Source organism: Nostoc linckia z4, assembly GCF_002608075.1.
Classification (GTDB): Bacteria; Cyanobacteriota; Cyanobacteriia; order Cyanobacteriales; family Nostocaceae; genus Nostoc; species Nostoc linckia.
Map to the genome: position 1 here is coordinate 1 of NZ_LAHA01000059.1, position 50,834 is coordinate 50,834.

Below are 50,834 nucleotides of genomic sequence, written 5' to 3' on the forward strand. Positions count from 1 at the left end.
AGAATTCAGAATTCAGAATCAAGACGCTCTCTACGAGACGCTACGCGTAGCTTGCTTAAGAGCAGGGGTACGCGGACACGGCTTAGCTGCGCTATCAGTGGGGGATTCCGACCCGCCATTGATTGTTCGCGTAGCGTCTCCCCTTGGGAGAAGACCACCAAATTGAAAATTTGGTGGGGGTCTTAAACCCACTTATTCAGACGCTCCTACGTCGCTCTAAGCGAAGCCATGCTGCAGGCTTTACGCTGCGCTATCCGCCAGTCGTACAAAATACCCAACTGAATTCTGACGACTGACGCCTTTATTCTGTTTTATTGAAGAAGAATTCAGAAGTCAGAATTCAGGAGTCAGAATAAATCAGTCGGGGATTCAGACCCGCGACTGATTAAAGACCACCAAATTTTCAATTTGGTGGGGGTGCAAAAACGCCGATTATTCATCCGCCAGTCATACAGAATACCTAACTGAATTCTGACGACTGACGCCTTTATTCTGTTTTAATAAACAGGATTTAGTAATACGCCAAGGTAACTTGGTGGGGAAAAGTGGAAGGGGTAAAGGGACTCATGTTTTTTATCCCTTCTCCTTTTCCCTTTAACCTTTACCCAACCTCCACCTAACATTTTAGTCTTGCCACACCAGTAGCTTGTGCAACACATTTAAAACGGTGTCTTGACTTTTAAGTGTAAAGTTCGTCCTAGTTGCGGATGTTCAAAACAAAGTTCCCTAGCGTGTAGATGTAAGCGATTTGTGTTTGCACAGCATCCATAAAGGCGATCGCCTAAAATTCTCACCCCCAGTCCTCGCGCATCTGCCGCATGAACTCTCAATTGATGGGTACGTCCTGTTAAGGGTGTAAACTCTACACGAGTGTAATTTCCTTCCCTTGCCATCACCTGGAATTGTGTCAAACTCGGTTTACCACGCTGCCAATCAACTTGCTGATAAGGACGATTTTCAGGATTTCCCCACAATGGCAATTCAATTGTACCTTCCTCAACTTCCACAAAACCTGAAAGCAAAGCTTCATAAACCTTGCGGACTTGTCGCTGCTGGAACTGCTGCCCTAGTTGTCGATGAGTTTGGCGATCGCGCGCCAACAACAAAATACCAGATGTTTCTTGGTCTAACCGATGCACAGATACAAGACTCATGCTATCAGGTAACAGATTATACAAACGACTCCAAACACTATCTTGGCGATCGCCATAACGCCCTGGTACTGAAAGTAATCCCGCTGCTTTATCTACAGCAATCAGCCATTCGTCTTCATAGATAATGGGCAGCGAAGAGGACACGGAGAGTGAGGGACGCGGGGACGCGGTGAAAGAAGATGATGTGTCAGAGTGTCCCCACCTCTTTATGTCCTCTGTCCCCGCGTCTTTGCGTCCCCGTGTCTCCGTGTCCCCGCATCCCCCCMTCCCCCCATCCCCCATCCCCAACCCAGAGAGCAAAAACCCCATCAATGGCTGACATCGTTCGGCACATGCTCCATAAAATTCTCCCTGGATTTTATCTTGATTGACTGAAGATGCTCCCCACCAAAACTCCGCCATTGCCAAAGGTTTGAGATGATGTGTTGCGGCATAATGGAGTAACTTCGGGGCACAACAGTCTCCCGTACCGGTGGGTGAACCTTGTGGCATCAATTGTTGTAAGGATTGCCATCGCCCAGTAAAATTAGTCAGGCTGTAGCTGGCGTGCATTTGAGTTTGTAATTGCCGTGACAGGGCTTTACGCTGTTGTTTGAGTTCTCGAATTCGTGTATCTGCGGCTGTAATCAATTGCTGTAGAGGCTGCAAAACTTGATTTTGCTGGCGTTTAAGTTGTCGTCGTTCAATTTTCTGTTGACGGCTTTCAGCGTCGAGTTCTTCAAGGGCAATAGCCAGGGCTTCTCCTGTGAGGGTATTGCAGATTTGCTGGCGTTTTTGTTGGCGTTGATGTTTGCAATGGCGATGGCGATCGCTTATTATTTGTAGTTGCTCCTCAAACTCATCACACAAGGTTTCATACTGCTGGCGTTCTTCAAGTTGCTTCAAAGTGAGAATTTCTTCCTTGATGGCGTTTAACTGTGCCAAGGTGCAGGCTTCCAGGAAAGCAACTTCATCTCTTCCTGGTATTGGTGGCACCCAACCTTCAACTACACTACAACCATGTAAAAGACCAGAGAAAGCCTTAATTACTCGTTGTTCGCCATTGGGCAATTCAACTAATAATATGCCATACATTTTGCCTTCACGAGAATAACTGTCATCTTTGCCAAGGTATTGCATGAGTCCTTGGGCGATGGCTTCCGATAATGGAGTGCGGGGTAATATTAAGCGATCGCCAGTTTCGGGACAACACCCTTCATAGTAATAACTAGGCGATGAGTCGCCCAGAGCAAAATCACAGTCAATAAAATCGGAAACAAAGTGCAGAATTACCATAAAAGTCAACACTCAACAATGAGCCTGGTATCTGAGTTTTCAATTAGAGGTTATTTATCAAATGAAAATAAAATTAATGTAGTAGCGTGTCAACAATCAACACCCTAAACAGTAATATTTCACAAATGATTTATGATTACTACATATTTACAAGAATATCTAAAATTATTCATCATTGCTGATTGAAGAAGAATTCAGAATTCAGAATTCAGGAGTCAGAATCAAGACGCTCTCTACGAGACGCTACGCGTAGCTTGCTTAAGAGCAGGGGTACGCGGACACGGCTTAGCTGCGCTATCAGTCGGGGATTCAGACCCGCGACTGATTGTTCGCGTAGCGTCTCCCCTTGGGAGAAGACCAGCAAATCTACAATTTGGTGGGGGTCTTAAACCCAGTTATTCATCCACCACTCGCACATAATTCATTCTGAATTCTGGCTCCTGACTCCTGAATTCTGTTTGATAAAAAAATCCCAGGCTCATTGAATCAGCCTGAGATATAAGTTTTGAATTAATCCAAAATTCAAAATCTAAAATCCAAAATTTGTATAATTTAACCAGAATTACTAGAAGCATCACTTTCTTGTGGATAATCTTGTTCTCCAGCCATCGGTGTATAGTTTGTTTCTGATATGGGCTGTTGTTCAAATGAGTTATCTTTTTGGGATTTAGGGTTTTCTGGATTTTTTACCATTCCATGCTGTTCTTGTCCTCTCAGTCCCAGATATGTAGCGGAACTGATTCCTTGTAGCGTCAGGAGTGTTTCATCAAATTCCGGCATAGCTAAATTTTTCCCCACCTCCCAAAGAAAGAATACTCCTATGGCAACTGTCCAAATAAATGTTTGGAATCGATGAAAATTTATGCCATTAATATCAGATAATATATCTATAAAAAATCCTTCGGAAACGCGTTGAGAACCCTTTCTTTTGCTCTCATCTCCTTGTCCATCAATTAAGGAACTACCAAAGGCAGTTACGGAGTTAATGCCTAATAATATTAGAGATTGTTGGTTTAAAATATTGGTATAATCTCCTGTGATGCCGTAGATAATCATGTAAGAGCCAAAAATTATCAATGTCCAAAAAGCCAGTTGAGATACCGATAGACTAAAAGGATTGCGATTGATTTTTTTTCGACCAAGAAAGAATTGAGCGATTCGGGTTTTCCGTTGTTGGGGTTCAATGTTAACTTGTTCTGGAATCAACAATTCCTGACCATCAATCACCTCTTTTTTCGAGTAAATTCCTTCTATACCAGAACTCCGAAGACTGTTTCGGCAATACCTGGTGAATAATAAAACAACAACCACAACTAGAAGAAGACAAAGCCAAAAACGCCACGAAAATAAAACTATTTTTATTTGCGGAGGTGACTCAGGATTGCTGACTGGAATTGCAATTTTATTGGGACAGCCTACCCCCGCCACCACGTTAATGCTATATTTGGGTCTACCAATCAGGGCATTCCAGACATTTTCAGATGGGTCATTACGTTCGAGTCGAAAGGCTAACCAATCTTCATCAACAACCAGTTTTTGTTCTGCATTCCGCACCATAACAATGGTTGGTTGTGCGTATACATCCTGTAGTTCATAGCCATTCAAATACAAGACTAACTGTCGAGGATCGAATGAATTACCGCCAGCAGTTAAATTTGTTGCTTTTGATAATCCTTCGACTTGAATCTTGATGCGATCGCCCATTTTTACTTCGCCACCGCCATTGTCAGCAATGACTTGTTTAGTTTTGAAATAAGAAGGAACTGAACAAGTCCGAAATGGTGAAGGATTCAGGGAAGGAACATTTTGAGTATCTTGGGCGATAACAGCAAAGTTGAGAGAAACAATCAGAGAAAACACCAACACAAAAATAGCAGCAAATCTTTTTGTATTTCTATGCATTGAGCGGTATTCCAAAGCGACTATTATAACGGTAGTTTAACCATACTTGAGTCACTTCAATATTAAAAAACTTGTCTGAAAAACATATCTTAATCTGTCATTAGTCATTAGTCATTGGTCATTAGTCACTAATCCTTTGTTGATAACTAATAATCAATGACCCATGACCCCATCTCTAGTTGATTTGACAACTTTGAATGCGAGAGAATAAAGCAACACATAATCGCCACCAAGAAGCTGTGGCGATCGCACTATGCCATTCCCAAACACCCAATACCTTTACCCGCCAAACTTGTTCAAAAAAGCCAAAGTAAGGTAACTGCCCATTGGGAGCATTATCATTTACATTTAGCTGACTATAATCTATCCAGGAATCTTTTAAACGCCAGCCGACACGATTGGCAAAATCAATACAAGTTTCAGAAGCAATCACATTATCATTGCCAATCATCAAACCTAGCACGGGATCGCCCCCAGAAGTATCTCTAATACTCTCCCAAATACCTTTTTGAACGCCAAAACCAAAGCGTCCCCGACTATATTTAACCCACAGGCCATCGATAGTAGATAAATCACTGCAAGAAAAGTTTTCCACACTTGCTAAATCAAGATAATCTTTTTCTGCTTTACCAGCTACTTTTAACATCAAAGTTGTAGTTTCCCGATCCGCCTCCAACCATCTCTCAGCTTTCAATAAATCTCGCAAATGAGTGTAATCTAAACCCACAGATGAACTCAAATCATCTATATCTTCACCTTTTTCTTCGGAAGTATCGCTAGAAAATAAAGTTTTTCCTGGGAAAACTTCAATCACACCTTGAAATCCAATTAACCAAAAATATAATTGGATATCACTACCTGATAACTCTATTTGTAATTGTGTAATCCAAGCTGCTGCGGTGAGTCCAGATTGTTGGATAGTAGGTTTGCTAGGAAACTGTACGCCTTTACTAAGGGTGTCTACTAAAGAAGAAGCAAAGCGTTGATTTTCTGAAGATGGCGCAGCAGCAGCAATTAAACATTGTTCAGTATCTAGTCCTAGTTGCAGTTCTTCCACCCAATCCCGCACAGATACACAAGTGCCACTTTCTTGAGGACAATCGAGGATAATTATTTGTTGCGAACTACAACGGCGTAGCTGTTTTTTTAACCAAGAACGATTAATGATAATATTATCGGCAAGTATAAATACAGCTTCTCCTTGTTCTGTTTCTTGAATCTTGCCTCTTAAATATAAAAATACAGTGGGGATTTCTTCCACAATATTGACGTTACTGGGTGATTCAGAAAAAGCTTCAGAAAGCAAACACTTTTGAATGGCTTTGCGGACATTGGTAGCTGGAGTTGTTTCGCTAACACTCCAATAATTGACTTCAAAGTAACCAGATGTATTGAGTATTTTACTCAAAGCTAAAGCACTTTGGCTTTTGGGAAATCCTTCGATAATTAATGCTTGTCGCGGATGTTTTAAAGATGCTGTTTTATGTGGTTTGATTCCTAAAATTACCTCTCCAGTTCCTTCCACGATGCGCTTCGGGGTTTGAGATGGATATTCGGGATGAATTTGGTTTTCACCACGGCTTTTTTTAAGCTGATTAATTACCCGCAATTGCTGATTAGTTTTATCTATATATGCCAGGGTTTGGTGATAAACGTAACGATAAAGTCCATCTGCTTCAATCACACCTTGGGAATCAGCAGCTTCTCCCCGCAGTCCCCGAATTAAATAGTAAGTGAATACTCCATGCTTGAGTTGGGGAAATTCCCAAGATTGTTGGTCGCCATCGCAAGATAATAAAGCATAAAATCCCTTTCTTTTAGCAGCGCGTTGGCGGAGAATTTCGACTAATTCCTGTGTAGGGTTGAGTTGCGAGTCTTTTGTTGCTTCTCCCCTAGCGCCAAACAATGTCATACCACCGCTATGACAAGCATCAAGCCATATTAATTGCTGCTGGGCTGGACAATTTTCTAATAATTGCAATAATTCTTGCAACTGCAAACCAGTATTGATTAAATTGTCTTTTTGAGTATCTTGGAGACACAATACCACCTCCCGGTTGGATGGCTCTAGCATTCCATGTCCGGAAAAATAAAACAGAATAGTGTCGGTTGATTTACTCGCAGTAGCTACTTCTTTAAGACTTGTAGAGATATTTTCTAAGAGTGGCTGCTGTTGAGCAAAATCATGGTAAATTCTGATATCCTTTTGTGGAAATCCGGCAGTTGCAGCGTTTAATGCTTCTCCTAAACCCTGACAATCCACTGCTGAATAACGCAAACACGGTATTTGCTCATCCTGGTATTGGTTTACTCCCACCAGTATCAGCCAAATTTTTGCTAAGCCGGTTTCTAAGGCATGAGTTGAGTGACTAGTACGAACACCAACTGGACACATTTGTTAAGATTCCTTAACAGGAAAAGTACGGTAGCTTTGATATAAATATTATTCAATCGCACTGGCAAAAATTACTGAAATTGTCACATTGCTTTTGGGACAATTTATTGTTTGCAAGTTTTTTAAAGTTATAGCGATCGCTACAATTATATTGCCCATAGGATATCTAAAATGCGAGAACTTTATCCAGCCAGAGAACCTTATCGAGAAGGAAATTTACAGGTTTCTGACCTACACACTATCCATTTTGAAGAGTCGGGTAACCCCCAAGGCCAACCCATCGTATTGCTGCATGGGGGGCCTGGTGGTGGATGTCCGCCTTTTTATCGCCAATATTTCCACCCAGAAAAATGGCGTTTGGTGATGTTTGACCAGCGTGGTTGCGGTCAAAGCAAACCCCACGCTGAATTACGAGAAAACACCACTTGGGATTTAGTTAATGATATCGAAAAACTGCGCCAACATTTAGGTATAGAAAAATGGACGGTGTTTGGTGGTAGTTGGGGTAGCACTTTATCATTAGCCTACAGTCAAACCCATCCTTCTCGATGCGCGGGATTAATTCTTCGTGGTATTTTCATGCTCAGACAAAAAGAGTTGCAATGGTTTTACCAAGAAGGTACTAGCTATATTTTTCCCGATGCTTGGGAAGAATATTTAAAACCAATTCCTGAAGATGAGCGTCACGATTTAATTGCAGCATATTACAAACGCTTAACTAGCCCAGATTTACAAGTCCAATTAACAGCGGCCCGTGCTTGGTCAATTTGGGAAGCGAGTACAAGTAGACTTTTGTTCGATCCCGAACTCATAGAAAAGTTTGCCGATAATGAATTTGCCTCGGCTTTTGCTCGTATTGAATGCCATTATTTTATCAATAAAGGATTCTTTGAAACAGAAGATTTATTACTTGCAAATGTCCATCGCATCCGCCATATTCCTGCTGTCATTGTTCAGGGACGTTATGATGTAGTTTGCCCAATGATATCAGCTTGGGAATTACATCGTGCTTGGCCAGAAGCCGAATTTATTGTAATTCCTGATGCGGGTCATTCCATGAGCGAACCAGGAATTCGTAGTGCTTTGATTGAAGCAACAGATAAGTTTGCAAACTTGAAGTAGAATTGGCGAATTGATCGGCTAATCAGCATTAAAGAAGTCGGAAGTCGGAAGTATAGTTTTGTAATGGGGATTTAGACCCCACCACAAAACTGACCGGTTATAGAACCGGGGGACTTAAACCCATTGAATTTGTTTAATCAAATCGGATTCCCATATATATCAATTAACGTTATTTGCTAATATTTGATTAAGCTTTTGCTTTTAGGCATCTTTGATGACTTTCGACACTCCCGACTCTCTGATTCTGGATGCAGCACTTTCGGTATCTGGTTTAACCGACTATATCCGGTTACTGTTAGAGCAAGATGAACAATTGCGCCAAGTTTGGGTGACTGGAGAAGTTTCCAGTGCTAACCACCATCGCAGTGGGTTATTTTTCACGCTGCAAGATACGGATGGTACGGCAGGAATTAAGTGTGTGGTGTGGAATAGTCAATTGGCAAAACTCGCCCAGATACCCGTTGCCGGCGAACAGATAATTATTTTGGGCAGTATTCGAGTTTATCCGCAACGGGGAGAGTATCAGTTATCAGTTTGGCAGGCTTTACCTGCTGGTGTTGGTTTACAGGCGCTACGCTATCAACAACTCAAAAATCGCTTGCTGGCTGAGGGGTTATTCGATCGCCAAAGAAAGCGATCGCTCCCCATCCACCCCCAAACTATCGCCGTCGTCACTTCACCAACTGCGGCGGCTTGGGGTGATATTCAAAAAACTCTCAAGCAAAGGTATCCAGGTTTACACGTTTTATTTTCTCCAGCCACAGTACAAGGCGAGCAAGCACCAGAATCCATAGTTAAAGCAATTGAACGTGTTGACTGGGATGGGCGCGCCGAGGTGTTAATTTTATCCCGTGGTGGTGGGGCAATTGAGGAATTGGCTTGCTTTAATGATGAACGAGTGGTGCGAGCTGTTGCTAATTGTTCCATTCCGGTAATTACTGGTATTGGTCATCAAAGAGATGAATCTTTAGTAGATTTAGTTGCAGATGTATGTGTGCATACACCAACGGCGGCGGCGGAAACAGTTGTACCCGCAATTGCACAATTGTATGCTGAGCATCGGCAACGAGTTCTAGCTTTGCATGAGGCGGTGCATAACTTTGGGGAAAATGCTGAAAATAAACTGCAAGGATTACGGAATCGTTTGCGACGTTTGCGGTTAGATCGGCAACTAGAGCAGGAGACACAGAAGCTAGCTTGGAAGCGTCAGCAATTGGTACAAGTAACGATCGCCCGATCGCACCAAGCAAAGCAGCATTTAGAATTGTTACGGCAAAAGTTGGCAACTCTTGACCCGAAAGCGGTGTTACAGCGTGGTTATGCGGTGGTGAGACAAGAAAATGGAGCGATCGCTCGGAATGCGGCTGAGTTAGAAGTGGGGCAAGATTTATCGATTCAGTTGGCACAGGGTGAGGTGAAAGTGAAAGTTACGGAAACGAACAATGCCAAAAATCCATCGCAGGTGTAATCACAGAGATAGCTAGAAACCAGATTTAGATATATGCGATCGCATTTTGAGGCCATCGCCTAAATCCGCAATATCCCAAACAGCAAACTGACAAATTATACCAATTCTCTATGAAGATGCGCTTTACTAGACCCCCCTTAATCCCCCCTTGTAAAGGGGGGAAACCGGAAAATCTTGTTCCCTCCCCTTTATAAGGGGAGGGTTAGGGAGGGGTAAAATATATTGCAGCTTCGCAAAGAAATGGTATTAGCACTGGCGCGATCGCTTTTCCCATCATCTCAAGGCGCGTTGGCGTAGCCCGCCGCAGGCATCGCCAAAAAGCGAAGATGTAGCATTTTTTCCTAATCAGCTAAGATAATCTTTATCAATCTTCTTTCCTCACCCTTTTCCTTGGAATTATGACGCAGGATGAGTTATTGGTACTGATAGATCGCGCCGTGGCTGAGGGTTGGCAAGAGTTAGACTTGTCGGGGCAGGAGTTGACTGAGTTACCTGTAGAAATTGGTAAGTTGAAGCAGCTTGAGTCTTTGATTTTGGGAAAGAAGGTTAAAGGTTATGAAGAAGTAGAAGGCCGCTTTTTCGAAAAGGTTTCAGGCAACAATTTAAAAACGCTTCCACTCGAACTATTGGATTTGCCTAATTTGCGTAAGTTGGATATTAGTGGCAATCCTTTAGAGAGCATTCCCGATGTGGTAACGCAAATACTACATTTAGAGGAACTTATCTTAATTCAAGTAGAGCTAACTGAAATACCTGATGCGCTCGCTAAATTAACCAATCTGAGGGAGCTTAACCTCAGTGACAACCAAATAACCCAGATTCCAGAGGTGCTGGCTAATTTATCCAATCTGACGCAGCTTGACCTCAGTGACAACCAAATAACCCAGATTCCAGAAGCGATCGCTAATTTAACCAATCTGACGAAGCTTGACCTCTTTTCCAACCAAATCACCGAGATTCCAGAAGCGATCGCTAAATTAACCAATCTGACGCAGCTTGACCTCTTTTCCAACCAAATCACCGAGATTCCAGAGGCGATCGCTAAATTAACCAATCTGACGCAGCTTCTCCTCAGTGGCAACCAAATAACACAGATTCCAGAGGCGATCGCTAAATTAACCAATCTGACGCAGCTTCGCCTCGGTCTCAACAAAATAACCGAGATTCCAGAGGTGATCGCTAAATTAACCAATCTGACGCAGCTTCAACTCAGTTCCAACCAAATAACCCAGATTCCAGAGGCGATCGCTAAATTAACCAATTTGACGCACCTTGTCCTCCTTAACAACCAAATAACCGAGATTCCAGAGGCGATCGCTAATTTAACCAATCTGACGCAGCTTCACCTGAGTGTCAACCAAATAACCGAGATTCCAGAGGCGATCGCGCAATTAACCAATCTGACGCAGCTTCACCTGAGTGGCAACCAAATAACCGAGATTCCAGAGGCGATCGCGCAATTAACCAATCTGACGCAGCTTCACCTGAGTGGCAACCAAATAACCGAGATTCCAGAGGCGATCGCGCAATTAACCAATCTGACGCAGCTTCACCTGTGTAACAACCAAATAACCCAGATACCATTAGAAATTCTTAATTCAAACGATGCAAAAGAGATTTTTAATTACTTGAGGCAAATTCACACAAGTGAAACTCGACCATTACACGAAGCCAAACTCTTGCTTGTCGGACAAGGTAGCGTCGGCAAAACATCCCTCATTCAGCGACTAATCCACAATAAATATGATAAAAATCAACCCCAAACCGACGGACTCAATGTGGAAACTTGGAACGTGCAGGTCAATAGCAAAGACATCCGCCTCAATGTTTGGGACTTTGGTGGACAGGAAATTTATCATGCCACCCATCAGTTTTTTCTAACTAAGCGCAGTCTCTATCTCCTGGTTTGTAATTGTCGCACCAGTGAAGAAGAAAACCGCATCGAATATTGGCTGAAACTAATCGAAAGCTTCGGCGGACAGTCTCCCGTGATTATCGTTGGCAACAAAAAAGACGAACAACCCCTCGACATCAACCGCAAAGCATTACGCGAAAAATATCCTAACATCCAAGCGATTATCGAAACCTCCTGCCAAGACAATATCGGCATTGATGAACTTCGCACCGCAATTTTGCAGCAAATTGCCAACCTCAAAGAAGTCTACGACCTTCTACCCCTCTCATGGTTTGAGGTTAAACAAAAACTCGAATCCATGACTGAAGACTTCATCAGCTACAACCGCTACATCTGCATCTGCTACGAAAACATGATTCCCGAAGAACAAAACCATGATCAACTCATCGACTTGCTGCATCGACTCGGCTTAGTTCTCAACTTCCGCGATCATCCCATCCTCAAAGATACCAACGTCCTCAAACCCAACTGGGTGACAGAAGGCATTTACACGCTCCTGAGCGATGAAAACCTCAAAACTAAAACTAAAGGCATTTTCACGCACACCGATCTCACCCGCATCCTCAATCCAGAACGCTACCCTACCAAGCGTCACAGTTATCTGATCGGGCTGATGAAAGAATTTGAGCTTTGCTTTGCACTAGAATGTCAACCACCACAATTCCTGATTGCGGGACTTTTGCCTAAAGACCAACCAGAAGAAACAAAACTCCACGGCGAAACCCTGGAATTTCAATACCATTACAAAGTTCTCCCCGAAAGCATCATTTCCCGCTTCATCGTCATCAGCCACGAAAAAATTCATAACCAAATCTATTGGCGCAGTGGCGTAATGCTGCAATATCAAGAAAACAACGAAATCTACAACATTGCTCGCATCAAAGCCGATCCCGAAGACAAAAAAATCTTCATCACCATTAGCGGACGTAAAGAAACACGGCGCTTATTTCTCGGTATTCTCCGCGATGTCTTCCAAAAAATCCACAAAAGTCTTCCCAATCTCGAAATCACCGAATGGGTTCCCGTTCCCAACTATCCCGAACACGATCCGCTCAAATACTCAGAATTACTCGGACTCGAAGAGATGGGAGAAACCCATAAAGTTATTGGTGAACTCAAGCTCAAACTCGATTTGCGTCAACTTTTAGATGGCTATGAAGACATTGGAATACGTCAAAGAAAATTAAAAGGCGATCGATTTATTGATATAGAAAGAGATGATTCACCTGTTACAGTTAATGTCAATGTTAGCGATCGCCGTTCTAAAACCATTAACCAACATGGAGAAGGCGATAATTATGGTGGCGATGGTGTCAAAGGCAATAAAATCGGATGAAGTTACCCAACTTTGAATTAGCCTTTATCGATCGCAACAAACTGCAAAACTATAGCCTCAACGCCCAACACAATCGCGGAAAGCACAAAGCCAGATTATTTGCCGCTATTCTAGATTTAGGTAGCGATGATGCAGAAATTCTACAACTGCTAATTCAAGATGCAATTCAGAATTATGAAGCAGTTCCCAGCCTGTTAGATGAATATGGTCAACGCTATATCGTCGATTTTCCCATCACCCGCAACCAAAACACTGCTAGCGCTCTTCCAAATAAAAAAATATACAACTTTTTTTGTGGGGTGGGCGTCTCGCCCGCCCGTGGAAAGGGGCGGACAAGATGTCCACCCCACAAGAGTGGATAATTTATTTCTTGGTAATCCCCTAACATCCGCACAACTTGGATCGTCCGCCCCACCGAAGATTTTCCCCGTCTCGTTAGTTGCTATATTTTGAGGTAATACTTATGCTTGCAACTCCAAATACACTAAATTTATTAGATATTGTTGCTCTTAAAATTCCCTTATCCGAACATAACTTGCTTGCAGGTCAAGTGGGAACCATTGTCGAAATCCTCGCCCCTGAAGTATACGAAGTAGAATTTAGCGATGATGACGGTCAAACCTATGCCATGCAAGCCTTACCAGCCCATCAGCTTCTTAAACTCCATTACAAACCCCTAAAAACTATGTCTAACACCATCAATCAATACGGCAAAGGCGATAACGTTGCAGGCGATAAAATCCAAGGTGATAAAATTCAAGGTGATAAAAACCAAAATGACTTCAAAAACGCAACTATTGGAATTGTCGCTCAAAACCAAGCCCAAGCCACAGTAAGCAACCTTAATCAAACAAGCGGCGCAAGCGTAGCAGAACTAATGCAAATCATCAGCACCATGCGCCAAACTGCCGCCCAATTCCCGGAAGTAATCAGCAAAGACATTACCCGCGAAGACATTATCATTGATATTGATGATGTAGAAGCAGAAATTCAAAAGCCAGAAAAAGAACGCAATGTACCCAAACTCAAAAAGCGTCTACTAGCTTTACTAACTGCTGCTAGTGTAATTGCTGCCCCGATCGCAGGTATGACAGACTTTGCAAACAATGTTATGGAAATAGGGAGCAAATTAAACATCGAACTAAAGCTTCCTTCTGGTAAATAGACTTTTCTCACTCCAGAGGCGATCCGCTTGAAATGATGCCCGCCTTTGATTGAATGAAAATTGAACTAGCGATCGCCAAAATAACAAATGGGTTCGCCAAAATAACAAATGCGATCGCAAAAATCATAAATGCGCTCGCAAAATTATAAATGCCCTCGCAAAATTATAAATGCGCTCGCCGAAATCATAAATGCGCTCGCAAAAATCATAAATGCGCTCGCAAAAATCATAAATGCGCTCGCAAAATTATAAATGCGCTCGCAAAATTATAAATGCGCTCGCAAAATCATAAATGCGCTCGCAAAATCATAAATGCGCTCGCAAAATCATAAATGCGATCGCCGAAATCATAGGGATTACCAAGAAATAAATTATCCACTCTTGTGGGGTGGACATCTTGTCCGCCCCTGTCAACGGGCGGGCGAGACGCCCACCCCACAAGAAAAATTGTATATTTTTTTATTTGGAAGCCCCATAAATGCTAGCTCGCTATGTTTTGATAGCTGTGCGAGTGTCAATAAATCAGCTATTGTTCAACTGCTGAACAAACGCTTGATGTTCAGCTGAATTTAGCCCTGTTTGCAACACCGCTAAAACCTGTTGCATATTGTCATTAACTAATGCTGAGACATCCAGCCATAATCCAGGAAATATTTGACTTTCAATGATGCCTGAGGCATTTGGTGTCAGTGTTATGTATTCACCATCTTGCAAGCTGAACCAACTTATAGTTTGCTCAAAAACCTGCCAAACAATATATTCTTGAATACCATTGCGACGATAGGCGCGTTTTTTATCATATAAATCTTTAGTAGCACTGCTAGCGGCGACTTCTGCGACTAATTCTGGCGCACCTTCCACATAACCATCACTACCCAACTGAGATTTTCCGCCACAGGCTGCATCAATTAACAAAATGGCATCTGGTTGGGGTTCATTATCTAAATCTAGCCGCACAGTTGGATTATCACCTAGTCTGACACCTGGCGTTGCTACTTTATAATTTCCGAGCCAGATCATCAAATTCGCGTGTGGTTCGGCGTGTGGTTCAAAGCGCAAAGGTGATGACACGTAAACGACTCCTTCAATTAATTCGGCTTTTTTGAGGTTGGGCATGGCATTGTAGCGACGCTCAAATTCTGGGCGAGTCAAGCGATCGCCACTCTCAAGAGGCGGAATATATGAGGGAGAATGAATTGGAGTCGAATTTTGTGGAGAAGTGTTGACCACGAAAAGCAGGCGGTAGAGGTGGTTAAATTGATTGTATCGTAATGCATTTTGAGGAGAGAGAAGATAAGGGCGATCGCGTTGCGGCTCAAGTGCAAGAAGATTTGTTGATTCAGTTGGGGCACGGTGGAGTTAAAGTGAAGATTGTGGAAATAAACGAACCGCCAAGACGCCAAGGACGCCAAGAGTTGAATGGTTAAACGCAAGAGTGCTTCTAGTTCTGATTCGATGGAAGGTTGGAATTATGAAGCGAAAGTTATTGAAATAGAGGGAATTATTGCTCGCATTGAAGCGGGTGAGTTGGAATTGGAAGAGGTTTTTGATCAATTTGGCAAGGCTGTTGAATATTTGCGTCAGTGCGAAAGTTTTTTGCAGCAGCGACAGCAGCAGGTAGATTTGTTAATTGAAACTTTGAGTGAAGAATAGAAGAAGATTAAGGGAACTGCAAAAAGTAAATTATTTTGGTTAAAGTGTTGACGGTTGACGGTTGACGGTTGACTGTTAACAGTAAATAACCCTAATACCAATTCATCAAAATATTGATACATATAAGACATCTCCAGAAATTAAATATGCGTTTGCCAAAACCCTGTAGGGGCGAACGGTTGTTCGCCCTTTGTTGTGTACGGGTTGTTCGCCTTTTCTTGTGTACCGTTTGTTCGCCCTTTGTTGTGTACGGGTTGTTTGCCCTTTGTTGTGTACCGTTTGTTCGCCCTTTCTTCTGTACCCTGCGGGAAGGCTTACGCCTGTATTTGTATCATTTATAAAGTGAAATGGTATAACACGTAATATTTCACAAATTATTTGGGATTGTTATGGTTTTTTATTAAATAGATCGGCAGAAAGTCCAGTTATTTCATTGGTAAGAATACATAAGAGCCAAAATCTGGTAAATTATCTCGGAACCTGTTGTCAATAATTCGTATTGACAAATTTAATCTGCCAATTTTTAGTTTCTCAAGCATTTGTGCAACTACCAACTTGGGGTAAATCAAAATTATGAAACCATTTCTTTTTGTAACTGACCTAGATGACACCCTTGTATATCGCACCGTAGGTAATGACGACGCTTTACCAAAGCTGAACCAACTGCTAAACCAACATCGCCAAGAATACGGTACTAAAATTGTTTATTCTACCGGGCGATCGCCTCAGCTTTACCAAGAACTCCAACTTCAAAAAAATCTTTTGCAACCAGATGCTCTAGTCCTTGCTGTAGGAACAGAAATCTACCTTCATGGCAGTGATAATCCTGATTCTAGTTGGTCAGAAATCCTCTCTCCTGGTTGGGATCGAGAACTCATCTTATCCATAACCAACAGTTTCCCCGATTTAAAGCTGCAACCACAGTCAGAACAGCGTGCTTTCAAAGTCAGCTTTTTTGTTCCTCAAGAAATAGCAGTCGGTATTCTACCGCAACTTGAGGCAGAGTTAGATAAATATAAATTAAATGTAAAGTTAATCTACAGTAGCGGAATAGACCTTGACATTGTACCCCTTACCAGCGATAAAGGTCAAGCAATGCAATTTTTACGCCAAAAGTGGAAATTTGCAGCAGAACAAACAGTTGTCTGTGGTGATTCAGGTAATGATATTGCTTTATTTGCTGTAGGCAACGAAAGGGGAATCATAGTCGGTAATGCTCGAAAAGAGTTACTCCAGTGGCACAACGAGTATCCGGCTAAGCATCGTTACCTAGCACAAGATTTTTGTGCGGGTGGAATTCTGGAAGGATTAAAATATTTTGGTTTTTTAGAATGATTAGCTATCTCAAAGGAATCGTTGCTGGTATTCAAACAATTGGTAATCGGGCTGTTTTAACTCTAGAAGTTAATGGCTTGGGGTATGATTTGCTAGTTCCCCAACGCCTAGCACAGCAATTACCAGATTCAGGGGGAGTGGCACAAATTTTTACCCATTTGCAAATTCGTGAAGAAGTGCCATTTCTCTATGGCTTTGCTTCTCCAGCCGAACGCGATTTATTTCGCCACTTGTTAACAGTTAGCGGTGTTGGTGCAGCCTTAGCCATTGCACTGTTGGACACTTTGGAACTGCCAGATTTAGTCCAAGCAATTATCGCTGGCAATACCCAAATGTTAATTCAAGCCCCTGGTGTCGGCAAAAAAATTGCCGAACGCATCTGTTTAGAACTGAAAACCAAATTGATTGAGTGGCGCAAATCAGCCGGGTTCTTTGTCGCCACAGGCGGCCCTGCACCAGGAATTCTTGAAGAAGTACAAATGACACTCTTTGCTTTAGGGTATACTGCTCATGAAGTTAGTCATGCCTTGCATGTGGTCAGTGAAGACATCGGACTACCAAAAGACGCCTATGTAGAAGATTGGATTAAACAAGCGATCGCTCATCTCAGTAGTAGCGAACAAGTTGGTTATTAGTCATTGGGCATTGGGCATTGGGCATTGGGCATTGGGCATTGGGCATTGGGCATTGGTTATTAATTCTTATCCCTCTTTCCCTCATCTCCCTTATCCCCCCGATCTCCCTCATCTTACCCACCTCCTCACCTCCCTATCTCCCTATCTTCTCACCTCCCTATCTTCTCACCTCCCTATCTCCCCATCTCACCATCTCCCCACCCCCTCTATGCCCCATGACCCTTATGCTTGGATAGAAAAATCTCTGGCAACAATTCATCGGGCAGATTGGTATCGTTCTGTACAAACTATTGACGGTCGTCCCGGTGCAACAGTGGTTTTACATGGGCAAGAGGTGATTAATTTTGCCAGTAATGATTATTTGGGATTGGCTGGAGATGAACGTTTGATGGCAGCGGCTATCGCTGCTATTGAAGAATTTGGCACTGGTAGTACTGGCTCTAGATTACTCACTGGTCATCGTGAATTACATAGGGAATTAGAAAAGGCGATCGCATCTACCAAACAAACAGAAGATGCCTTGGTATTTAGTTCCGGGTATCTAGCTAATTTGGGTGTAATTACCGCTTTGGTAGGCAAGCGGGATTTAATTTTATCTGACCAATACAATCATTCCAGTTTGAAAAATGGGGCAATTCTCAGCGGTGCAGCGATTGTAGAATATCCCCACTGTGATGTTGTAGCACTTAAAACACAGTTGAATCACCAACGAGAAAATTACCGACGCTGTTTGATACTCACAGATAGCGTCTTCAGCATGGATGGCGATTTATGTCCAATGCCAGCACTCTTAGATCTGGCTGAAGAATTTAACTGTATGCTGCTAGTTGATGAAGCTCATGCCACTGGAATATTAGGAAAAACTGGTGCTGGATGTGTTGAATATTTTGGATGTACGGGAAAGCCTTTAATTCAAATTGGTACTTTGAGCAAAGCTTTAGGTAGTTTAGGCGGGTATGTAGCCGGAAGTAGCATCCTAATCGATTTTTTGCAAAACCGCGCCCCTAGTTGGATTTACACCACTGGACTTTCACCTGCTGATACAGCCGCAGCCTTAGCAGCAATCAACATACTACAACAAGAACCGCAACGCCGTGCCCAATTATGGGAAAATGTGCGTTACTTAAAAGCTTTGCTCGAAGATGTACCTAATTTAAAATTGCTGCCTTCAGAATCAGCTATATTATGTTTCCAATTGCCTAATGCCACAGATGCACTTAAAGCCGGAAAGTATCTCAGAAATGCTGGCATTTTTGCCCCAGCAATTCGTCCGCCCACAGTGCCCACAAGTCGCATCAGAATATCTCTAATGGCAACTCATGAAGCAGCGCATATTGAAAAATTAGTAGCAGTTCTGAAGCAAGGAAATAAGGAGTGGTGAGTAGAAGCCACAGGGGAAGAATTTTAGAAGTTGGTTAATAATCCCTTGATTGAGCAATGCCAAAAAATAGCGGTAAAAATTTAGGACTTACGCAACGCCGATATTGTCATTGCGACCGAAACGGAGTGTAGGGAAGCAATCCCAGCGTCAGGGGGGATTACTTCTCTATCGCTCGTAATGACGGAATTACGTTATTTTTGCGTAAGTCCTGAAATTAAGAAACTAATATTCTCGCACTTTATACAATGAACCCAAATGTAGAGACGTTGCAATGCAACGTCTGTGGAACGATTTTGATATCATGAACAATTGTTTTTATACATAAAATCAGCAACGTCTAAGGAACTTCCAAATATTCCACAGAAGATTGTTAATTGTTGAACGTTGACAGTCAACAGTCAACAGTGAATAGTCAACGACCTGAATCAGAACAATTTATTTTTTAGAGTTCCCTAAAAAGAAATTATTTGGCGATCGCGCAAAAATTTACCAGTTATGTTCCGTGGAGCATCAGTAGCTAACCAGATTGCAGTATCCGCCCCTTGTTCTGGCGAACGCGGTGCTGATGAACCACCCATATCTGTTCTCACCCACCCCGGACAAATGGAATTGACAAGGATTCCTTTAGATTGCAAAGCTTGTGCCAGCATAATTGTTGCCCCATTTAATGCTAACTTTGATAGGCAGTAACTTGGAACGTCAGCAGATAAATCTGACAATGCTCCATAACCACTGGAAACATTAATTATTCTGGCATTTGGGGATTTTTCCAATAGAGGTAAAAATGCCTGCACCATACGAATTGGGCCAAAAGTGTTGGCATTCATCGTCGAATCGAGCAATTCCCGGTTAATAGTAATAATATTGACATTATTGTCTGGATATACACCAGCATTATTAATCAAAACATCTAAGCGATCGCTCTTTTGGTAGAGGGTTTTGACTGCTTCATTGATGGAGCGATCGTTAGTCACATCCAATTCTATAGGAATTACCTTACCTTGAAGTTGCTGGGCTGCTTGTGTAGCCTTATCAAGGGAACGCGAAGTAATAATCACTTCATAGTCTTTTGCCAGTAAACCCTGGGCAATGGCAAATCCAATTCCTCGGTTACCACCTGTCACTAATGCTCGTTTATCTTGTATCACTTCCATCACAGTACTTCACCTCCAATTACAGGCAAAAAATATACTGGGCTATTGCTTATTGCCTGTTTTCTCCCATATCAAACATTCTAGTAGTTCGCCAAGTGAACTTGGTGGGGGAGAGGGGAAAGGGTAAAGGGGAAAGGGGAAAGGGTAAAGGGGAAAGGGTAAAGGGGAAAGGGTAAAGGGGAAAGATTTTAAATCCCTTACCCTTTACCCAGCCGTCACCCAGCATTTTTGGATTGGCAGACCACTAGATATCTGCATAGAAAATTCGTATCAATATTTACATAAATTTATCGTTGTGTGATGTACTTTTTTCACTCTTTCTATTGCTCTAAAGCCTGACCCGTTTAAATACATTTCAAAGCATTCCTGTTTGATTTCTTCTAAATAACCTTGTTTTTCATAAGAATTCATAAATTGACGACGACAGTTAACACAGATGTAATTTTGCTTACTACCCTTTTTTCCATTCTTGCGGATATGAGTTGATGTACACCTTGGACACTGCATAGCGATCGCTCTAATTCATACTTCAATTATGCAACGTCCAGAATTGTCCTGTTTGTCATACCAGTTTGTGCAGAGATTTAAATGCCGCTATAATCATAAAGGCGCGTGGAACGCACGCCCTAAAAGCTCAATTAATGTCTTCCTAGAAGAGTCATTGAGAAGCGCACACTCACCCTGAAAGGGGAGTGTATGGAGTACGTCACAAAAGTTCGACTTTGTTAAGAATTCCCTACCCAACTATCAGACTTTCTCAGCAAGCCCTAATGAATTAAACTTTTACCTGTTCTATATCTGCATTTGTTGGCTGGTCTATTTCTATGAACCTCGGCCCGATAATCAGAACTGTAACCATCATTAATATACTCGTTACCATAATGATGCTCACCACGCTGGGATCTTCAAAGTTGCTTGTACCCACTAATAGTGCTGCGGCAAAATTGCGTTGAGCGGTTCCGACTCCTAGCACTCTTTGGGTATCAACACCAGGGCCGCCTAACAGATAACCTACGCTAAAGGAAAAGAGAATAAATACAGCACAAACAAAAATTGCGCCTGTTTTCAATAAGGCGATGATATCGTTAGTATGAACAGCTAATCTGACTAATAAACCTATAAATAATCCAGCATTAGATAATTTGAACAAAATTGGTTGAAGATTTGTAGCGATCGCTGGAAATTTAGCTTTAATCAATAGCCCAATTGCTAATGGACTAACCATCATTAATAACAACGGTTTGGCAATTTCCCAAGAGTTGATTTGCACCCCTTCCACCACCAACGGCAATACAATCGGCATATAAACGATTGTCCCCAACATCAGCAACATCATTAACCCCACAGAAAAAGCTATATTGCCCTTAACTATGTGAGCGAGTTTTGGCAAAGCTGGAGGGCCTGATGCTACCGCCATGATTAGTAAACCATCTTTAACTGGTTCGCCTAGATCTACTATTTGCAGCAGCAGATAGACAAAAAGCGGCACCAGCACAAAATTTGTCAGCAAAGACAAGATAACGAGGCGGGGATTGCGGAGTGGTTGCCAAATCTCCTGTAGAGTGAGACGTAAACCCGCACCCAGCATAGTAAAAACAATAAATGTCAGAAGTGCTAATTTGTCGATGACTGCCAGAATTTCATTCATGATTTTAATAAGAATTGGGCATAGGGAATTGGGAATTGGGAATTGGGAATTGGGCATTGGGCATTGCTAAGGAGACAAGGTAGACAAAGCAATCTTTCTCCTCATCTCCCCCATGCCCCACGCCCCATTCGCCATTACTTACTTCAACTCAAGACTTACTTGTTGTAAGTTACCGGTGAAGGTAAAGGGTACTTGGTAGGTGTCAACTACGGGAGTACCTGTGTCTCTACCGACATCGAAGGTTTCATCTAGGGCTAAACGATAAGCAATGGTTTTTTCGATTCGACCTTCGGCTACTTGCTGTTGGTTGATGAATAGTTTGCCGATTCCGCCTTTACCTACAGTGCCTCCGTCATAATCAAAGTCGAACTGTATTGTCGATTTCCCTGGGGGCAATTTTTCTGGGGATTGAATGATGTAGCGAACGGCATTGGCATAGTTGTAAACGTAGGTGGGCTTGCTATCTTCAAGGAAAAAGCTCCAACCGGCAAAACGTCCGCCTTGGGTTAAGAGGATACCTTCTGCACCAGTTTCGGGGATTTCTACGTTAGCTGTGATGCTGAAGGATCTGTTTTTTAAATTTGGGGCGCTACCTTCTGGGATGCCAAATACCCCAGGATAATAAGTAAAGTTTGTGCGTCCGACGGTGAGGCTGGGGCGAATTTTGACATCAAATCGGTCTAGAACGCGATCGTCTAATGGTAAGACTTGATGCTTACGGGCTTCTTTGAAGAATAATTTTTGCAGTTTTTCTAGCTTCTCTGGATTTTCTGGAGCGAGGTTGTTGGCTTCGCTGAAATCTTCTGCAATGTTGTACAGTTCCCATTTATCTGTATCAAAGTCGCCTTTGACGGTACGTTCCCAAGGCAAGCGGCCATGACGCGCTGCGGCTACCCAACCGCGATGGTAAATGGCTCGGTTACCAAACATCTCGAAGTACTGAGTTTCGCGATGGGAGGAAGCATCGGGATTATCAAAGGTATAGGCGAGGCTAGTACCTTCTATTGGTTGTTGCTTGACTCCATTCACTTCTTTGGGAGCAGTAACTCCCGCTACTTCTAAAATGGTGGGTGCAATATCAATTACGTGATGGAATTGGCTGCGGATTCCACCTTTGTCTTTAATGCCTTCACCCCAAGAAATTATTAAAGGATTGCGAGTTCCACCAAAGTGGGAGGCGATTTGCTTTGTCCATTGGAAGGGAGTATTAACTGCCCATGCCCAAGGGGCGGGAAAATGGTTGAATGTCTTGGGGCTGCCCAAGTCATCATAGGAAGCAAGCAGTTGTGGCAGATTTTCGGGTACGCCGTTGAAGAATTTCAACTCGTTGACGGTACCTGTTAAGCCGCCTTCTGCACTTGCACCGTTATCTCCCACGATGTAGATGACCAGGGTGTTGTCTAGTTCGCCGAGTTGGTCAACTGCATCAATTAATCTGCCGATTTCATAATCTGTGTGGGCGAGAAATCCGGCAAATACTTCCGCCATGTGAGCTGAGAGTTTCTTTTGGTCAGCCGAAAGGGAATCCCAAGCTGGCAATTCTTCAGGACGGGGTGTAAGTTGGGCATTGGCAGGAATCACACCCAGTTGTTTTTGACGGGCAAAGATTTCTTCGCGTAATTTATCCCACCCTTGGTCAAATTTGCCTTTGTACTTATCAATCCAAGCTTTGGGGGCGTGGTGGGGTGCATGGGTGGCTCCGGTGGCGAGATAGGCGAAAAAGGGTTTGTCAGGAGCAATGGATTGTTGGTTGCGAATCCAGGCGATCGCATGGTTTACTAAATCGGGTGTCAGGTGGTAATCCTGGTTATTTGCTGGTTTCTCGACTCGTTTAGTATTTTCTACCAATGCCGGACTCCATTGGTTAGTATCGCCACCAAGAAAGCCGTAAAAGTACTCAAATCCCAATCCTGTGGGCCAGCGATCGAAAGGCCCAGCGACGCTGGTTTCAAAGTCTGGTGTATTGTGCCATTTACCGAAAGCAGCCGTATTATAGCCATTTTGTCGTAGCACTTCGGCCACCGTGGCAGCACTTTTAGGTAAAATTGTTGTGTAGCCAGGATAACCAGTAGCTAATTCCTCAACTACCCCCGTATTTACTGAATGGTGATTGCGTCCAGTTAACAATGCTGCTCTGGTGGGGGAACAAAGGGCTGTGGTATGGAATTGGTTGTAACGCAATCCGCTTTCGGCTAGGCGAGTCAAGTTAGGAGTTTCCACCGGGCCGCCAAAGGTACTGGCTTGTCCAAAGCCAACATCATCTAATATCACTAGTACAACGTTGGGCGCTTTGTCTGGAGCAGTAATCGGTTGGGGAAAATCTGGTTTTGAGTCTTTGTAGGTAATGCCAATTTTGCCCTTAAATTCTGGTTGGGGAATGGGTAAAATCTGTGATGTGGCTGCAAAGGCAGGACTAGTAACCGTCAGTATAGTGATGACGAGAGATATGATGAGCGATCGCCAAAGAAAATGCAACATAAACTAATTGGTTATTGGTTGAGTAGGGAGTGGAGGAAAAAAGTGTTTTGTTTATTTCATAGGGTGGGAATACTCTGAACTAAACGAAATCCGATATGGGTAGTTCCGGTGTCCGGGGCTTGAGATTCTCGTGCCGCAGGACGGAAGCGGCTGCAATAGTTGGGCGCACAAAGGTAAGAGCCTCCTTTAATGGTGTGTAAGACATTTTCTGTGGGTTTGTTGGGGTCAAAGCTGAGTTTTGGCCCTGTGGGATCGACACTATGGTTTTTCTCGTCATGCCCTACCCCAAACAAATCTGAGGTCAATTCCCAGACATTACCTGCCATGTCGTAAAGACCGTAACCGTTGGGTGGAAAGGAACCTACGGGGGCAATACCTACGTAACCATCGCTTTTGGTATTAAAAAAGGGAAAGATTCCTTGCCAGGTGTTGGCTTTTTTCTCAGAATATTGCTCGCCCCATGTATAAGTTGCGCTCTCCAAACCACCACGGGCGGCGTATTCCCACTGGGCCTCGCTGGGTAGGAATTTTCCCGCCCATTGCGCGTAGGCTACGGCATCTTCATAGGCAATATGAACCACTGGGTAATTTTCTTTTCCAGCTATCGCACTTTCCGGGCCGAAGGGATGCTGCCAATTGGCCCCAGTGCGCCAATACCACCAACTCAACAGCTTTGCTCCTGGCTTTGCCATCTCAAACACCAAAGAACCAGGTAATCTCTGCTCCTCTGATAAGTCGGGAAATTGTTCTTTGGATAAAGGGCGCTCTGCAACTGTTACATATCCTGTTGCTTTGACAAATGCTGCGAACTGTGCATTTGTCACTTCATATTTATCGATGCAAAAAGAACTCACTGTAACATCAAAAGCCGATCGCTCTTCCACAAAAGCAGAATTATTCGATCCCATTGTGAATGTTCCTGCTGGAATCAATACCATTTCTTGGGGACAGGGATTGACGCTAGCGGCAAAAGCAGGAGGAATGATGAATAAAAGTGCGATCGTCACTCCTGTAGCGAACAATAATCTGAAAAAACTTTTTCCTAGCTTCGACATACTAATAGCAATTTGTATTTACATTAGCCATAACTTTGAAATTTACTAACTCATATTTTGAAAATTCAAATTACCTTTGATAACGCAGGTTTATCTTAATAATATGATGTTTAAAACCAGCTATATTTTTCATAAACAATATGCAAAATTTATATAAGCTTTTACGTAAAAATTCAGCACTCAGGAGCCAGAATTCATAATTTATAAGGAATTTAGTATAACTAGTATGATTTAATAATCAAGAGAATACTTGATTATTGAACTATTCTGACTCCTGAATTCTGACTCCTGAATCCTTACGCTTTTACATCAATTGCACTAGGTAGTAAGTACAATAGGGTAAATAATTAAAGTAGTGAGAACTAAAGTTATCCAAAAAGGACTAAAATCCTTACTACTAACTGAATATTAAGAATTTTACGTTACTTAACATTGTTTGATTTTTTCAATTATTTCTACTTGTTTCCTGTTAATTAAAAACATCAAAATGCAACGAATCTCCGACCATATACATTAAAATTCTGGTTTTAAATCGAGCAAAATTTACCTTAAATTAATTTAAATGAATCTCCAAAAAAGAAGCCAGAAAGTTTTCTTAAATAGATAACAATGAAGTGAGAGAGTTAGACCCATGCTACCACTCAAACTTTGATTCATCATGAATTTTGGCTTTTTGTTACTAAAATACTATAAATCGATATGTATACCGTATTTAATTGCGATATTGATAAAGTACCTCTTAGACAAAAATAAGTCAAGAACTTTGTGAAACGTCATAAAATAACCCTCAAAACTTTCTGAGTTTTGAGGGTTAATTAACAAGCTAAGGTGTTTTAGATTTAACTTGCACATTCATATCATGTTCGTCTAATTACTTATCAAAAAAATTCTCCGTGTCAGAGCGTCTTTGCGTCAGTCTACATGATAAGTATTCAACCGGACATGACATCACTCGCCATCGGCTGTTGACTGTCAACAGTTAACAGTTAACAAGCACCACGAATAGTTATGCTTTTTTCCCGTTTATTCGGTGAGAACAATATCATTGTGATTGTTGCAATTTCTGAAGTTGGGCACTTTTGTTAACAATTATATCTGCATGGGAATCAGCACTCTTCTCCAGTGCATCACGGCGGGACTGATTACCGCCAAGTCCATCGAGTTCAGCAGTTTCACCACGCATTTGCTGTACTGCGTGTGATACTTCGTGGGAGAGTGTATGTTGACCTTGGGGTGAATCCACAGGAAGTTGGGAATGCATAAAAATGTTAGTTTCCCCTTCATTACTTGGCGTAGTAAATGCTGCTGCATTCATGGAGTCACAGTAAGCATCAGCTTGTCCTCCTTGTACGAGGTGTACCTTATCCAGGCTCATTCCATGATGTTCTTGTGCAGCAACAGCCACATCTGTGGGTAATGGAGTACTACCAGAATTGCTCAATTGAAGTGGATTGATATTGTTAACAGCCGCCGCATTATTAAAATTAGCTTGAGACTGCTCAGTAATTCCTAGTTGATTTTCCATCCAACCTTTACGTTGTGCTGGAGGTGCTGCTGGGGTTGGTGTTGGTGTAATTCCATTAGAAGTATAATAAGTGACGCTGCCGCAATTCACAGAACCACTTACTCTTTTCATGGGTCTGATACTCTCACCAATAAACATGCCCCACTTCAAGGGATTAACGTAGTCACTACCTTGAACATCTAGTTCTGGATTTAAAGATATTTCAGCAATCAGCGGTGCCATAAAACGTTGCATGTTATTGGTCATGTTTGTTGTTCCGCCTCTACTGCTGGTTGTAGAATCAGTGTATTTATCACTGCGACTAGTTGTAGTAGATACTTCACTTCCCACTGTCCCAGAACTACCAGTAGAAGTTTCGCCACCTTTGCCAGCCTCTCCAGATTTCGTACCACTTGTACTACCACCACTAGCCGTGGCTTTAGCGGAATCTGTGGTTGAAGTGGATGTCTCTGTACTGGAGGTGGTACTACCACCGAAGCCGCGAGTCGTGGCTGCACTTCCACCTCCAGAAAGAGCTTGTGGTTCACCTAATCTAAAGCGGATATACCCTCTCCAGTAGACATTGACTCCAGTGGTTTCAACAAAATTGATGGGTATATTTGTGTCTGATAAGCTAGTGTCTGAGAGTACTTGATCTATTCTGTCAATGTAGCGACTAAAATCTGGCGGTCTTGCTCCCGGCATATTGTCTAGAGCTATTATCGCTTTTTGATCTAATAAAGAGATGACAGCACTGGTGTTACCGTTGACTGTCTCTATAGTTGCACCACCAGGAATATTCATTCCGTCTCGCTGAATCGGTTTTTGTTGCACAGGAGAGTGAAAAGCCTGCTTCGTTTCCACTGGTTCTGGTGTTATCTTTTGTTGAACGGCTGGTGCAGCCATCATACCTACTTGCTGCTGGTGAGATTCTGCTGGCTGGTTAGTGAATCTATCCTGTGAATGCAAAGATATTTTGCTAATATCGTGATTCAGAGGTTGTTGAATAACTGTTGGTTCTAAGGATTCCTCTTCAAGCAAATCATCTTCTTCAAAATCAGTTGATATTATTGGACGCTGAGCTTGATTTGTATCTAGACCAAAACCGCGCGTTGGATTTCCCAACGTTGGAATATCTCGTGAGACAAGCGACGGATTTGTAGAATTCGATGCAGGTGTTTTTCGGCGACCAATTTTACGTAGCCCATGGACATCGCTCATCTCACTTTCCCCCATAAATACTGTTTAAGTCGATCGTACAATTTGTCTAATTGCACCGCTATGGACGTAAGTATAAATTATCTCAATTGGCAAGTTACTGCCGTTGCTAATAATACCTACAGGACTGTAAAAAAGGCTGTGGATAAACTGCGATCGCTTATTATCCTTTTAGCTAGTGCTTTATCTAAAATTAACAAAGGAAAGTCAAGAATCGGGAGTTTTCAATGGCAGCTTTTTTCAGACAGAAGAAAAGTTGAGATGAGTAGTCCCAGAGGGAAAAGGGGAAGGGGAAAGGGGGAAAGGTTTGGTATTTTTCCTTTTCCCTTTGACCACAAGAGTCCAAAAAGCAATTGATTGCAAGAGGTCTAGTCACCAGTCATCAGTCAACACCCCCTATTTCCCCATTACATCAATTCCAGCCCACCTCGATAGCCAGTAACAATACGGCTACCATCCTTGAGAATGTGAACTTCAATTTGGTCGCTAGCCCAGGTAATCTGGTCAGCAAAAGCAGGATTAAATATGTTGATCTTCTGGTTACTAGAAGAAACTGGTGAGTTAGGAGAATTAATTGCCAGAGATTGCACAAAAGGCCCGTCAATTAAGATATCAAGTTGTTCTAACAATTCTTGGGAACCTGGCGGTGCAGATTTAGACTGTAGCTGCTTGAGGGTGAACCCACTAAAAGACATTACATTCAACCCAGCAGCTTTTAATTTACGAGCTAAAGATGCTAGCGTAGCTGCTTGCCAAAATGGTTCTCCACCAGAAAACGTTACACCAGTATTGCGAGAATTGCTCAAAATATTTTCAACAAGAGTATCAACAGCAACAAGTTGATTAGCCTCAAAAGACCAAGAGTCAGGATTAAAACAGCCAGGACATTCACGCGAACAACCTTGCACCCAGATAACTGCGCGACAACCAGGGCCATTGACTTCTGACTCATCAACGTAACCCATAATGTTGAGATAGCCAGAGGGAATTTCTGTGAGTGCTAGCGATGGGTCAGTTGGCTTAGTTTCCATCTCTTTAACTCCTTTTAAAGCCGTCGCCTGTTAACTATATAACTATAGCGAAATATTATCATCTTTCACCTTAGTAAGGAACTCAGGCTTTTTTGTCGGTATTTGTACTTTTTCACTACTTAAAATGGGCGTTATTAATGGCGAATTTTGCTGCTAAGTAGCTAAACATGATTGAAACATAAAACGCTTAGGGACTTCCAAAGAATAAATTACTCAATTTATTTGGATATGTAGTTTTTCTCTAGCCTGCTCCCTGCCCCCTGCCCCTTGCCTTCTTCAACCTAGATGCTCTCGGAAATACTCGGCGTAAAGTTGACAACGCGGTAACACGATACGCCCTTCGCGACGGACTAAACCTGCACCGCGCAAGCGAAAGAAAATTCGCTCGTCTTCGCAGAGGTTCTGGCGAATGATTTGGAACATTGCTTTAACCAACTCCTGTTTATTATGCAATCGAAAGAGATGGTTTCGCAGATGATTGCCAAAGATACCGTTATCTGTGGTGGCTTTGGCAAATAGTTCATTGGCAGAGAGGCGCTGGCTAGCAACTGAGTAGAGTGCAAGGCGGATTAAATAAGGATGTCCCCCTAACAATGCCATTAATTGCTGTTCTTCCTTGGGGTTAAATGGGGAACCGTGACGGCGGTTGAGGTCAGAAACTTGTACTGGTGTGAAGTCTTCTAAATCAATCACCTGCCCTACATTAAAGGGTGATTGGTTGAGATTATCAATTAACTGGTAGGGTTCGGTGGAAGTAACGAGTGCTAAATCGAGTTGCTTCCAAATCGGTGTGGTGGCGCGGCTGTTGTGCCAACTTCGCAGCATTCCAAAAAAATCAGAACGAAATTCAGTATCAAAAACTGTTTCTACTTCATCCATTGCCAAGACAAGAGGGTTGCCAAATTCTTTGAGCAAATAGCGACCGACGTAACGAGTGCAGCGCTGACTATTTCCCAAGGGGAGATTCCAATATTCAGTTACTTTGTCGGTCATTTCCAGTTCATCAGTTAACCAAGTACAGAACTGGCGAAAGAAGAGGTCAGCATTGGTTAAGGCGGTTTTGTCAAATAATTGGAAATCGAGCAAAGCAACTCGCTTACGTGCATTCACAGCAGTTTTAATTGTGCGAATTAACAGCGAACTTTTGCCCATTTGTCGGGGGCCTTTTATGGTAATTGTCACACCTTGCTGCTCAATCGTCTGCAAAGCAAGTGGATCTGATGAGCGTTCTACGTAAAAAGCAGATTGTGATTCCATTGTGCCTTCGGGCATTTCTAGGGAAATGGGTTGTGCTGAAGGGAAGGGATGGGGGAGGGGTGAGGGGGATGTGGTTCGGCTGACCTCGACTTCGCTCGGTACAAGTCGCTCACCAACCGGGGATGAGGGGGATTTTTGTGTGGCGATGGTAAATGGAGTGCCGGAGATAGCTTGTAATAATTCATCTATGAGGCGGGGGGTATCTTCTGTGTCTTTCCAGAATGCCCAGTTAATACCGTTGAGATAGGCACTTAAAGGATAGACGAGGGGTTCTTGATATGCTAAACGCACTGGGAGAATTACGGGGCGTCCTTGTTGTGATTTTGATAAGTGGTGTGCTGTTTCGATTTCTGCTATTACCATCTCGCTTTGGGTTGACCAGGCTGAAAGAAAAGTAATGAAAAAATCAGCTTGGTGGATTTCTGTTTCAATGCGTTCAGCCCAGCGCGTGCCAATGGACATGGTTTGGTCGATGAAGACTTGGTGTTGCTGGGATAGGGCTTGGAAAACTTGCAATGCAATTTGTTCGTCTGGGTGAACATTACGCTTATAGCTAATGAAGATGCGTTTAGTCTGTGAATTAAGCATTAGTATAGAAATTCGCTTTACAGTTTGGTAGGGTGCGTTATGGAGGGCAGTCCTAACGCTCCGTAAATCTTTGGCGGTGCGTTACGCTGGCGCGATAACACACCGTACAACACTACAGCGTAGTTGCAGATAATTACCGACATTACAAAAAAATTGCCTACGAAGTTCAAATACTCATTAATGGAGTTCCAAGCCTTATTAATGAAGCTCAAATACTCGTTAATGGAGTTCAAAGCCTCATTAATGAAGCTCAAATACTCGTTAATGGAGTTCAAAGCCTCATTAATGAAGCTCAAATACTCATTAATGGAGTTCAAAGCCTTATTAATGAAGCTCAAATACTCATTAATGGAGTTCAAAGCCTCATTAATCGAGTTCCAAGCCTCATTAATCGAGTTGAAATACTCGTTTGCGAGCTATACATATAGTTTAAGTTGAGCAATGAAATCCAACATTAAACGTTAATTGTTGAATTTTGCTGCGCTCAAGCGAAATTAGAATTCTTTTTAAGAAACTCCAAGAAATAAATTATCCAATATTGTGGGGTGGGCATCCTGACCGGCACATCGACTGGGCGGGCAAGATGCCCACCCCACAAGAGTTAATTGGATATTTTTTGATTTGCAAGTCGCTTACAGTAATTTTTAGGTAAATAGACAAAATGTATTACATGATGTCATTGTAAATTGAGTCGGTGCCTTTTGCGTTTCCTTTCCTCTCGGAGTCTGTGAGATGGCTAATCCAACTATTTATACTGTTGGCGGGACTGTGCAGGCTGGCGGAGGGATTTACATTCCCCGTCAAGCAGATGACGAATTGCTGGGTTTATGTCGCTCAGGAACTTTTGCTTATGTGCTGACGCCGCGCCAAATGGGGAAGTCTAGCCTGATGGTACGCACGGCGCAAAGGCTGACGGATGAGGAAATTCGCTCGGTAATTGTTGACCTCCAGGAGTTGGGGGCAAATGTCACAGCCGAACAATGGTATTTTGGCTTTTTGGTGAAGCTGGATGACCAACTGATGTTTGATACAGATGTCGTGAATTGGTGGCAAGAACACGAGCATCTGGGAGTATCGCAACGGCTGACACAGTTTTTTGAGAAAATTTTGCTGGCTGAGGTTGAAGGGCAAGTGGTGATTTTTGTGGATGAAATTGACTCTACCCTCAGCTTGGATTTTACCGATGATTTTTTTATCGCTATTCGTTATCTCTATGTTGCCCGCGCTACTAATGCTGAATTTAATCGGCTTTCTTTTGTGCTAATGGGGGTAGCGACTCCCGGCGATTTAATTAGCGATGCCAAGCGCACGCCGTTTAATATTGGACAGCGTGTAGATTTAACTGATTTTACTTTTGAGGAGGCTTTACCTTTAGCTGAGGGATTGGGATTACCCAGCGATGAGGCCAAGCAAATATTACACCAGGTGTTGAAATGGACGGGGGGACATCCTTATTTGACGCAGCGTCTCTGTGGTGCATTAGTAGCCGAGAGGCACAATAAATTTGTAGAGACGCGATTCATGAGCCAGCGCCTTGCGGGGGTTCCCACGCCACTTGCTTCAAGCCGGGAAACCCGTCCAACGCAGTGGCTCCCCGTTGTAGCGACTGGCGTCGCGTCTGTTTTGCGTAGTAAGGATGTAGGCACAATAGTTAACAGCACATTTTTTGGTGTGATGAGCGAGCAAGATAATAACTTGCAGTTTGTCCGCGATATGCTCACCAAACGCGCACCAGACCCGGAGGTTTTGACTATTTACCGTGAGATTCGCTGGGGAAAGCGCGCGGTTGTGGATGAGGAACAGTCTTTAGCTAAATCTCACTTGAAGCTGTCGGGGGTGGTGCGGCGGGAGAATAATGTTTTGCGGGTGCGGAATCAAATCTATCAGCAGGTATTTGATTATAAATGGATTAATAAACATTTGCCGTTTAACTTGCGGGATAGGTGGGAGCGTCTAAAACCTGCACTGCCTTATGTGATTGTAATGATTGTTTTTTCGACATTATCAACGGCGGTGGCTTGGTATATTTATGAGCAAAATCTGATTGCCCAGAAAGCCCTTGAAGAAGCAAATAAACGCCGGATAAACGCCGAAATTCTCGCTAAAAGTCTCGAATTACAAAATCTGATGGCAGAAAAGTCAGAATTTGATGCTTTCGTTGCAAGTTTGAAGGTAGGCAAAAGACTCAAAACACCAAATAAAAATGTAGAACAAGATACCCGCATGTTGGCACTACCTACACTCAAGCAGGCAATTTTACCCATACTCAAGCAGGCAATTTATAAATTCAAGGAACGTAACCGAATTCAAGATCATAACCATTCGGTTAGAGGCGTGGTATTTAGCCCTGATGGTCAAACCATTGCCTCTGTCAGTGATGATAAGACGGTGAAATTGTGGAATCTCAAAGGGCAAGTGTTACAAACTCTCACTGGTCACAGCTATTGGATTTCGGGCGTGGCATTTAGCCCTGATGGTCAAACCATTGCCTCTGTCAGTCATGATAAGACGGTGAAATTGTGGAATCTCAAAGGGCAAGTGTTACAAACTCTCACTGGTCATAGCGATTCGGTTAGAGGTGTGGCATTTAGCCCTGATGGTCAAACCATTACCTCTGTCAGTGATGATAAGACGGTGAAATTGTGGAATCTCAAAGGGCAAGTGTTACAAACTCTCACTGGTCATAGCGATTCGGTTAGAAGCGTGGCATTTAGTCCCAATGGTCAAATTATTGCCTCTGCCAGTCGTGATAAGACGGTGAAGCTGTGGAATCGCAACGGGAAAGTGTTACAAACTCTCACTGGTCATAGCGATTCGGTTAGAGGCGTGGCATTTAGTCCCGATGGTCAAATTATTGCCTCTGGCAGTGATGACAAGACGGTAAAGCTGTGGAATCTCAAAGGCCAAATGTTACAAACTCTCACTGGTCATAATGATTTGGTTAATACCGTAGCATTTAGCCCCGATGGTCAAATTGTTGCCTCCAGCAGCGATGACAAAACGGTGAAGCTGTGGAATCTCAAAGGCCAAATGTTACAAACTCTCATTGGTCATAGCGATTTGGTTAATAGCGTAGTGTTTAGTCCCGATGGTCAAACCATTGCCTCTGGTAGTGATGACAAAACGGTGAGGCTGTGGAATCGCAACAGGCAAAAAGTATTACCAACTCTCCCAGGTCATACCAGTTCAGTTAATAATGTGGCATTTAGCCCTGATGGTCAAACCATTGCCTCTGTCAGTGATGATAAGACGGTGAGGCTGTGGGATCGCAAAGGGAAAGTCTTACAAATTCTCACTGGTCATAGCGATTCGGTTAGAGGTGTGGCGTTTAGTCCCGATGGTCAAACCATTGCCTCTGCCAGTGATGACAAGACGGTGAGGCTGTGGAATCGCAACGGGAAAGTCTTACAAATTCTTACTGGTCATAGCGATTCGGTTAGAGGTGTGGCGTTTAGTCTCGATGGTCAAATTATTGCCTCTGCCAGTCGTGACAAGACGGTAAAGCTGTGGAATCGCAACGGAAAAGTGTTACAAACTCTCACTGGTCATAGCGATTTAGTTAATACCGTAGCGTTTAGTCCCGATAGTCAAATTATTGCCTCTGCCAGTCGTGACAAGACGGTAAAGCTGTGGAATCGCAACGGGAAAGTCTTACAAACTCTCACTGGTCATAGCGATTTGGTTTGGGGCGCGGCATTTAGCCCTGATGGTCAAATTATTGCTTCTGCTAGTTCAGACAAGATGGTGAAGCTTTGGAATCGCAACGGGAAAGTCTTACAAACTCTTCAAGACCATAGGGATTGGGTTTGGGGAGTGGCATTTAGCCCTGATGGCCGAACCATTGCCTCTGCTAGTTTAGATGACACGGTGAAGTTATGGAATCGCAACGGGCAAGTGTTACAAACTCTCCAAAGTCATAACAGTTCAGTTTATGGCGTGGCATTTAGCCCCGACAATCAAACCATTGCCTCTGCCAGTCATGACAAGACGGTGAAGTTGTGGAATCGTAACGGGCAACTTTTACAAACTCTCGCAATTGGTCATAGTAAGTCGGTTAGGGGCATGACATCTGGTGACGACGGTCAAATTATTGCCTCTACTAGTTTAGACAAGACAGATTTGGATGATTTAATGGTTAAGGGTTGTGCTTGGGTGCGCGATTATTTGCAAAACAACCCCAATGTGAATGAAAGCGATAAGCGTTTATGTGATGATGTTGGCATAGGTAGGTGATTGAATGATTTGAGGAAGGGCGATCGCTTTTGTTGTAATTTGAGAAAGTGCGATCGCCTGTACAATTTCAGCTATGCTTTAATTTCAGAAAGTGCGATCGCTTGTGGTATCACTAATTTTGATTTTGCGCTAACCAAGCTTGTAAGTCCGTTAAAGTAGAAAAATCAAGTAAAGCCTCTGCTAAATCATCCAACTGTGTTGAATCTAAAGCTTGTATTTTCAATAGCTGTGCAGGTGGAACAGTTCCAATTTTACGGCGAAGTAGTCGCGTAACAATAGATAAAGCTTTTTCCTGCTGGATATCCTGATAAATTACAGACTCGCGCATAGCATCACTCCGTAATAATCTCTTAATCAGTTCCTTGTTTAATACTAACCCAGATAATATTGCCGTTGATGCAGCAATATTACTTTGTGTACGCTGGTCGTTGATTTGTTCAATAGCCTGTGCAACCTGTTGTAATGTTCGCGCTTTATCATCAGTTTGACTGAGGGTTGCAAATGGTAACAAACCACGAGTATTTAAAAATATGTCGCTTGGTTGCTCCCAAAGACGAATCACTCCAAATTCATGACGGGTATTTTCTAAAACAAAAGCTGTTTGCTGCACTAATTCTGATGTGGTGGGTTGCAGATAAATAACAACTTGATGCATTCGCTTGTGGGGAAATTTGCGATACACCCTTAACCGATAATCGGTCATCCGAAAGGGAATTTCAGCTTTTGCTTCCGTCTGGAATTCGATATGCAGGACAATTTCATCTGACTGTAACAGAATTAAAGCATCTGCTCGAATTGGTTCGAGGGATAATTCTGATGGACTGAGTTGGGTAAGTGCAATAGATTCACCGAGTAACCAGGTGGCGAAATCGGCTGAAAATGACTCTGCTAAAAAACGACAGACGTTATCAAACACAGATAAGTATTATATCAGCCAGGTATTCTCTGTCATTTAGCATTTGTCAATTGTCTGTCTCATACCCAATTGTTACATAAGCGATCGCTTGTATGATTAGACTTCTTGGCCTTAGTCGGGAAAAGGGTAAGGGGAAAGGGGGTGCATGTTTTGTGTTTTCCCTTTCCCAATAAAGATGCACCCCTTTTTCCATCTCTTGCAAAAGTGCTTTTGCAAGAGATCTATTGAATATAAAACTTAATAAATCACGATTCTCATCAACAAACGGGTTCGTTTACTAACGAAAATAATGTGTTTGATCGCAAAAATCATCAGTTTCATCAACAAACAGGTTCGTTTGTAACGAAAATTATCCGGTTTGTCAGGGGGACGGCGTAGCAGGGGGGAATTATTAAGTGCGTTGTTACAGAGAATTGGTATGATGCGTTGCCTGTTCGCTGCTATCTTTTAAAGAATCTCGCGTTTTGCCAGATATTGATACATTTGCCAACGTGCATCTACCTCGGCTTGGGCTTGTTGTAATAATTGCTTGGCAAGTTCGGGTTTACTCTTAGCGAGCATTTTGAAGCGATTTTCTTGGTACATTGAATGTTCTACTGGTTGGGTTGGCGATCGCATATCCAATTGCAAAGGATTTTTACCTTGTTTTTGCAACTCTGGATTATGGCGATACAATAACCAACGACCTGATTCTACCAAAGATTTTTGATGATTCATCCCTGTGGTCATGTTAATGCCGTGGGCGATGCAATGGCTGTAAGCAATAATCAGCGATGGGCCGTTATAAGCTTCTGCTTCTAAAAATGCCCTTAGGGTATGTTCGTCTCTTGCGCCTAAAGCTACACTGGCTACGTAGACATTTCCGTAGGTCATGGCAATCATCCCCAAGTCTTTCTTTGGCGCTGGCTTACCACTGGCGGCAAATTTGGCAACGGCGGCTCGTGGTGTGGCTTTGGAAGATTGACCGCCTGTGTTGGAATATACTTCTGTGTCCATGACTAAGATGTTAACATTGCGACCGCTTGCCAGCACGTGGTCGATACCACCAAAGTCAATATCATAAGCCCAACCGTCACCGCCAACAATCCAAACGCTCTTTTTCACCAAGTAATCAGCAAGGGATTTGAGATTTTGGATTTGGGCATGGGGCATGGGGGATGGGGCATGGGATGATAGTTCATCTAGCTTTTGTTTTAACAGTGCTATCCGTTCTCGTTGTTCCCAAATGTCAGCTTCAGATTTTTGTTCGGCTTTGAGAATAGACTGTACCAATTCGTCAGGTATTCCCAATTCCCCATGCCCTATGCCCCATGCTCCACTTCGTAATTTTTGCAAAAGTTCTGCTGCAAATTCGGCTTGTTTATCCACAGATAAACGAAAGCCAAAACCAAATTCGGCGTTATCTTCAAATAAATTATTCGACCATGCAGGGCCGCGTCCTTCGGCGTTAGTTGTCCAGGGTGTGGTGGGGAGGTTACCGCCGTAAATTGAGGAACAACCTGTAGCGTTGGCGATGATGGCGCGATCGCCAAACAATTGTGTTAATAATTTTAAGTATGGTGTCTCACCACAACCCGCACAAGCACCAGAGAATTCAAACAAAGGTTCTTGCAATTGTTGTTGGCGAATTTGGTTTAATTTCAACTGCCTTCTGTCAGGGTTGGGTAACCTTAAAAAGAAATCCCAGTTTTTCTGTTCTTGTTCTCGCAATGGCAATTGTTGTGCCATATTAATCGCTTTCAGGGATGGCTGAGATTTATTTTTCGCCGGACAAATCTCTACACAAATCGAGCATCCCGTACAATCTTCTGGAGCTACCTGAATGGTAAATTTTTGATTGGCAAAGTCTTTATCTTTGGCATTAATTGACTTGAAGGTTGCTGGTGCATTCACTAATTCATCAACTTGATAAGCCTTAGCACGGATAGCACTGTGGGGACAAACCATGACGCACTTACCACACTGAACGCAGACATCCGGTTCCCACACGGGTATCTCTTGGGCTACGTTGCGTTTTTCCCACTTCGCAGTACCTACAGGAAAGGTTCCGTCAGCCGGTAAGGCGCTAACGGGTAAATCGTCGCCTTCCCAAATCATGATTTTACCCAATACTTCTTCGACAAATTCGGGAGCGTTGGAGAAGACGGGGAGAGTGGGAGACGCGGGGACAAGGGGAAAGAACTCTCCGCGTCCCCGCGTCTTTGTGTCTCCGTGTCCCTTCACTTCAACATAGTGTAAGTTGTCTAAGGTGTTGTCTACGGCTTGTAAGTTCATGCGGACAACTTCTGCACCTTTTTTACCGTAGGTCTTTTCGATAGCTTGTTTGATTTTAGCGATGGCTTCTGCTTGGGGCAAGACTCCCGCTAAGGCAAAGAAACACACTTGCATGATGGTGTTAATTCTGCCACCCATACCGCTTTCACGGGCTACTTGATTGGCATTAATTACATATAATTTCAGCTGCTTATCGATAATTTGCTGCTGCACTTTGGGCGGTAAATTTTCCCAAACGCTATGTGCATCATATGGGCTATTAAGTAGCAAAATTGCTCCCAAAGTAGCAGCTTTTAAAACATCTATCCGTTCCAGAAATCCCCAGTGATGACAACCGATAAAGTTAGCTTGGTCAATTAAATAAGTGGAGTGAATTGGTTCTTTTCCAAAACGTAAATGAGAAACCGTCATCGACCCCGATTTCTTAGAATCGTAGACAAAATAACCTTGGGCATAATTATCAGTTTCTTCACCAATAATCTTAATGGAGTTTTTGTTAGCGCCAACTGTACCATCTGAACCCAACCCATAAAACATTGCTCTCACAACGTTATTTGATTCTGTGGAAAAATTGGGGTCAAAGTCCAGAGAAGTGTAAGTTACATCATCATTAATCCCAATAGTAAAATGATTCTTCGGCTGACTTTGAGCAAGGTTATCAAAAATTCCCTTCACCATTGCCGGCGTAAATTCTTTGGATGAAAGACCGTAGCGACCGCCGATGATTTTGGGAGAAGAGGGGGACAAGGGGGACAAGGGGGACAAGGGGGACAAGGGAGACAAGGGGGACAAGGAAGAATTGTCTCCTCTCTCTCCCTTGTCTACCCCCTCTCCCTTGTCTACCCCCTCTCCCTTGTCTGCCCACGCTTCATGAATAGCAGCCACCACATCTAAATACAATGGTTCACCGGCGCTACCTGGTTCTTTGGTGCGGTCGAGAACGGCGATCGCTTGTACACTAGTTGGTAAGGCTGCTACAAATCTGTGGACATCAAAGGGGCGGTAAAGTCGCACTTTCAACACGCCGACTTTTTCACCACGGGCGTTGAGATAATCTACTGTTTCGTGGACGGTTTCACAGCCAGAACCCATGAGAACGATGATGCGATGGGCGTCGCTAGCTCCATAATATTCATAGATTTGGTAATGCCTGCCCGTGCGTTCTCCAAATTTGTCCATGATGCGCTGGACAATTTCCGGACAGGCGTTGTAGTAGGGGTTAGCGCCTTCACGGGACTGGAAATAAACATCGGGATTTTGAGCAGTACCGCGCAATACTGGACGGTCTGGGGTGAGGGCGCGGTTGCGGTGGGCAAGGATTAGGTTATCATCGATGAGCGATCGCAAATCATCATCTGCAAGTAGTTTGACTTTCTGCACTTCGTGGGAAGTACGGAAACCGTCAAAGAAATGAATAAATGAAACCCGCGCCTCTAAGGTAGCAACATGGGCGATGAGGGCAAAATCTTGACTTTCTTGCACCGAAGCCGAACACAATAGAGCAAAACCAGTAGCCCTAGTGGCCATTACGTCGCTATGGTCGCCAAAAATTGATAAAGCATGGGTAGCCAGGGAACGGGCTGCAACGTGAATTGTCGTGCTGGTTAATTCGCCAGCAATTTTGTAGAGGTTGGGTATCATCAACAATAATCCCTGAGATGCCGTAAATGTGGTACTCAGAGAACCCGTTTGCAATGCGCCATGCACGGCGGCTGCGGCTCCTCCTTCGCTTTGCATCTGCACCACACTGGGAACAGTCCCCCACAAGTTGGGACGACCTTCCGCCGCCCAAGCATCCGCCCATTCACCCATTGCTGAAGAGGGAGTGATAGGATAAATGGCGATCGCTTCATTTAATTTATAAGCAACACGGGCAACAGCTTCATTCCCGTCGATGGTTGCGAAGGTTTTGTTCATAATTTGCTTTTTGTCCTTGGTCGTCTTGCATAAGTCGGGAAAAGGGTAAGGGGAAAGGGGGAAAGGTTTTGTGTTTTCCCTTTCCCCTTTTTCCATCTCTTGCAAAAAGCACTTTTGCAAGAGGTCTATTAGTCATTGGTCATTCGTCCTTTGCAAATGACTTTGACTCTAAACATTTGTAATGAGGAATCCAGTTTGCTTAAAAAAGCTGAAGATGAGGACGCTGTTGAGCTATTGCCTACTGCTTCTGCTCAGAAGTTAATTTTCAATAAATATTGCAAATATTAGTATCTCATTGGCAATATTGCATCTATTAATATGTATTAGTTGTGTACTCAAGAATCAAACTTATGATGAGATAAGGCTTTGTGGTGGTTGATTCTTTTTTGTGGGGTATGGGGTCGGGAATATTTAATATTTGAAGTTGCGATCGCCCTTCTAATACCGTTGAAATTTAAAATTATAAATGTAGAGACGTTGCAATGCAACGTCTCTACAGGATTTTGATATCATACACAATCGTTTTCATACATGAAATCAGCAACGCCGAATTAAAGACTTGTAAAATCACCACCGGCAAATGGTGTAAACCCACTAAACTTTAAAGATTGAGCGAGATTGATTATAATCTTCTTACTTTTTGTTGTCTTGGAGTTGATTTTCTCGCTCGTTAAATGAAGATTCAACATATGTTAATCTTGGGCTTCTTTTGGCTTTAACATCTGCCAAATTTCTGTATCAACTTGGGTTAAATATTGCAACTCTAACTCACCTATTTTCTGAATTATGCGTTTTCGGTCAATAGCTCGTAATTGAAACACCATTGCCACGGAAGGCAAAGTTAAACCATTCTGTTCCGATGCCTCAATTCTGATTGTAAATGGAAAACGCAATGCACTTAATGAAGACGTAACCGGAACAATCATTAACATAGGAGAAGTTGCAACATCTGTTTGAACCGCAATTGCTGGACGATTCCCCTTTTGTTCTCGTTTATCTGACTCAGGCAAACCAACTAAGAGAATATCTCCTCTAGCCATTTAATTCTCCACTTCATGGGAAACCGCTACTGCATCCAGTGATGCTAGTGTTGCTTCCATATTTAGCCAGTCTTCATCGCTTGCCGCTTCCCAAGCTACAAACTCTCGATTTAAGTCAGTGGATGCCTTCATGAGCAAAGGAGTCAGCAACGCTGTTATTTCATCACTAACGGAATATCCATGTGCCTGTGCTTGTTGAACGAGCGCTTGGTATAGCTCAATTGGCAATGTTACTGATGCTTCAATGGTTTTAGTAGTTTTCATTATTTAACAATGCTGAGAACTTAACTGTAACTGCTAACTTTATTCTAGATTGCAAAAACACGATTTAACGCGTCTGATGCGTTAACCTCTTAGCGCTCCTCTTCAAAGGTTAGTTTTGTTTATAAATTAAAATCACCACCGGCAAATGGTGTAAACCCACTAAACTTTAAAGATTGAGCGATCGCTTTTTCAGCCGATTGCTTATAATCTTGTTTTTTCTTTTCTTGAATTTCCTTTTCTTCTTCACTAACTAAATCTTTACTTAAAGATTTAATCGTTTCATCAATTATCTGTTTAAACCCACCAGGTGACTGCTCTATTTCCTTTGTCACCTCTCGTAGTTTAATAATAATTTCTTGCAGATATTCTTCAATATTTGCCGAAGAAAACAACTCTTGTAAATTCTGAGGTAGTTCTTCAATTTCTTCGTTGATATTGATTCCTTGGGCTTGTAGTGTTTCTCTGAATTGACGTAGACGCACTTGTGTACTTTCAACTTGAGTAGAATTTTCTGAGAGAGATTCACTTAAAAAGTCTTGGAATTGGGTATATATATTCACAAAAGCACTTTGGGCAGCTTCCGGATTTTGTTGTAATTCTTCACTAGTAACACCCAAAAGTGAAGAAATAATGTTTGAAATTGATGGAGTTTCGTTAGATACTGGAGGAATTTTTGCCGATGTTGGTGTTGAAACAAACATCAAATTCGAGACAGTAATTTTTGCTTGCATCATTGCTTGATTGATTGCATTTTCCAGGTATTCTTTTGCTGCTGACTCTGGAATTTCAAAATTAGCGATCGCTGCTTGTGTGACTTTCTTTTCAGTGCCAGTGAGGGTAGAAATAATAAAGCGACCCCTGCATAGTTTTTGGTTGTCGGGAATCAGAAAATAACGCTGATGCTGAGAATCAGTCCAGAATGTTAGTTGATTTTGAGTATTCATATTAATTACGTGAACGACGAGCGATCGCATTTTCCGTATCGCGTACTAAAGCAGGCATTTTTAATGTTTTCAGATGTTCAAGAATTGCTAAAGTTGCTTTTTCCTTCCCATCTCCTAAAGCATTTGCAATTTCCCTTAATATTCTTTCCTTGTGGGAGTAACTAAAAATCAATTGATTAGCGTAACTAGCAGCTACATTTTCATCAATACGTGTCAAGGGAATCAGTAAACAAGCAACTTGAAATGCTAAGTCAAATCCTAAAGAAGTATGTTCTTGTAAAATTTTTAGGCTTGCTTCCATAGCTGCAATTATTTCGCTTTTTACAGCTTGGGCTATTTCTTTTTTCCTCACAATGGCTAAAGCTAAACTCCGACCAAAATAATATTGATGATATATACCAAGAAGTGCCTTAATCGCCTTTATTTGCCATTGCTGAATTTTTTGATTTTCATCAGCATAATAGCTTGTATTCACAGCATCAGCTAGCATTTCAAATGCCGAGTCAGTTTGTGATATCCGCTCATAAACTACAGGTGCTGCTTGCCAAGGAACACTTTGAGAATTACTAGCCCAATCTATAAGTTTTTGAAATCCAGCAGGATGCCCCCAAGAAGTTAGCATTACAGCCGCTAATAATTGATGATAAGGTTCCCCAGAATGAAGTAAATTTATCAGTCCTGGAATCCGGTATTCATAACCTCCATCTAGACCATCATCAATGATATCTTGGAGTTGTGCTGGATTGCCTTCACAGTCAGTAAAAAGTAACTCTTCGGGATTATTTAACGATTGCATTTAAATTATCTCCTTATACCATTTTTGATTTAAGATTTTGGATTTATAAATAGTTATGGTTCGCTGCTTTTAGTAATCCATTTATCGCAATCATTGTTCAAATTAGTATTAGCTTCGACTTGCTGGTGAATCAGCTGGCTAGAGTTTGAAATTACTATCAGCAAATTAATAAATCGTCTACAAAAAATATTGTCTAAAACACGCACAACAACTTACCGTAGCCATAGTATTTTGTATTTACTCATCAATGTAGCTCTGAATCCAAGGGTCACTTGTGTAGGCGCTAGCCTTCTGAGAATTAAATTTTTGTCCCTCTGGTTGGAGATTATTCAAATCTTTATACCATTTCTCTACTTCTGCCATCTTCATTCCTTCGATACTTTTTGTGCCATTTTCGACAGAAAACTGTTCTGTATCCACTTTTTGACTGATGTAATCTCGCCATTGTATTTTGTGTCCAATAGTTGCAAAATCTTCACCTTTTTTTGCATTTTCCTTTCTTGGCAAATACTTTGTTTGGTTATTTGGGCCTACGATACATTCATATTCAGTTCGGCCATTCTGCTGTCTTTGGCTAATATTTTGCCAATATGTCTTCTCAAAGTCTCCCCAATTAGGGCGTGTGCTACCATCCCACAATTTTTGTCCGCTGTCATCTTCCTTGTAGGGTCTCTGTGTGAGGTTTCGGTTTCTTTTATTCTCCTGCGGTTGTCCTTCAGTTTCATTATCTGCCTTCCGCTTGCTCCCTGCGCGAGTACGTGAGTCAAATCGATGCTCTGTGGACGCTTGTGAAGCTTCAGTTTGCGATCGTGTTGTGGCTCGCACGCTTCGTCCCCTTGGGCCTTGTCCTGTCGGTAAACAGCTTCCTCTGCCAGAAAAGCGACACCATGTCCCATCTTCTTTTTGCTTCCATTCGTGGTCGTTGGGTAGTTTAATTTCTTCTACAAATTCTCCCTCATCGATCGCCTTCGGTTCAGCTTTTCCTGCCACTGCAAGTTCTGTATTCAGTTCTTGTGATGTTAATTGACTACCTTCCTTTGCAGCAGTGTTCTGAAGAACCTCCTGTTCTTTGGGCGACATTGATACATCGCTATCTGATTTCAAACCTTGAGATGCACCCGTATTTGCCTCAGTCCGGGTACTGTTCTCGGAAGCAGATCCACTTTCAGGCGGTTTCATCGTCGTTTCCGGGGTATTGGCTTCTGTGTGAGGCGGTTTCACTTCAGTATCAGCACCCGCACCTTTAGTGGAATAAGGCCCTTTAAGATACTCTGCCGGAATAGTACCTTTAATTAGATATTCCCCATCGCGTGTTGTGTTGTAGTATGCCAACAACCGACGGCTAAGTTTGCTAGATTGTCCTTTGCTGATACCCAAGGAAGCAACATAATCAGGAATACCTTGGGGGCCGTTGGCAATGGCAGCATCGACATCTATATCTTTTTTAACAGTTGTAGCGATTTGAGAAATTTCATCCGTAATCATCTTGGAAATCTGCTCAGGGGTTAATACCTCAACATTCTTGAGATTGCCTGATTCGATATCTGCTCGTAATTTTGGTAAATCGAGTTCGATTTCTGAACCGCCGTATGTCTTGGCAACACCACCGCTTTCTGTCAGGAAGGAAGTGTAGGGACTATCTCCCTTAGCAGGATCGCTACCATAAACGTGTTCTAGAGGAGTCGCTTTGCCGTTGGGATTTGCTGGAACTAGAGAACCATCTTCAACAACACGAGATTTTGTTTTACCTTTGTAATTAAATTGGCTAGCAAAATCGTCATCTTGGCGAATAATGCGAACAATTTCTTGATTTTTATCTGTAGTTGCCGGATTTGGTTCTTGTTCGCCTGGGGATTTTGTTGTTGTATCTTTGGGAACTCCTCCTTGAACTTCTGGTTCATCTCCCTGTACGCCTCGTGCGGTGGTTGTTTCGGCTTCAGGCGATCGCACTCCTGTTTCAGGACGCTGAACATTCGGCACATCGGTGGTTGTAGGTGTATCAACTTTGCCGCCAAAGCCAGTCTTGATTCCCTTACCTAGCGAAGTACCAAATCGCTCCCCGGCTTGGAAAGTCCTGGTTTGCATATTTTGAATGCCGCGGCCAACTCTACCAAGGTTACTGAGGTTGGCTGTAGAAATGTTGACACCCGCAGCAATACCAGCACCAATGAGAACTCCTTCTAAAGTGATGGGGTCTCCGGTTGCTAAGTTGCCAAAAATACCACCAGCAATATCCGAGGCAACATCAATACCCAATCTCCAGAACGATTGAGTCAGACCTGTACCCAGTCTACCTGCTTGAGCCAACATGTTACCGAATACACCACCAGCACCACCAAAAGCACCACCGATCGCCCCTGCTAAGGCCGCTTTCCCCACGTCATGCAGCAAGTTCTTGCCATCGATGACGTTGCTACCCATCTGAATCACGGCACCAGCCACAGCCCCAACAATTGCCCCACCAACAATTGCACCGATTCCCCCTGCTAAAGCTGCACCTGCTCCCAATGCCCCAGCTAGCGCCCCCACTGCCCCAATTACTGCTGGTGCAACGATAATTGCCACAACAATTACAGCAATGATTAAGAAAACTTTCAGGACTGTTTTCCACCGGGGTTGTTCTTGGTCTGCTGCTTCTTGGGCATATTTTTGGATATCGGAATCGAGATTTGGCTGTTTATCTCCTTGGATTGAACCACGCAACCCTTCTTCTAAGTCATTGACACTCTTTTGGAAGTTAGTGTCCATGTTTTGGTTACTTTGGTCAAAAGCACTTTGCATTCCTTGGGTGACTTCACCAAAACCTGTAACTGCTGCTTGGGTGGTATCGGTGAGTGTGGTTGTAAAGGCTTGCTGAATTTGATTAAAGGTGTCTGTAGCGCCTTGATTGAGGTTAGTTAAACTCGTCTTGGCTTCTTGACTAACAGCAGCAGATTCTTCCAGTCCACTTTGGGCAATACCATTCACCGCAGTAACCGCTTGCTGTCCACCTTGGGTAATACCTTCTTGGGATGCTGTAATGCCTTGTTGTGTTTGCTCTTGGACTTTAGCCACAGAACTATCGAACTGTGCCAAGATTTCTGCTAAAGTGGCGCTTAACTCCTCTGGATTCGGTGCTGGCATTCCTTGGAGTTGGGCTTGGATATCTTGGATGGCTGTTTGCAAATTGGTAGCAGCTTGGCTAACACCATCTTGAATGGAAGCGATCGCCTTTTGAGCATCCCTTTCAATGGCTGAGACTTGCTCATTACCATAAACTGACAACAATTGCAATTGAGCAGCTTGCTGTTGGTCTAAAGTTTGTAATGTAGATTGCAGAGTTTGGTTAGCTGTTTGCGTCAACTGGGTTTGTGCGTCTGCCAATTGCGTCAAAACTTGCTGTTCAACGGAGTTGATATTATCTAAAGTTTGTTGTTGGAGAGTTTGCAGTTGTTGGCGAGACTGATTAGCAACATTATGGATTGCTTCAATATCCTTCGGTTTGCCTTGTTCGACGGCATCAGCTTGTTTATTGCCTTCTTCAACTAAACTATCTTTGTATTGTTTGGCTACTTCTCTGGCTGCTTTCGCCCTCGCCTTGAGTCGGTTATCTGTAAGCGGCCCATCCCAGAAGTTATCATCTTTACCAGTAATTTGAGCTTCCCATTCAGTAGCTTTTTGTTCGCCAAAAGCGATCGCTTCATCGCCTACTTTCACCCCAGCAGCACGATATTTCTCTTTTGCTTGGGTATAAAATTCTTCAATTTTCGCCAGTTGATTGCTTTCAGTTTCATCTACTTTCTGCACAGATGTTGTATATTCTGCTGCAACCTTTTGGCGTTCTGTGGCAGCTGTTTGGGAAGTTGTCGCTGCTGTTGCCTGATATTGTGTTTCAATTTGAGCGATAGTTGCTTGGGCTTCACTTTGTACTTGTTGGCGTTGCTGGGCAATTTGGGCGGTAACAGCTGCCTTTTGTTGCTCAACTGCCACCATTACAGCAGCTTTGGCATTTTCAGTTGCACCTTGGATACCCGCCTCAATTCCTTGTCCCAGTTGGGTAATTGCTTGCACTCGCAAAGCTGCTTCAGCCAAAAAGCTATTTGTTATATTTATCGCCTCAGCTTTTTGCTGTTCTTGCAAAATGGCATCTTCACCAGCTTCAGCCGTTTCTTGCTGTTCCGGAGGTGCAAAGTTAACTTCTGTTGCCACTAATTGGGACGTTTGAGCATTGACAGCGTTTTGCTGGGCTTGTGCTGCCAAAACTTCTGTTGTGGCTTGTTCCTTCTCTGCCTCAGTTTCCGGCGTCACGGCTTGCGCCATGCTTTCGGGATTTTGGTTATTAATCTGCGGAGGTAATTTTTCTAAACCTGCATCTCCAACAGCATTGGCTTGCGGTGAAATCTGTTCGCCTTGAGGTGCTTTCGTTTCTGGACTGGCCGCTTGTTCCATAGCTTGTTCGCCAGTCTCAGATCCTTCTGATTCTGATGCCTTTTCTTCGTCTTCAACATCTTTCTTTTTCTGACTGAGAACTTCAGCCATGCCTGCTTTTACTTCTTTGTCTTCATCATCTTTCTTTGCATCCTTGTTTGGAGTGAGAGTTTCAATCACACCTGCTTTTACTGCTTTGTCTGTATCATCCTTTTGTGGACTGACATCTTCAGCTACACCTGTTTTATCTGTATCATCCTTTTGTGGACTGACATCTTCAGCCGCACCTGTTTTATCTGTATCATCCTTTTGTGAACTGACATCTTCAGCCGCACCTGTTTTATCTGTATCATCCTTTTGTGTGTCATTTTCTGGACTCACACCAGTCGCCGCTATCTCTCCATCCTCTTTAGGCTTGTCTTCCGGTGCAGCCATGTCAACAGAATTGCTGTCAGTGGCATTTTTCCCAGACTCAGGTTGTGTTTTGGGGTTTTCGTCTGGTGGTGGTTCTGTGGTTCCCGCCGCTAGCGGAGATTGAACGCCGAGACTTGCTTGGCTTGCACGATTGTTATCTAATTCCTGACGTACATCATTCTCGACTTTTGCAGCATCTTGTTCTGTGGTTGGTTGAGAAACTGTATTGTTGACATCAAAAGCAAGTTGGATAGTTTGGCCTGGAAGTTCTTTCGCTTGTAAAAGTTCCTCTTCCTCTTCACATTGCGAGCAACAAACCCGTTGAATATCTACATTTGGCCTTACTGCTGCTGTTGATGACGAGTCTTTTTGCGGTGCAATTGCGTTACCGTTTTGTTGGACAACGTGAGTTAATTCATGAGCAAGTAATTCCTTGCCTTGATAACTGCCAGGATTGTATTCTCCTTGACGAAAGAAAATATCCTGCCCTGTGGTGAAAGCACGAGCTTGGATGGTTTGGTTGAGTTGATGAGAATGTGTATCTGTGTGGATTTTGACACTGCTGAAGTCAGCGCCAAAGGCCTCCTCCATTGGTTGTCGGATATCGTCTGAGAGTGGCTGCCCATTTTGGCGTGCGTGTTGGATAGAAGTTTCTAGTTTGGATGTATTTACCACTCCACCACCCTGACGCTGCACCACAGGAGTGGCCGAACCAACTAAAAATTTCCTTTGTAATTGTGTCTCTGGTAAAGCCTCGTGTTGGATAAATTGCTGATTTCGAGGCTGGCTTATTTTGTGCATCACCTGGCGTGCTACTGTATCAGCTTGCTGTTCGTAAATATCTCCTGGTTGATTAATTGTGAGTTTTGTTTGCACGCGCAGCGACATTCGACTAATGTCGTGAGTAACTTGGGAGGAAGAATCAAGAGGCTTTGTTTGCAATTCTTCCTCTTCTTCTAATTCCTGAGATTGAAAATCTGCCGCCGTCCGTTCCTCTTCCTCTTCTGGCAGTTTTTCCCGTTGCACTGTTTGGTGATTTTCAGGCTCATTCATTTCCTGTATCACCTGTGGTTCTAGTGTCTGGGTTTCTTGTTCCTCAACATCTTCCGGCTGGTTAGTTGTAAATTGTGTTTGTCGGTGTAGCGATATTCGACTAATGTCGTGTCCTAGAGGTTTGTTGAGAGATGGCAATTCAGCAGTTGTTTGCCCCAAGACACCAGAGGAGTTTGAACCAAAACCGGGCGTAGGTTGTCTGAGTTTAGGTATTGAGAAGGAACTAGTGCTAGCTTTCTTGGGCTTGGCTACGCGTTCTCTCATTTGCTTCTCCTGATGCCCGTGTAGTAAGGTGGATGCTATTTCGTTGATATAGATATGTACAGTAGTGCGATCGCCCTTCCCACACAATTAATCAAAAGTCTACAATCAATGCAAAATCAAGTTCTTTTTTCTCTTGAAGGACAATAATTGACTGATGACTAGACCTCTTGCAATCAATTGCTTTTTGTATTCTTGTGGTTAAAGGTTAAAGGGGAAAGGTTAAAGGTTAAAGGGAAAAGGAAAAATACCAAACCTTTCCCCCTTTCCCCTTCCCCTTTTCCCGACTTCTCTTAGAAGTCTACTAATGACCGGTCAACCATCAACCATCAACCATCAACGAGTCTTCGTGAGGATTTTTTGGGAATAAAATGAGGCTGATTCTTGGTTTTTGGCGCAATCTTGGGCAAATTTAATGAGATGATGTCCCACAAGACCGACGTGAATCAAGCTTTCAATATCGCCTGTTTTGAGTGCTGGTTTGGCCATTTTCCAGAATGTTTGACGATAGTTACTAAATATACCTATCCGCACCAAAATATTTATTAAATAAGTTAAACCTTTACGAATGTTAGCCCCAGAAGTGCGGGCGGGGCTGTTAGGAACTTTGATGCGGTTTGGGTAGGTGTGTTCCATGTTGTAGGCAAACCGCTGATATAAGAATTCTGGTTCGTAAGCTCTGGTGATGCAGCGCCGCCACATTTCCACAACTTCGTCGTAAGGCATTAAAAATTCTACATTTGATTCGCGGTTTTCATCAAATACAAGCCTTCCTTCTGCTTCTAATCTCCGCCATAATGGAGTTCTTGGCAATGCATGAAGTAAGTTAATTGTCAACATGGGAATTTGAGAGGCGCGAATAAATTCGAGAATGCGATCGCCTGTTTCTGGTGTATCTGTATCTAAGCCGATAATGATCCCCGATACAACTTCCATGCCATAGCTATTTAAAATCTGAATGGCTTTTAAAATCGGCAGACTCAGATTTTGGTCTTTGGAAATGGCGTGGAGGGCTTGTGGTTCTGGTGTTTCAATGCCACAAAAGATGGTGCAGAAATAAGCTTCGCGCATCATCTCCAACAGTTTGGGACTTTGAGCGAGGTTGAGAGTTGCTTCGCAGGCAAATTGGATGGGATAGCCATTGCGTTTTTGCCAGTCAATGAGGTGAGGAAGCAAATTCATGGCGGCGCGGCGATCGCCAACAAAGTTATCATCAACAAAATATACTGCTCCCAAATTGCCTGATTGACGCATTGCGTCTAACTCAGCCACAACTTGCTGTGGCGTTTTCATCCGTGGGTTGCGTCCATAAAGTTCGGGAATATCACAAAACTCGCAACGATAAGGACAACCACTAGAAAACTGCACGTTTGCTAGAAAATAATCGTTGATATTCAATAAATGATAAGCTGGGGTGGGAAACTCCCCCAGAGGTAAACGTTCTTTAGTTTCAAAGCGAATTTGTTGTTGGGGACGTTCCGAGTGTTGGTCTAGATACTCAATCATGTCATCAAATTGCTTCCGAGTGTGCCCGGAGTACGGGAACCCGTACACAAGTAGCAGTAATTCTGATTTGCTGGTTGCCAAAAATCTTTCGGGTTTCGTTGACCATTTTCATTTCTTCCTCACAATAACCCAAATCGTTT

At 43.0% G+C, this 50,834-nt stretch carries 30 protein-coding genes and 2 pseudogenes; 11 read left to right on the forward strand and 21 right to left on the reverse strand.

Annotation, left to right across the window (positions count from 1 at the left end; all coding sequences use genetic code 11):
* Positions 1 to 659: 659 nt before the first annotated feature.
* The 3 genes from VF06_RS31230 to VF06_RS31245 all read right to left on the reverse strand — a co-directional run bounded on the left by VF06_RS31230 (position 660) and on the right by VF06_RS31245 (position 6,726).
* A complete protein-coding gene (locus VF06_RS31230; RefSeq protein ID WP_099084292.1) occupies positions 660 to 2,429 on the reverse strand; it encodes an RluA family pseudouridine synthase in 1,770 nt (589 codons plus the stop codon).
* A gap of 552 nt (positions 2,430 to 2,981) precedes the next feature.
* Positions 2,982 to 4,331 carry a hypothetical protein gene (locus VF06_RS31240; protein WP_099069984.1) on the reverse strand — a complete coding sequence of 450 codons (1,350 nt, stop codon included), beginning with the start codon at positions 4,329 to 4,331 and terminating at the stop codon, positions 2,982 to 2,984.
* A gap of 175 nt (positions 4,332 to 4,506) precedes the next feature.
* Positions 4,507 to 6,726 carry a GUN4 domain-containing protein gene (locus tag VF06_RS31245; RefSeq protein WP_099069983.1) on the reverse strand — a complete coding sequence of 740 codons (2,220 nt, stop codon included), beginning with the start codon at positions 6,724 to 6,726 and terminating at the stop codon, positions 4,507 to 4,509.
* Between the two features lie 171 nt (positions 6,727 to 6,897).
* Between VF06_RS31245 and pip the strand changes: the two genes are divergently transcribed.
* From pip to VF06_RS43420, 5 genes are all read left to right on the forward strand, one after another.
* Positions 6,898 to 7,848: a prolyl aminopeptidase gene (pip, locus tag VF06_RS31250; protein WP_099069982.1), complete on the forward strand. Its 951-nt coding sequence runs from the start codon at positions 6,898 to 6,900 to the stop codon at positions 7,846 to 7,848.
* A gap of 214 nt (positions 7,849 to 8,062) precedes the next feature.
* Complete coding sequence (gene xseA, locus VF06_RS31255; protein WP_099069981.1) at positions 8,063 to 9,316, forward strand: exodeoxyribonuclease VII large subunit; 1,254 nt, start codon at positions 8,063 to 8,065, stop codon at positions 9,314 to 9,316.
* A gap of 398 nt (positions 9,317 to 9,714) precedes the next feature.
* Complete coding sequence (locus tag VF06_RS31260) at positions 9,715 to 12,567, forward strand: leucine-rich repeat domain-containing protein (RefSeq protein WP_244917970.1); 2,853 nt, start codon at positions 9,715 to 9,717, stop codon at positions 12,565 to 12,567.
* Positions 12,564 to 12,929 (forward strand): DUF6883 domain-containing protein, encoded by a 366-nt coding sequence (locus tag VF06_RS31265; RefSeq protein WP_099069980.1) that lies wholly within the window; start codon positions 12,564 to 12,566, stop codon positions 12,927 to 12,929. Before VF06_RS31260 ends, VF06_RS31265 begins: the two co-directional genes overlap by 4 nt.
* A 101-nt stretch (positions 12,930 to 13,030) precedes the next feature.
* The gene (locus VF06_RS43420; RefSeq protein WP_099069979.1) at positions 13,031 to 13,732 is read left to right on the forward strand and encodes a DUF4926 domain-containing protein; all 702 of its coding nucleotides are present in this window, start codon (positions 13,031 to 13,033) and stop codon (positions 13,730 to 13,732) included.
* A 522-nt stretch (positions 13,733 to 14,254) separates the two neighbouring features.
* Here VF06_RS43420 and VF06_RS31275 read toward each other — a convergent pair.
* Positions 14,255 to 14,962: a Uma2 family endonuclease gene (locus VF06_RS31275; protein ID WP_099069978.1), complete on the reverse strand. Its 708-nt coding sequence runs from the start codon at positions 14,960 to 14,962 to the stop codon at positions 14,255 to 14,257.
* Positions 14,963 to 15,003: 41 nt separating this feature from the next.
* On the opposite strand from VF06_RS31275, the gene VF06_RS41550 reads away from it, so the two are divergent.
* The 5 genes from VF06_RS41550 (at position 15,004) to bioF (ending at position 18,736) form a co-directional block, all read left to right on the forward strand.
* A complete protein-coding gene (locus VF06_RS41550) occupies positions 15,004 to 15,159 on the forward strand; it encodes a hypothetical protein (RefSeq protein ID WP_180267446.1) in 156 nt (51 codons plus the stop codon).
* Positions 15,152 to 15,385: an exodeoxyribonuclease VII small subunit gene (gene xseB, locus VF06_RS31280; protein WP_099069977.1), complete on the forward strand. Its 234-nt coding sequence runs from the start codon at positions 15,152 to 15,154 to the stop codon at positions 15,383 to 15,385. The genes VF06_RS41550 and xseB overlap by 8 nt, the downstream gene beginning before the upstream one ends.
* 573 nt (positions 15,386 to 15,958) lie before the next feature.
* Entirely contained in the window at positions 15,959 to 16,720 is a 762-nt protein-coding gene (locus tag VF06_RS31285; RefSeq protein WP_099069976.1) for a sucrose-phosphate phosphatase, read from the forward strand.
* Positions 16,717 to 17,355, forward strand: coding sequence for a Holliday junction branch migration protein RuvA (gene ruvA / locus VF06_RS31290; RefSeq protein ID WP_099069975.1), 639 nt, complete (start codon positions 16,717 to 16,719; stop codon positions 17,353 to 17,355). The genes VF06_RS31285 and ruvA overlap by 4 nt, the downstream gene beginning before the upstream one ends.
* Positions 17,356 to 17,563: 208 nt before the next feature.
* Complete coding sequence (bioF, locus tag VF06_RS31295) at positions 17,564 to 18,736, forward strand: 8-amino-7-oxononanoate synthase (protein ID WP_099069988.1); 1,173 nt, start codon at positions 17,564 to 17,566, stop codon at positions 18,734 to 18,736.
* Positions 18,737 to 19,188: 452 nt separating this feature from the next.
* On the opposite strand, the gene VF06_RS31300 is transcribed toward bioF, so the two are convergent.
* From VF06_RS31300 to VF06_RS31340, 8 genes and pseudogenes are all read right to left on the reverse strand, one after another.
* Positions 19,189 to 19,890 (reverse strand): SDR family NAD(P)-dependent oxidoreductase, encoded by a 702-nt coding sequence (locus VF06_RS31300; protein ID WP_099069974.1) that lies wholly within the window; start codon positions 19,888 to 19,890, stop codon positions 19,189 to 19,191.
* Between the two features lie 288 nt (positions 19,891 to 20,178).
* Positions 20,179 to 20,397, reverse strand: a pseudogene (locus VF06_RS31305) (IS1/IS1595 family N-terminal zinc-binding domain-containing protein); the annotation flags it as partial.
* A 268-nt stretch (positions 20,398 to 20,665) separates the two neighbouring features.
* A complete protein-coding gene (locus tag VF06_RS31310) occupies positions 20,666 to 21,595 on the reverse strand; it encodes a bile acid:sodium symporter family protein (RefSeq protein ID WP_371411465.1) in 930 nt (309 codons plus the stop codon).
* A gap of 81 nt (positions 21,596 to 21,676) precedes the next feature.
* Positions 21,677 to 24,016 carry an arylsulfatase gene (locus tag VF06_RS31315; protein ID WP_099069972.1) on the reverse strand — a complete coding sequence of 780 codons (2,340 nt, stop codon included), beginning with the start codon at positions 24,014 to 24,016 and terminating at the stop codon, positions 21,677 to 21,679.
* A 56-nt stretch (positions 24,017 to 24,072) separates the two neighbouring features.
* Positions 24,073 to 25,071, reverse strand: a complete 999-nt coding sequence (locus VF06_RS31320) for a formylglycine-generating enzyme family protein (protein WP_099069971.1) — start codon at positions 25,069 to 25,071, stop codon at positions 24,073 to 24,075.
* A gap of 1,042 nt (positions 25,072 to 26,113) precedes the next feature.
* Positions 26,114 to 27,796 carry an eCIS core domain-containing protein gene (locus tag VF06_RS31325; protein ID WP_180267445.1) on the reverse strand — a complete coding sequence of 561 codons (1,683 nt, stop codon included), beginning with the start codon at positions 27,794 to 27,796 and terminating at the stop codon, positions 26,114 to 26,116.
* 404 nt (positions 27,797 to 28,200) lie between these two features.
* Positions 28,201 to 28,824 (reverse strand): 4Fe-4S single cluster domain-containing protein, encoded by a 624-nt coding sequence (locus VF06_RS31335; protein ID WP_099069968.1) that lies wholly within the window; start codon positions 28,822 to 28,824, stop codon positions 28,201 to 28,203.
* 276 nt (positions 28,825 to 29,100) lie between these two features.
* Positions 29,101 to 30,669 carry an AAA-like domain-containing protein gene (locus VF06_RS31340; protein ID WP_099069967.1) on the reverse strand — a complete coding sequence of 523 codons (1,569 nt, stop codon included), beginning with the start codon at positions 30,667 to 30,669 and terminating at the stop codon, positions 29,101 to 29,103.
* Positions 30,670 to 31,401: 732 nt separating this feature from the next.
* On the opposite strand from VF06_RS31340, the gene VF06_RS31350 reads away from it, so the two are divergent.
* Positions 31,402 to 34,902: a WD40 domain-containing protein gene (locus VF06_RS31350; protein ID WP_099069965.1), complete on the forward strand. Its 3,501-nt coding sequence runs from the start codon at positions 31,402 to 31,404 to the stop codon at positions 34,900 to 34,902.
* A 112-nt stretch (positions 34,903 to 35,014) separates the two neighbouring features.
* Here VF06_RS31350 and VF06_RS31355 read toward each other — a convergent pair whose 3' ends face one another.
* From VF06_RS31355 to VF06_RS31395, 9 genes and pseudogenes are all read right to left on the reverse strand, one after another.
* Positions 35,015 to 35,818, reverse strand: a complete 804-nt coding sequence (locus tag VF06_RS31355) for an Rpn family recombination-promoting nuclease/putative transposase (protein WP_099069964.1) — start codon at positions 35,816 to 35,818, stop codon at positions 35,015 to 35,017.
* Between the two features lie 447 nt (positions 35,819 to 36,265).
* Complete coding sequence (gene nifJ / locus VF06_RS31360) at positions 36,266 to 40,009, reverse strand: pyruvate:ferredoxin (flavodoxin) oxidoreductase (RefSeq protein WP_099069963.1); 3,744 nt, start codon at positions 40,007 to 40,009, stop codon at positions 36,266 to 36,268.
* Between the two features lie 692 nt (positions 40,010 to 40,701).
* Complete coding sequence (locus VF06_RS31365) at positions 40,702 to 41,049, reverse strand: type II toxin-antitoxin system PemK/MazF family toxin (RefSeq protein WP_099069962.1); 348 nt, start codon at positions 41,047 to 41,049, stop codon at positions 40,702 to 40,704.
* Positions 41,050 to 41,313 carry a hypothetical protein gene (locus tag VF06_RS31370; protein WP_099069961.1) on the reverse strand — a complete coding sequence of 88 codons (264 nt, stop codon included), beginning with the start codon at positions 41,311 to 41,313 and terminating at the stop codon, positions 41,050 to 41,052.
* 119 nt (positions 41,314 to 41,432) lie between these two features.
* A complete protein-coding gene (locus VF06_RS31375) occupies positions 41,433 to 42,257 on the reverse strand; it encodes a hypothetical protein (RefSeq protein WP_099069960.1) in 825 nt (274 codons plus the stop codon).
* Position 42,258: 1 nt separating this feature from the next.
* Entirely contained in the window at positions 42,259 to 43,053 is a 795-nt protein-coding gene (locus tag VF06_RS31380) for a hypothetical protein (protein ID WP_099069959.1), read from the reverse strand.
* 237 nt (positions 43,054 to 43,290) lie between these two features.
* Positions 43,291 to 49,191: an eCIS core domain-containing protein gene (locus VF06_RS31385; protein WP_099069958.1), complete on the reverse strand. Its 5,901-nt coding sequence runs from the start codon at positions 49,189 to 49,191 to the stop codon at positions 43,291 to 43,293.
* Positions 49,192 to 49,524: 333 nt separating this feature from the next.
* Positions 49,525 to 50,694 carry a B12-binding domain-containing radical SAM protein gene (locus VF06_RS31390; RefSeq protein ID WP_257208145.1) on the reverse strand — a complete coding sequence of 390 codons (1,170 nt, stop codon included), beginning with the start codon at positions 50,692 to 50,694 and terminating at the stop codon, positions 49,525 to 49,527.
* Between the two features lie 7 nt (positions 50,695 to 50,701).
* Positions 50,702 to 50,834, reverse strand: a pseudogene (locus VF06_RS31395) (Asd/ArgC dimerization domain-containing protein); the annotation flags it as partial.

Bases quoted from the DNA above. Each gene is read 5' to 3' on its own strand.
- VF06_RS31240 (WP_099069984.1), bottom strand. From the start codon at position 4,331: ATGCATAGAAATACAAAAAGATTTGCTGCTATTTTTGTGTTGGTGTTT.
- VF06_RS31245 (WP_099069983.1), bottom strand. From the start codon at position 6,726: ATGTGTCCAGTTGGTGTTCGTACTAGTCACTCAACTCATGCCTTAGAA.
- pip (WP_099069982.1), top strand. From the start codon at position 6,898: ATGCGAGAACTTTATCCAGCCAGAGAACCTTATCGAGAAGGAAATTTA.
- xseA (WP_099069981.1), top strand. From the start codon at position 8,063: ATGACTTTCGACACTCCCGACTCTCTGATTCTGGATGCAGCACTTTCG.
- VF06_RS31260 (WP_244917970.1), top strand. From the start codon at position 9,715: ATGACGCAGGATGAGTTATTGGTACTGATAGATCGCGCCGTGGCTGAG.
- VF06_RS31265 (WP_099069980.1), top strand. From the start codon at position 12,564: ATGAAGTTACCCAACTTTGAATTAGCCTTTATCGATCGCAACAAACTG.
- VF06_RS43420 (WP_099069979.1), top strand. From the start codon at position 13,031: ATGCTTGCAACTCCAAATACACTAAATTTATTAGATATTGTTGCTCTT.
- VF06_RS41550 (WP_180267446.1), top strand. From the start codon at position 15,004: ATGCATTTTGAGGAGAGAGAAGATAAGGGCGATCGCGTTGCGGCTCAA.
- xseB (WP_099069977.1), top strand. From the start codon at position 15,152: ATGGTTAAACGCAAGAGTGCTTCTAGTTCTGATTCGATGGAAGGTTGG.
- VF06_RS31285 (WP_099069976.1), top strand. From the start codon at position 15,959: ATGAAACCATTTCTTTTTGTAACTGACCTAGATGACACCCTTGTATAT.
- ruvA (WP_099069975.1), top strand. From the start codon at position 16,717: ATGATTAGCTATCTCAAAGGAATCGTTGCTGGTATTCAAACAATTGGT.
- bioF (WP_099069988.1), top strand. From the start codon at position 17,564: ATGCCCCATGACCCTTATGCTTGGATAGAAAAATCTCTGGCAACAATT.
- VF06_RS31300 (WP_099069974.1), bottom strand. From the start codon at position 19,890: ATGGAAGTGATACAAGATAAACGAGCATTAGTGACAGGTGGTAACCGA.
- VF06_RS31310 (WP_371411465.1), bottom strand. From the start codon at position 21,595: ATGCCCAATTCCCAATTCCCAATTCCCAATTCCCTATGCCCAATTCTT.
- VF06_RS31315 (WP_099069972.1), bottom strand. From the start codon at position 24,016: ATGTTGCATTTTCTTTGGCGATCGCTCATCATATCTCTCGTCATCACT.
- VF06_RS31320 (WP_099069971.1), bottom strand. From the start codon at position 25,071: ATGTCGAAGCTAGGAAAAAGTTTTTTCAGATTATTGTTCGCTACAGGA.
- VF06_RS31325 (WP_180267445.1), bottom strand. From the start codon at position 27,796: ATGAGCGATGTCCATGGGCTACGTAAAATTGGTCGCCGAAAAACACCT.
- VF06_RS31335 (WP_099069968.1), bottom strand. From the start codon at position 28,824: ATGGAAACTAAGCCAACTGACCCATCGCTAGCACTCACAGAAATTCCC.
- VF06_RS31340 (WP_099069967.1), bottom strand. From the start codon at position 30,669: ATGCTTAATTCACAGACTAAACGCATCTTCATTAGCTATAAGCGTAAT.
- VF06_RS31350 (WP_099069965.1), top strand. From the start codon at position 31,402: ATGGCTAATCCAACTATTTATACTGTTGGCGGGACTGTGCAGGCTGGC.
- nifJ (WP_099069963.1), bottom strand. From the start codon at position 40,009: ATGAACAAAACCTTCGCAACCATCGACGGGAATGAAGCTGTTGCCCGT.
- VF06_RS31365 (WP_099069962.1), bottom strand. From the start codon at position 41,049: ATGGCTAGAGGAGATATTCTCTTAGTTGGTTTGCCTGAGTCAGATAAA.
- VF06_RS31370 (WP_099069961.1), bottom strand. From the start codon at position 41,313: ATGAAAACTACTAAAACCATTGAAGCATCAGTAACATTGCCAATTGAG.
- VF06_RS31375 (WP_099069960.1), bottom strand. From the start codon at position 42,257: ATGAATACTCAAAATCAACTAACATTCTGGACTGATTCTCAGCATCAG.
- VF06_RS31380 (WP_099069959.1), bottom strand. From the start codon at position 43,053: ATGCAATCGTTAAATAATCCCGAAGAGTTACTTTTTACTGACTGTGAA.
- VF06_RS31385 (WP_099069958.1), bottom strand. From the start codon at position 49,191: ATGAGAGAACGCGTAGCCAAGCCCAAGAAAGCTAGCACTAGTTCCTTC.
- VF06_RS31390 (WP_257208145.1), bottom strand. From the start codon at position 50,694: ATGATTGAGTATCTAGACCAACACTCGGAACGTCCCCAACAACAAATT.